Origin of the sequence: Streptomyces sp. NPDC046939, assembly GCF_040644575.1 — a bacterium.
Classification (GTDB): Bacteria; Actinomycetota; Actinomycetes; order Streptomycetales; family Streptomycetaceae; genus Streptomyces.
The window spans coordinates 280,596-330,260 of the sequence record NZ_JBEYWV010000003.1 but is presented as its reverse complement, the minus strand read 5'-3'; the positions used below and the strand labels follow the sequence as shown (position 1 = coordinate 330,260).

Here is a 49,665-nt window from a genome sequence, read left to right as displayed (position 1 = left end):
GCGGCGACGCCGCGCCTCCTTCTGATGTCCGCGCCCCTGAGATGGCCCACGCAGTGGGCATCTCAGGGGCGCGGGGAACTGCGCGACCAGCCCCCACTCAGCGGTCGGTCGCGGGCGGGCCGTCGTCCGCCGAGCTGGTGGGCGGGCGACCCCGCCGGGGGATGGGGCCCGCTGATCCGGGGAGCCGGCCCGCCTCGGCGAGAGCCCGGCGCAGCAGGAACTCGATCTGGGCGTTGGCCGAGCGCAGCTCGTCCCCGGCCCACCGGGCGAGCGCCTCGTACACCGCCGGGTCGAGCCGCAACAGAACCTGCTTACGCGCCGGAGGCGGTGGCGGTGGCGGGGTCACTGGTAGAGCGTTCCCGTGTTGAGGACCGGCTGCGCCGCGCGGTCACCGCAGAGCACGACGAGCAGGTTGCTGACCATCGCCGCCTTGCGCTCCTCGTCCAGGGCGACGAAATCCTGCTGGGTGATCCGGGCGACCGCGTCCTCGACCATGCCGACCGCCCCGTCCACGATCAGCCGCCGCGCGGCGACGACCGCCCCGGCCTGCTGCCGCTGGAGCATGGCCGACGCGATCTCGGGCGCGTACGCGAGGTGCGTGAAGCGGGACTCGATGATCTGCACGCCGGCCGCCTCCACGCGCGCGTGGAGTTCGACCGCGAGCTTCTCGGTGATCTCCTCGGCGTTGCCGCGCAGGGAGAGCCCGCCCTCGTCGTGCGCGTCGTAGGGGTACTCGATGGCGATGTGCCGGACGGCCGCCTCGGTCTGCGTGGAGACGAACTCCAGGAAGTCGTCGACCTCGAAGGTGGCCTGCGCGGTGTCCTCGACCTTCCAGACGACGACGGCGGCGAGCTCGATGGGGTTGCCGTAGGCGTCGTTGACCTTGAGGACGGCGGTCTCGTGGTTGCGTACGCGCGTCGAGATCTTGGTCCGTGAGGTGAGCGGGTTGACCCAGCGCAGGCCGTCCTCGCGGATCGTGCCCCGGTAGCGGCCGAAGAGCTGTACGACGCGGGCCTCGCCCGGCGCCACCATGTTGAGGCCGCCCATCGCGATGCACGACGCGACGGCCATGAGGATGCCGACGGTGATCAGGACTGCCCGCACCGCGCCGCCGGACGAGGTGAGCGCGCCGCCCAGCACGACCAGGCCGGCGCCGACGAGCAGGCCGAGGAGGCCGAGGAGGAGCGCGAGCCCGCCCCCGATGCTGTGCGCCGTGAACTCGCGCACACGCGCCTTCGGCATCTTCGGTACGTCCGGTGTGGCGTCGGTCTCGGTCATGGCGAGTCCCACCTCTCTGAGCTGGCGCTTCGTGGCGGAGTTGCCCCGAGCGTCGTCTAGCAAAGTGATATCACTTTATCGGGTACGGCAACCATAGGGGAGGCTGGATCGTCGGTTCCCATGGGGTGGGTGCTGATTGTCACGTCCGGAAATGACCGGATGGGCAGGGTTTTGCCTTAAGTGGCGGTGTTAGCTTCATGAGCTGATTCAGCACGGAAGTGCATGGAAGACGCGACTGATCACGAGCGGTACGGACGAGAAGCGGAGCGACTGGGTTCATGGGCCGAGCGGATGCGAGAAAGGCGCGCAAGGGCGCGACGCGGCCGTCGGGCATACGCCGCTTCTTCACCTGGAAGAAGCTTCTGGGGGCCCTCTTCGGCCTCGTGCTGCTGATCATGGGCGCGTTCGTGGTGCTCTACATGGTGATCGACGTGCCCGAGGGCAACCCGGACGCCAAGGCGCAGAGCAACGTCTACAAGTACAGCGACGGCACCACCATGGCCCGCACCGGCGAGGTCAACCGCGAGATAGTCGACCTGTCCGAGGTGCCCAAGGAGGTCCAGCAGACCTTCGTCGCCGCCGAGAACAAGACGTTCTACAAGGACAAGGGCGTCGACCTGAAGGGCACCGCCCGCGGCGTCCTGAACACGCTCACCGGCAAGGGCAAGCAGGGTGGTTCGACGATCACCCAGCAGTACGTGAAGAACTACTACCTCACGCAGGACCAGACCGTCACGCGCAAGCTGAAGGAACTGGTCATCTCGCTCAAGGTCGACCGCAAGAAGTCCAAGGACGAGATCCTCGCCGGTTACATCAACACCAGCTACTACGGCCGTAGCGCATGGGGCATCCAGGCCGCGGCGCAGGCCTACTACGGGGTCGACGCCAAGAAGCTCGACGTCGCGCAGGGCGCGTATCTCGCGGCGCTCCTCCAAGCGCCGAACCAGTACGACTGGGCGGTCGCGTCCGACACCGGCAAGCGCCTCGTCAAGCAGCGCTGGAACTACGTCCTGAACAACATGGTCGACATGGGCCGCATCACCGAGAGCGACCGCCAGGAGCTGAAGTTCCCGGTCCCGAAGGAGCCGAAGGCCGCCGCCGGGCTGCAGGGGCAGGAGGGGTACCTCTACCAGGCGGCCAAGGAGGAGGCGGTGAAGGACCTCGGCATCACCTCCGAGCAGTTCGACCGGGGCGGCTACACGGTCACCCTCAACATCGACCGCAAGAAGCAGAAGCAGCTGGAGAAGGCGGTCGAGCAGCAGCTCACGGCCAAGCTGAGTTCGGGCACCAAGGCGGACAAGAGGGTGCAGGCGGGCGCGGTCTCCGTCAACCCGAAGAACGGGAAGATCGTCGCGATGTACGGCGGCGCCGGCATCAGCAAGCACTGGCGCAACAACGCCACGCGCACGGACTACCAGCCCGCCTCCACCTTCAAGCCGATCATCCTCGCCGCCGCCCTGGAGAACAGCGCCAGGACGCAGGACGGCCAGACGATCCAAGCAAGCACGATCTACGACGGCACCAGCAGGCGGCCGGTCGTCGAGAACGGCTCCAAGGTCGGTTTCGCGCCGCCCAACGAGGACCAACGGGACTACGGGCCGGTCACAGTCCAGACCGCGATGAACAAGTCGGTCAACTCCGTCTTCGCGCAGATGGGCGCCGACGTCGGCATGGACCAGGTCATGGCCACGGCCAAGAAGCTCGGCATGGACGACAGCGACCTCAAGCCGTACTACGCGCAGACCCTCGGCACCATGGGCGCGAGCCCGCTGGAGATGGCCGGTGTCTACGCGACCCTCGACAACCACGGCAAGAAGGTCACCCCGCAGATCGTCAAGGCGGTGACCAAGCAGGGGCAGCCCATCGAACTCAAGAGCGCCATCGGCGAGCAGGTCATCAGCCGCGGCGCCGCCGACTCGGTCACCTCGGTGCTGACGGGCGTGGTCGACGACGGTACGGCGAAGCTGTCGGTCCGCGACAACCCCTCGCGCGACGGCCGGAAGGTCGCGGGCAAGACCGGCACCTCCGACAAGAACCGGTCGGCCTGGTTCACCGGCTACACCCCGGACCTGGTCACCTCGGTCGGCCTGTTCGGTGAGGGCGCCCAGGGCACGCCGGAGGCCAACCAGCAGGTCACCATGGCAGGGGCCGGTGGCCGCCCGCGCGTCGACGGCGGCAGCTTCCCCGCGGAGATCTGGGCCCAGTACACCTTCAACTCCTCCAGCACCTCCGCCAAGTTCGACCTCGACACCGACATGGGCGCGGCCATAGAGCCCACCTACACCGCCCCGGCCACCCCGACGACGCCGCCCACCAGCTCCGCGCCGCCGAGCTCCCCGCCGGCCTCGTCCTCGTCGCCGCCGCCGTCGACGCCGACGAAGCCGTCCGAGACGCCGTCGAGCGCCCCGCCGTCGCAGTCGCCGTCGAGCAGCCCGCCGGTGCCCTCCGAGTCGGCCTCGTCGAGCATCGGCCTTCCGGAGAACCCGGGTGGCGACGTCCTCGGCAACGGCAGGGACCCGCAGGGCTGAGCGGACGCGACCGCGCAGACATGAGGGGCGCAGGAAACCCGCGGGTTTCCTGCGCCCCTCACGTCGTGGACCGGTCAGCCCCCGGAGGGCTGCGCCAGCTCGAACCACACCACCTTGCCGGTGCTGAGCCGCGTCGCACCCCACCGCCGGGCGAGACGATTCACCAGGAACAGGCCGCGGCCGCCCTCGTCGGTGGCGCGGGCCTGGCGCTGGCGCGGCAGCTGCGGGACGTCGTCGCCGACCTCGCAGCGCAGCACGTCGGTGCGGAGCAGCCGCAGGGTCACGGGCCGGGACGCGTACCGCACGGCGTTCGTGACGACCTCGCTGACGAGCAGCTCGACGGAGTCCGTCATCTCCTCCAGGCCCCAGCGGGCGAGCGCGCTGCGGGCGAGGCGGCGGGCGCGGCCGGGCGCGGAGTCCTCCGGGTCGAGGAACCAGTACGCGACGTCGCTGGGCGCGATGCCGTCGAAGCGGGCGGCGAGCAGCGCGATGTCGTCGTCCCGGTCGCCGGGGCCGAGCATGTCGAGCACGTCGTCGCAGAGGGCTTCGAGCGGCGGCGGGTGGTCCGGTCCGGTCAACTGCGCGGTGGCGGCCAGCCGTTCCCGTAGCTGCTCTATGCCGGTCCATACGTCGCGCAGGCGCGATTCGACCAGGCCGTCGGTGTAGAGCAGCAGCGTGGCACCGGCCGGGGCGTCCAGTTCGACGGCCTCGAAGTCGACGCCGCCGACGCCGATCGGCGCCCCGGGCGGTACGCGCAACACCTCGGCACGGCCGCCGAGGTGCAGCATGATCGGCGGCGGATGACCGGCGTTGGCGATGGTGATGCGGTGCGAGACCGGGTCGTAGACCGCGTACATGCAGGTCGCCATGCGGTCCGTGCCGAGCCGCTGGGCCTGTTCGTCGAGGTGGTGCAGGACCTCCTGCGGCGGCAGGTCGAGCCCGGCGAGGGTCTGGGCGGTCGTCCGCAACTGGCCCATGATCGCGGCGGAGGTCATGGAGTGGCCCATGACGTCGCCGACGACGAGGGCGACACGGCTGCCCGGCAGCGGGATCGCGTCGTACCAGTCGCCGCCCACGCGCGCGGTCTCCGCGGCGGGCAGATAGCGCGAGGCGAGCCGCACCCCGGTCGGGCGGGGCAGCGTCTCGGGCAGCATGGTGCGCTGCAACTCGTCCGCGATGTACGCCTCGCGCCCGTAGAGCACGGCCTTGTCGATGCCGAGCGCGCTGTGCGTGGCCAACTGCCCGGCGACGAGCAGGTCGTCGCCGTCGAACGCGGCCCGGTTCGGATGGCGCAGGAAGACCGCCGCGCCGATCACCCGGCGGCGCCCCCGCAGCGGGGCCAGGATCGCGCGCCGCCCGAGCGGCACCGACCGGTCGCCGCCGAGGAGTTCGGGGAGCGCGGAGAGCGCCGCGGGGGAGTCCGCGAAGACGGGCCGCACCCCGCGCAGCACCTCGGCGAGCGCGCCGCCGGTGCGCACCTCGCACAACTCCAGGCTGTCCGGCGCGAGTTCGACGGACGGCACGACGACGGTGGCGGGCGGGTTGGTGCCGTCCGTCTCCGTGTCGTCGACGGCGTCGGGGATGCGGTCGGTGCGGCGCAGGCGGAGCACCATCGGACCGGTCGGGCGCTCGTCGCCGACCGGCAGCGGTTCGCGCAGGTAGACCAGTATCGCGTCGGAGAACGTCGGCACCGTCGCCCGGCACAGGCCCATCACGATCTCGTCGAGGTCGATGCCGCGCGCGATGCGGCGGGTCGCCGCGCCGACGAAACGGAGCCGGTCGCCGTCGCGGCGCATCGGCGTGGGCTGCCCGACGGGGCGCGGCTGCCCGGTGCGGCGCTCGCCACTGTCCGGCGGCCCCGTGGGGCGCACCGGCTCGGGCGACGGCGCGTGCGGCTGCGTGTGCTCCGCGTCCGCCGACGCCGAGGGGGTCGCGGCCGGGGCACGGCACGGCTGCTGCGGCACGCCGTCACCGGCGGGGGCCGCGGAGGCCTGGGGGGCACGCCGGAAGGCCCCGCGGGGATCGGCGGGGCGGGCCGCCGTGCCGTGGTGGCGGCCTTCGTGCGAGGTCGGGTACTCCGTCACGCGTGTCGAATCCGTCCGTCCGGGGCTGCGCGCCGTGTCACTGGCCGGTGCGTCGGCAGTTGGGGAACAGCTTGTGCCCGCAGGAAATCCGATACCCGGATCGGGTGTTCCGGGAACGGAACTTCCGCGTCATACAGGTCCGCGCCGGGGTGCGGACAGCGGCCGGTCGAGGTCCGGCCGGGCATGTCGGCCCCGCCCGCTCCACCCACGTCCACGCTCCCGCCGCCTCGACGACCTCACCGACACCGTGTCAGACCTGCTGCTTACGTTCAGACCTGTTGAATACGCGAAGAGTTGCTGTCGAAGACGGTTTTTGTGCTCTTCTTCGCGTCGCTGTGCGCTCTTGCGGAGGACGATCCTACGTTTCCCCCATGGGGGCGCATCAAGGGTCTCATGACGACACGTGCGCGGGCGTACGGTCCCAGTCGGCGGGCAGCGCGGGGACCGGCCACGACGGGTCGGGCCGCCAGTGCTGCCAGTCGTCGGAGAACGGCGGCCCCCAGCGCTCGATCACCTCGATGGCGCGGCGCCCCGCGTCCCGTACCCCGGCGGCCTGCTCCGCGCTCATCAGGCCCGCGGCCTGCGCCTGCGCGAACTCGTCCTCGTCGTGCCAGCGCCAGCTGCGGTCCTGATAGACCGACAGGTCGAGGAAGTGGTCCTCGGAGTCGACGCCGCCGGACCAGCGGGTCCGGGGCTCCTCCAGGTTCACGTACCAGTTCCGGAAGGTCCAGTCGGGCTCCCAGAACAGCCACACCGACCAGGGCTCGCCGGGCCGGGCCAGCTTGAGGACGCCCGCGCCGCTCCAGTGGTCGCGGCGCAGGGCGCGCGGCTTGGTGTAGCGGGTGGCGAGCGGCTCGCGGTGGACCGGGGTGCCGCTGGCCATCACGGGCTTCACGCACTCGGTGCCGGGCGCCATCCACACGGCGAGCAGGTCGTCGGTGTCCCGTACGACCGTGACCGGGCGGCAGATGTGGAAGCCGTCGCCCCCGTTGGCGCGGTAGCGCCACAGGATCTGCTCCCCGGGCGCCCATCGCCCGCCTTCTCCGCCGCCGGTCCGGCCGTTGTCTGTCATGCGCAGATATTAGGTGCCGTCGGCATACGACGCTGCGGCACAGGTCACGAATCCGTCATCCGGCCGCCTCGTACGCCTCTGGCGCCCCATGCGTCACGGGCGCGTCATGCGCAGGACGTCGAGCGCCTCGTCGAGCTGTTCCTCCGTCAGATCACCGCGCTCCACATAGCCGTTCTCCAGGACGACCTCACGGATCGTCTTGCGCTCCGCGAGCGACTTCTTGGCGACCTTGGCGGCCTCCTCGTAGCCGATGTACTTGTTGAGCGGCGTGACGACGGACGGGGAGGACTCGGCGTACTCGCGGGCCCGTTCGCGGTTGGCGGTGATGCCGTCGACGGTGCGGTCGGCGAGGAGCCGGGAGACGTTGGCGAGGAGCCGGATCGACTCCAGGACGTTCTTGGCGATGACCGGGAGCATCACGTTCAGCTCGAAGTTGCCGGCCGCGCCCGCCGTCGCCACCGTCGCGTCATTGCCGATGACCTGCGCGGCGACCATCAGCGTCGCCTCGGGGATGACGGGGTTGACCTTGCCCGGCATGATCGACGAACCGGGTTGCAGATCCGGCAGGTTGATCTCGGCGAGCCCGGTGCGCGGGCCCGACGCCGCCCACCGCAGATCGTTGGCGATCTTCGTCAGGCCGACGGCGATGGTCCGCAACTGCCCGCTGGTCTCCACGATGCCGTCACGCGCGCCCTGCGCCTCGAAGTGGTCGCGGGCCTCGGTGAGCGGCAGCCCCGTGGCGCGGGCGACCTCGGCGATCACCGCGGCCGGGAACCCGGGCGGCGTGTTGATGCCGGTGCCCACCGCCGTGCCGCCGAGCGGCAGTTCGGCCAGCCGGGGCAGAGCGGACCTCAGCCGCTCGACGCCGTAGCGGACCTGCGCCGCGTAGCCGCCGAACTCCTGGCCGAGCGTGACCGGCGTCGCGTCCATCAGGTGCGTACGCCCGGACTTCACGACGTCGGCGAACTCCTCCGCCTTGCGCTCGAAGGAGGCGGCGAGGTGCTCCAGGGCGGGGATCAGGTCATGGGTGACGGCGGCCGTGGCCGCGATGTGGATCGAGGACGGGAAGACGTCGTTGGACGACTGCGAGGCGTTGACGTGGTCGTTCGGGTGGACGTCACGGCCGAGGCGCTCGGTGGCGAGCGTGGCGAGCACCTCGTTGGTGTTCATGTTGGACGAGGTGCCGGATCCTGTCTGAAAAACGTCCACCGGGAACTGGTCGTCCCAGCGGCCCTCCGCGACCTCCGCCGCCGCGTCCGCGACCGCCTCGGCGATGTCCTTGTCGAGGACGCCGAGCTCCGCGTTGACCTTCGCCGCCGCCGCCTTGATCCGGGCGAGGGCCTCGATGTGGGCGCGCTCGATACGCTGCCCCGAGACGGGGAAGTTCTCCACGGCGCGCTGGGTCTGCGCCCGCCACTTCGCGTCGGCGGGGACCCGCACCTCGCCCATGGAGTCGTGTTCGATCCGGTAGTCGCTCATACCTCGTACAGCACGGGGAAGAGCGCGGGTGTTCCCGCAGAAACGCCGCGAGACCGCCGGACGGGCCGTTCGATTCAGCCCGTCCGGCGGGCACGCGCGCGTGGTCAGGCCATGCCGGGGCCGCGCACCGGGATGTGCGTGAACGTCGGCTCGGGCGCCGGGTCCTGGAAGAAGTCGTTGCCCTTGTCGTCGACGACGATGAACGCCGGGAAGTCCTCGACCTCGATCTTCCAGACCGCCTCCATGCCGAGCTCCTCGTACTCGACGACCTCGACCTTCTTGATGCAGTCCTGCGCCAGGCGCGCGGCCGGGCCGCCGATCGAGCCGAGGTAGAAGCCGCCGTGGGTGCCGCAGGCGTCGGTGACCTGCTGCGAGCGGTTGCCCTTGGCGAGCATCACCTTCGAGCCGCCCGCGGCCTGGAACTGCTCGACGTAGGAGTCCATGCGGCCGGCCGTCGTCGGACCGAACGAACCGGACGCGTACCCTTCCGGCGTCTTGGCCGGGCCCGCGTAGTACACCGGGTGGTCCTTCAGGTACTGCGGCATCTCCTCGCCCGCGTCCAGACGCTCCTTGATCTTGGCGTGCGCGATGTCACGGGCCACGACCAGGGGGCCGGTCAGGGAGAGGCGGGTCTTCACCGGGTACTTGGTCAGCTCGGCGAGGATGGCGTCCATCGGCTGGTTGAGGTCGACCTTGACGACGTCGCCCTCGTCGAGGTGCTCGTCGGTCGTCTCGGGCAGGAAGCGCGCCGGGTCCGTCTCCAACTGCTCAAGGAAGACGCCCTCGGCGGTGATCTTCGCGACGGCCTGGCGGTCGGCCGAGCAGGAGACGGCGATGGCGACGGGGCAGGAGGCACCGTGCCGGGGCAGACGCACCACGCGCACGTCGTGGCAGAAGTACTTGCCGCCGAACTGCGCGCCGATGCCGATCTTCTGCGTCAGCTCGAAGACCTTCTCCTCAAGGTCCTTGTCGCGGAAGCCGTGACCGAGCTCGGAGCCCTCGGAGGGCACGTTGTCCAGGTAGTGCGCGGAGGCGTACTTCGCGGTCTTCAGCGCGTACTCGGCGGAGGTGCCGCCGACGACGATCGCCAGGTGGTACGGCGGGCAGGCGGCCGTGCCCAGCGAGCGGATCTTCTCCTCCAGGAACTTCATCATGGAGGACTCGTTCAGGACGGCCTTCGTCTCCTGGTACAGGAACGACTTGTTGGCCGAGCCGCCGCCCTTCGCCATGAAGAGGAACTTGTAGGCGCCGCCGTCGGTCGCGTACAGCTCGATCTGCGCGGGCAGGTTCGAGCCGGTGTTCTTCTCGTCCCACATGGTCAGCGGGGCCATCTGCGAGTAGCGCAGGTTCAGGTTCTGGTAGGCGTCGTAGATGCCCTTGGAGAGCGCCTTCTCGTCCTCGCCCTCGGTGAGGACGTTCTGGCCGCGCTTGCCCATGACGATCGCCGTGCCGGTGTCCTGGCACATCGGAAGCACGCCCGCCGCCGCGATGTTCGCGTTCTTCAGCAGGTCGAGCGCGACGAACTTGTCGTTGCTCGACGCCTCCGGGTCGTCCACGATGCGGCGGAGCTGCGCGAGGTGGGCCGGGCGCAGGTAGTGCTGGATGTCGTGGATGGCCTCCTCGGCGAGCTTGCGCAGCGCCTCCGGCTCCACCTTCAGGAACGTACGGCCGTCCGGCCCCTCGGCGGTGGAGACACCCTCCGAGGTCACAAGGCGGTACGGGGTGGTGTCCTCGCCCTGGGGGAGCAGATCGGTGTACGCGAACTCAGGCATCTCGCCCATTCCTCACTCGACAGACAGCGGCTGGCATTCGTTGGCAGCGCCAACCAGCGTAGAACCTGGTGACGAGCGCGCCGCTGTGAGGTAAGGCTCAGTTCGCGGGGATCCCGGGCCCACGCCCCCTAGTCGCGATCTATCGCGTTTGGGTACGCTGCTGCCGTGGACCTCTCCAAGCGCCCCCAGCCGAGCGCCCCCGCGGCGGACCCGACCGATCTGCGTGCCTCGGACGCCGACCGCGACCGCATCGCCGACATCCTGCGCGAAGCGCTGGCCGAGGGCCGGCTCGACGCGGACGAGCACGCCGAGCGGGTCGAGGGCGTCTACCGCGCCAAGACCGTGGGCGAACTGGAGCCGCTGGTCCGTGACCTGCCCGGCGCACACGCCCCGCGCCCCGCCGCCCCGGCGCCGGGCCGCCCCGCGCCCGGCACAATCCCGGCGGGCCCGGGCGAGAACCTGGTGGCGGTGTTCAGCGGCGCCACCCGCAAGGGCCGCTGGCGCGTGGGCCGCCGTATGCAGGCGTACGCGATCTTCGGGAGCGTCGAGATCGACCTCAGCGAGGCGATCTTCGAGCACCAGGAGGTCTCCATCCGCGCCGTCTCGATCTTCGGCAGCGTCGACATCCGCGTCCCGGAGAACATCTCGCTGCGCGGCAGCGGCGGCGGCGTCCTCGGCAGCTTCGAGGTGGACACGCTGGAGGCCGCCGACCCGCAGGCGCCCGTCGTCCACGTCGACGGCGTCGCGGTCCTCGGCAGCATCGAGGCCCGCCCCAGACGCGGCAGGATCATCGCGGATCTGCACAAGTACGTCGGCCGGTACGTCGACAAGCGTTTGCGCAAGCACCTGGACTGACCGGCCGTCCGGCCCCCGGCCGCACCCACGGCGAACTCCCTTGCGCGTACGGGCACTTCCGCTCTTCGGAACTCAGTGCATAGGCGTCGACACAGCGGGTAGAGCTTGCTGCATCGTCTCTCGCTCGCGAAAGCCGTCGTAAGCCGTCGTCAGGAGTAGACCGTGCTGCATCCGCCGCATCAGTCCCTGCAGGTCGCCGCTGTCCCGCCGCAGCGGGTGCCCGTGGGGGACCGGGACCAGGACGCACCATGGCACACGGAGGCCGTGTGCAGGCGCGACGAGGCGGGACTGTTCTTCGCCCCATCCAAGGAACCCACCGCCGCGCGCCTGTCGCGCGAGGAAGCGGCCAAGCGGGTCTGCGCCCGCTGCCCGGTGATGGTCGAGTGCCGCGAGCACGCCCTGCTCCAGCCGGAGCCGTACGGGGTGTGGGGCGGCCTGACCGCGGCCGAGCGCCGCGTGGTCCTCGCCCGCAGACGCCGCCGCGAGGTCGAGCTCAAGAAGGCGGCGAGGACGGTGGCGGCGGCGGGCTAGCTCCGTACGCACACGTACGTCGATCGGGGGCGCACCCTCTTCCTGGGTGCGCCCCCGGTCACGTATGCACGCCTGTGGGAGCGAGCGACCGGCCTACTTGGCGCGGTCGAAGTCGACGGCGCTGTACGCGCGCAGCTTGCTCAGCCGGTGCTGGGAGTCGATCTGCCGGATCGTGCCGGACTTGGAGCGCATCACGAGGGACGAGGTCGTCGCCGTCTCGGAGCCGTAGCGCACGCCGCGAAGGAGTTCGCCGTCGGTGATGCCGGTGGCGACGAAGAACACGTTCTCGCCCGAGACCAGGTCGTCCGTGGACAGGACGCGGTCCAGGTCGTGGCCCGCGTCGAGCGCGCGCTGCCGCTCCGCGTCGTCCTTCGGCCACAGCTTGCCCTGGATGACGCCGCCCAGGCACTTGATCGCGCAGGCCGAGATGATGCCCTCGGGGGTGCCGCCGATGCCCAGGAGCAGGTCGACGCCGGTGCCCTCGCGCACCGCGAGCACCGACCCCGCGACGTCGCCGTCGGAGATCAGCTTGATCCGGGCGCCGGTCTCCCGGACCTCCTTGATGATGCCCTCGTGGCGCGGCCGGTCGAGGATGACCACGGTGACGTCCTCGGGCGAGGCCTTCTTCGCCTTGGCGACCCGGCGGATGTTGACCGACACGGGCGCGTTGATGTCCACGAAGTCGGCGGCCTCGGGCCCGGTGACCAGCTTGTCCATGTAGAAGACGGCGGACGGGTCGAACATCGTGCCGCGGTCGGCGGCGGCCAGGACCGCGATGGCGTTCGGCATGCCCTTGGCGCAGAGCGTGGTGCCGTCGATCGGGTCGACGGCGATGTCGCACTCGGCGCCCGTGCCGTCCCCGACCCGCTCGCCGTTGAACAGCATCGGCGCCTCGTCCTTCTCGCCCTCGCCGATGACGACGACGCCGTCCATCGACACGGTGGAGACGAGGGTCCGCATGGCGCGCACGGCCGCGCCGTCCGCGCCGTTCTTCTCGCCGCGGCCGACCCAGCGGCCCGCGGCCATCGCCGCGGCCTCGGTGACGCGGACGAGTTCGAGCGCGAGGTTGCGGTCCGGGGCCTCGGAGGGGACCTCGAGCTCGGACGGGAGCTGGTGATGCTCGGTCATCGAGACGCACCTTTCTGTTCCGGCGTTTTCACCGGGATACGACGACGGCCGGATGAGGGTTATTGAGGTCGACTCTATCGCCAGTACGACAATCTGAGCAGAGCGCCCCACGTTTGAGCGGACTTCCCGGTGTCAGGTGGCGCATACCCGGACCTCCCGCCTGTGATCATCCGGCGACCTGCGACGATGGGGCACGTGGCAGGAAGAAATGGCAAGAAGACGGTCGGCAGCCTGGTCCTCTCGCTCGGCGTCTGCGTCGTCGCGGCCGGTGTCGCCTACGCGTTCATCCCGCATGACGACTCCGGACAGCCGCCGATCAAGCGCGTCGACTACCGCATCGAGCTGCTCACGGCCCGGCGCGCGGCCTCGTACCCGGTGGCCGCCCCCAAGGGCCTGTCCAAGGCGTGGAAGCCGACTTCCGTTCGGTACGCGGGCGAGCCGAACGAGGCGTGGCACCTCGGCTTCCTCGACCCCGACGGCCAGTACGTCGCCGTCGAGCAGTCCACCGACAAGCCGGCCCGGTTCATCGAGGACGCCAGCCAGGGCGCCGAGCGGACCAGCCGCAAGCAGACCATCGACGGCAAGGAGTGGCAGCGCTACGAGGGCGAGAAGTACGACGCCCTGGTGCTGACGGAGAAGGGGTCGACGACCCTGGTCACCGGCACGGCCGACTTCGGGCAGCTCACGAAGATGGCGGCGGCGCTGGAGATGAAGAAGGGCGACGACACCGCTCAGTAGGGCGAGTGCGAGTGCGAGTGCGAGCGCGAGTGTAAGTGCGTGCGCTTGTCGCGTGTGCACGGGAAAGGGCCCCGGCTGGTGCCGGGGCCCTTTCGTGTGTCCGGGTGAGCGGGGCTCAGACGGTCGTGATGACCTGGTCGAGCTCCAGGCGCGGGGAGCGCGGGAACCAGGCGTCCTCGCCCGGCTTGCCGATGTTGACGATCATCAGCGGGGTGTGGTCGTCGTCCAGGAACTCCTTCTGGACGCCGGCGAAGTCGAAGCCGGTCATCGGGCCCGCGGCCAGACCGGCGGCGCGCACGCCGATGATGAAGTAGCCGGCCTGCAGCGTGGCGTTGACCAGCGCGGCCTGCTCGCGGACCGGGCGCTCGGAGAAGAAGGCGTCCTTGGCGGCCGGGAAGTGCGGGAAGAGCGCCGGGAGCTCCTCGTGGAACTCGTTGTCCGCGGAGAGGATCGCGACCAGCGGGGCGGCGGCGGTCTTCGGCTGGTTGCCCTCGGCCATGTGCTTCACGAGGCGCTCACGGGCCTCGGGGGAGCGGACCAGGGTGATGCGCAGCGGCGACTGGTTGAAGGCGGTCGGGCCGAACTTGACCAGGTCGTAGATCGCCTGGACCTGCTCGTCGGTCACCGGCTCGTCGGTGAACGTGTTCGCGGTGCGGGCCTCGCGGAAGAGCAGGTCCTGGGCGGCGGGGTCAAGAACGAGAGACATCGATCAACCTTCTCGGTACAGACGTTCGGCGTGCCGGCTGTGGCGATCCGATCCGTTCCGGATCAGCCGGTACCCCTGACAGTACGCGGATGAGGTTCAACTTTCAACCAAACCTCTGGTGACCCTGTTCACTCCCGGTGACTCTGCGCGCTCGCGGGGGGCGCCCGTCACTCCTCATCGGGGTCCTCGCCCTCGCCCTCGCCCTCCTCCGCGAGCGCCGCGTCCAGGCGGGCCCGCGCGCCGTCCAGCCAGCGGCGGCACACCTTCGCCAGCTCCTCGCCGCGCTCCCACAGGGCCAGCGACTCCTCCAGCGAGGTGCCGCCCGTCTCCAGCCGCCGTACGACGTCGATCAGCTCGTCCCGGGCCTGTTCGTAGCCGAGCGTCTCGTCGGCCGTGCCCGGCTCCGTCTTCGTGGTCATCCCGTGATCCGTCCTCATCCTCGATCGGTGTCCTGTGCGACGCGTACGGTGAACTCGCCCTCGGCGACCCTGGCCCGCAGCTCCTCGTCCGGCGCGGCCTCCTCCGGGGCGCGGACCACATGGCCGTCCGCCTTCTGCAGGACCGCGTACCCGCGCTTCAGCGTGGCCGCGGGGGAGAGGGCGACCACGCGCGCGTGCGTGTGCGTCAGGTCGGACTCGGCGCGGTCCAGGAGGTGGCCGAGCGTGCGACGGGCCCGGCCCGCGAGCGCCGCGACCTGCTCCTCGCGCTCGTCGATCATGCGGTGCGGGTCCTGTATCGACGGCCGGGAGAGGGCCGCGGCCAGGCCCCGCTCCTCGCGGTCGAGGAACGCCTCCATGCAGCGCCGGGCCCGGTCGCGCAGCCAGCGCACCCGCTCGTACTCCTCGCCGACGTCCGGCACGACCTTCTTCGCCGCGTCCGTCGGGGTGGAGGCCCGCAGGTCGGCGACCAGGTCAAGGAGCGGGCTGTCCGGCTCGTGGCCGATCGCGGAGACGACGGGCGTACGGCAGGCTGCCACCGCCCGCACCAACTGCTCGTCGGAGAAGGGCAGCAGGTCCTCCACGCTGCCGCCGCCCCGCGCGACGATGATCACGTCCACGGCGTCGATCGCGTCCAGCTCCTTGACCGCCTGGACGACCTGCGGCACCGCGTGCACGCCCTGCACCGGCACATTGCGCACCTCGAAGCGGACGGCGGGCCAGCGGTGGCGGGCGTTCTCCAGGACGTCACGCTCGGCGGCCGAGGCGCGGCCGCAGACCAGCCCGATGAGCTGGGGCAGGAACGGCAGCGGCTTCTTGCGGTCGGCCGCGAACAGCCCCTCCTGGCCGAGCGTCTTCTTCAGCATCTCCAGGCGCGCGAGCAGCTCGCCGACGCCGACCGGGCGGATCTCCGCAGCACGCAGGGAGAGCTGGCCGCGCGGCGCGTACCACTCGGGCTTCGCGTGCACGACGACCCGGGACCCCTCGCGGACCACGTCCGCCACCGCGTCGAACACCTGCCGGTAGCAGGTGACCGAGACCGAGATGTCGTACGACGGGTCGCGCAGCGTCAGGAACACGACCCCGGCACCGGGCCTGCGGGACAACTGGGTGATCTGCCCCTCGACCCACACGGCACCCAGCCGGTCGATCCACCCGCCGATGAGCCGGGAGACCTCCCCGACGGGGAGCGGGGCGTCCGGAGACGTATTGGCAGCCATGCGGCGAGGGTAACGGTGCGCACTGACACCGCGGGACCGGTGCCGCACCCGGCCCGGACCGCGCTCAGCCGGACGGCGCGTCCCCCGGCCGCCCCCGCTGCGCCACCAGCACCAGCAGCCCCACCACCAGCCAGATCGCCCCGACCACCTGCGCCGTGCCGGACGCCTCCACGATGACCGCCACCGTGATCGCCGCGCCGAGCACGGGGACCAGGAGGTGGCGCCACCAGCTCGGGGGCCCTTCGCCCCGGCGGCGGACGGCGAAATAGCCGACCACGCTCGCGTGCAGCAGCGTGAACGCCGTCAGGGCGCCGATGTCGACCACCGAGACCAGGTGGTCCATGCCGTCGTCGCGGCGGGCCGCCCAGACCGCCGCCACCAGCGTGATCACCGCGGCGACGAGCAGCGCCGCGCGCGGGACGCCCGCGTTCGTGCGGGACAGGGGCTTCGGGAGGCGCCGGTCGCGGGCCATCGCGAAGACGAGGCGGCCCGCTGCCGCCTGCCCGGCCAGCGCCGCGAACGCCGCCCCGATCGCCTTGCTGACCGCCACCAGGTCATGCAGCCAGCCCCCGACGGACGCGTCCACGGCGTCGTAGAACGCCGAACCCTGCTTGCCCGGGTCGGCCGCGAGCTGCGCCGAGGACGTCGGCTCAAGCAGCGCCACCAGGTACGTCTGCGCCACGAACAGCACACCCGTCAGCGCCAGACAGAACAGCACCGCCCGCGCCACCTTCGCCGAGCCGCCCGTCACCTCCTCCGCGAACGCCGCGATCGCGTCGAAGCCCAGATAGGACAGGACCGCGATGGACACCGCGCCGACCACCGCCGTCAGGGCGAACGCGCCCTGCGACCCGTCCCCGGACAGCGGCGACAGCCAGCCCCGCTGCGCCCCGTCCCGTACGAGCACCACGATCGCGGAGACCACGAAGACGAGCAGGACGACGATCTCCAGCGCCAGGACCGCGAAACCCACCCGGGCCGCCGCCCGTACGCCCCAGAGATTGAGCAGCGTCGTGACGACCACGGCCAGGGCCGTCCATACCCAGCGGGAGACCGAGGGGACCAGCGCGTTCATCGCGATGCCGGAGAAGAGATAGGCCACGGCGGGGATCAGCAGATAGTCCAGCATCGCCATCCAGCCCGCGATGAACCCCGGCCCCTTGCCGAGCCCCACGCGCGCGTAGGCGTACACGGAGCCCGCCCGCGGAGCGACCCGCACCATCTGGGCGTAGCTGAAAGCGGTGAACGCCATCGCGACCGTCGCCACGACGTAGACGAGCGCGACCGCGCCGTGCGATTTGGCGTCCAGGGTGCCGAAGACGCCGACGGGCGCCATGGGGGCGATGAAGAGAAGCCCGTAGACGACGAGGTCACGGAAGCCGAGGTCACGGCGGAGCGCGCCCTCCTGGACCTCGGGGACGACTGGTGCGGACATCCTGCCTCCGTAGATCGCGGGCTCCCAGTCTCCCCACGCGGGGGATCTTCGGCCTCCTGTACGCGGCCTTACGATGGAGCCATGACTGCTACCACTGGCTCCCGCCGCGTCCTGCTCGCCGCCCCCCGTGGCTACTGCGCGGGTGTGGACCGTGCCGTGATCGCCGTCGAGAAAGCCCTGGAGCAGTACGGCGCCCCGATCTACGTCCGCCACGAGATCGTGCACAACAAGTACGTCGTGCAAACCCTGGAGCGGAAGGGCGCGATCTTCGTCGAGCAGACCGCCGAGGTCCCCGAGGGCGCCATCGTGATGTTCTCGGCGCACGGCGTCGCCCCGACCGTGCACGAGGAGGCCGAGCGCGGCAAGCTCGCCACCATCGACGCGACCTGCCCGCTGGTCACCAAGGTGCACAAGGAAGCGATCCGCTACGCCAACGACGACTTCGACATCCTCCTGATCGGCCACGAGGGCCACGAGGAGGTCATCGGCACCTCCGGCGAGGCACCCGACCACATCACCCTGGTCGACGGCCCCGAGGACGTCGCCAAAGTCGAGGTCCGCGACCCGTCCAAGGTCGTCTGGCTCTCCCAGACCACGCTCTCCGTCGACGAGACGATGGAGACGGTCGACGCCCTCAAGGAGAAGTTCCCCGCCCTCGTCTCGCCGCCCAGCGACGACATCTGCTACGCCACGCAGAACCGTCAGCTCGCCGTGAAGCAGATGGGCGCCGACTCCGACCTCGTCATCGTCGTCGGCTCGCGCAACTCCTCCAACTCCAAGCGGCTCGTCGAGGTCGCCAAGCTGGCGGGCGCCCGCGAGGCGTACCTGGTCGACTTCGCCTCCGAGATCGAGGAGGCGTGGCTGGAGGGCGTCACCACCGTCGGGGTCACCTCGGGCGCCTCCGTCCCCGACGTCCTGGTCGAAGAGGTCCTGGAGTGGCTCTCGCAGCGCGGCTACGCCGACGTGGAGATCGTGAAGGCCGCCGAGGAATCGATCACGTTCTCGCTCCCCAAGGAGCTGCGCCGCGACCTGCGCGCCGAGGCGGCCGCCCTGATGCAGGGTTCCCGCGTCGAGGAGTGACAGGCCTCCCGGCGTCGTACGGTGGTGCTCATGGAGATCTTCGGTGTGGACATCGGCGGTTCCGGGATCAAGGGTGCCCCGGTCGATCTTGAGCGCGGCGACCTCGCCCAGGAGCGGTTCAAAGTACTGACGCCGCACCCGGCCACCCCCGACGCGGTGGCCGACGGCGTCAAGCAGGTCGTCGAGAACTTCGGCGGACGGTGCGACCGGGTCGGCATCACCTTCCCCGGCGTCGTCACGGGCGGCTCGACGATCCGTACCGCCGCCAACGTCGACAAGAGCTGGATCGACGTCGACGCGCGCGCCCTGCTCAGCGCCGAACTCGGCGGGCTGCCCGTCACCGTGCTCAACGACGCGGACGCGGCGGGCGTCGCCGAGATGCAGTTCGGCGCGGGCCAGGGCCGCAAGGGCACCGTCATGCTGCTCACCTTCGGCACCGGCATCGGCAGCGCCCTGTTCAGCGACGGCGTCCTCGTTCCCAACACCGAGCTCGGCCACCTCGAACTCGACGGCCACGACGCCGAGCGGCGCGCCTCCACCAAGGTCAAGGAGGACCACGACCTGAGCTGGGAGCAGTGGGCGCACCGCGTCCAGAAGTACCTGGCCCACGTCGAGATGCTGTTCTCGCCGGACCTGTTCGTCATCGGCGGCGGTGTCAGCCGCAAGGCGCACAAGTTCCTGCCGCTCATCGAGGGCATCAAGGCCGAGATGGTGCCCGCGCAGCTGCAGAACAACGCGGGGATCGTGGGCGCGGCGATGGCGGCCTCGCGCGCGTAGGGCCTCGTGTCCTGTCGTTACGCCGTACGCCGACGGGGCGCCGGAGCCGCCGAGCGGGACGCGGGCTGCTGGCCGGCGGCCCGCCGCTGTGCCGCCCGGCGCGCCAGGACGCGGGCCCTGCGGACGCCGACGATCGCCCCGGCGAGCAGGGTGCCCGCGTAGAGCCATACCGCGTTCAGGGCGAGCGTGGTGAACAGGCCCATCAGCCGGGCGCCCGTCCCGCCCGCCCCCTCGGCGATCGGCAGCGCCCCGACGGCGAACGAGATCGGCACCGCGACCGGCGCCGTCACCAGGTCCGCCTTCCGGACCCAGCCCGCGGTCAACGCGCTCACCAGCAAGAACAGCACGCCGTACCCGGCGGCGGCCCCGCCGAACAGGAGCCGGTCCAGGAAGCCGGACAGAAGCATCGCGGCGAGACAGAACAGGCCGCTGCCGAGGCCGGTCAGGCGGGGGTTCGGGAACCGGCGCAGCGCCCGCAGAACCGGCGGCACGCGGCGGGCGGGCCGCTTGCCTCCGTAGACGGCCACGGACTCCTCGGCCGGGTCCGTGGCCGCCTTGGCGCGCACGGCGCGGCCGCCCTGCGCCTGCGGCGGAAGCGGGGCCGTGCGGCGGGGGCGGGGTTGCCGGGGTTGCGCGGGACGCGTCCTGGGTTGCTCCACAGGCCCAACATAGGTGGGCTTATGTGTGGAATAGGCCAAAGGACACGCGTTTTGGCCGACCTTGACCGCCACCGGTCCTCTGGGTCGCCCGTTCGGTACAGATGCGTGCGGAGCCGGACCGGTTGCGGCCAGGCCGTAGACTGGTGGACTGCCTACGCCCATCCATCAGCCCTGGCCATCAGCGCCCACCACGTACGGGAAGTCGCAACGTGTCGCTCACGATCGGAATCGTCGGTCTGCCGAATGTCGGCAAGTCGACCCTGTTCAACGCCCTGACCAAGAACGACGTGCTCGCGGCCAACTACCCGTTCGCCACGATCGAGCCCAATGTGGGCGTGGTCGGGGTGCCCGACCCGCGGCTCGACAAATTGGCCGAGATCTTCGGTTCGCAGAAGGTCCTCCCGGCGACCGTCGACTTCGTCGACATCGCGGGCATCGTGCGCGGCGCCTCCGAGGGCGAGGGGCTCGGCAACAAGTTCCTCGCGAACATCCGCGAGTCCGACGCCATCTGCCAGGTCATTCGCGCCTTCCAGGACGAGAACGTCGTGCACGTCGACGGCAAGGTCTCGCCCAAGGACGACATCGAGACGATCAACACCGAGCTGATCCTCGCCGACCTCCAGACCATCGAGAAGGTCCTGCCGCGCCTCCAGAAGGAGTCGCGGATCAAGAAGGACGTGGCGCCGAAGGTGGCGGCCGTCGAGGCGGCCAAGGCGATCCTCGAGAAGGGCGACACCCTGTTCTCCCAGGGCATCGTCCAGGGCTCCGGGAATGAGGAGCTGCTGCACGACCTGCACCTCCTCACGACCAAGCCCTTCCTCTACGTGTTCAACGTGGACGAGGACGAGCTGACCGACGAGGACTTCAAGGCCGCCCAGCGCGCCCTCGTCGCCCCCGCCGAGGCGATCTTCCTCAACGCGAAGCTGGAGGCGGACCTCGCCGAGCTCGACGACGCCGACGCGATGGAGCTCCTGGAGTCCGTCGGCGCCGAGGAGCCGGGGCTTGCCACGCTCGCCCGGGTCGGGTTCGACACGCTCGGCCTCCAGACCTACCTCACGGCCGGTCCCAAGGAATCCCGCGCCTGGACCATCAAGAAGGGCGCCACCGCCCCCGAGGCGGCCGGCGTCATCCACACCGACTTCCAGAAGGGCTTCATCAAGGCGGAGGTCATCTCCTTCGAGGACCTGGTGGAGACGGGGTCCGTGGCGGAGGCCCGGGCGGCGGGCAAGGCGCGCATGGAGGGCAAGGACTATGTGATGCAGGACGGGGACGTCGTCGAGTTCAGGTTCAACGTCTGAGCGCGCCAGGAAGGGAGGGTGGCCGTCTGGGGTTTCTTGGCGGCTACCCGTCGGGTCTGGCAGGTGCGTGGGTGGGTACGGTGCCGCCCGGGGTATGTCCGTGCTCGCCATCTTGATGGCGTCGCCAGTCTCTTCGGTGCCGTCACCGCGTGAACTGTGCTGCGCGCGCACATACCCCGACCGGCCCCTCCCGTCTCGTACGCGGCTGATCGCCGGACGGGGCCGTGGCCTCTAAGGTGCCTCCATGGATGCCGCCCTGCCTGATCGTTACTGCCCCGTTGACGGGACCCGTGTGCCTGGTGGGTCCCTTGCGTGGTGTTGTCCCGTGTGTAGGGGGCCGCTCGATCTTGATTTCGCTCCTACGCCCGCGTCGCTCGGATCGTTGAGCGGGCGGGTGAACTCCCTGTGGCGGTATGCCGAGTGCCTGCCGTTGGCCGGGTCCGCGGAGTGCTCGTTGGGCGAGGGGCGGACGCCCCTCGTGCCGCTCGCGGGGAGTGTGTCCGCCAAGGTGGACTTCCTCATGCCGACCCTTTCCTTCAAGGATCGAGGGGCCGTCATGCTTGCCGCGCTTGCGAGTCGGTTGCGGGTCGAGCGGGTGGTCGCCGACAGCAGTGGGAATGCCGGGACCGCTGTGGCCGCCTATTGTGCGCGGGCCCGGGTCGCCTGCACCGTTTATGTGCCCGAGGGGACGTCCGCGAAGAAGCTGGAGCAGATGCGGGCGCATGGGGCTCGCGTTGAGGTGGTTGGTGGGGGGCGGGAGGCCGCTGCCGCTGCCGCTCGGGGCGTGGCCGATGAGGCGGGCGTTTTCTATGCCAGTCATGTGCACAATCCCTTTTTTCTGCACGGGACCAAGACCTATGTGCATGAGATCTGGGAGGACCTCGGGGGGCGGCTGCCCGACGTGCTCGTGGTGCCGGTGGGGAACGGGACTCTGTTGCTCGGGGCCGCGCTCGCCGTTGCCGAGTTGCATGGCGCCGGGCTGATCGACCGGCGGCCCGCCCTGCATGCCGTGCAGGCCGCCGCCGTCGCGCCGCTGGCCGAGGCTTGGCGGGCCGGTGCGGAGGATGTGGGGGCTCCTGTGGCTGCCCTGCCTACTTTGGCTGAGGGCATTGCCATTCCGCGGCCTCCTCGCGCCCGGCAGATTTTGCGTGTCGTACGGGAGTCCGGCGGGGCCTTCCATACGGTGACCGATGATCAGATTCGCCATGCGCAAAGGGATCTGGCCTCGCGTGGGTTGTACGTGGAGTCCACCGGTGCCGCGTGCTGGGCGGCCACGCGGGAGGGGGGTTCCGTGGCGGCCGTGTTGAACGGGCGGTCCGCCGTCGTACCGTTGTGCGGGGCCGGACTCAAGACCGGGATCGATGTGTGAATGATGCACTACCTGGAGAAAGTCGCTGAGTAAAGCCCTCCGACGCCGCATGTCATCACTTCGGGTGATTCCCTGGCCTTTGCTTGCATGGCTCAACCCACGGTTGCCACGCTGTTGCTGTCTGTCAATCTGATGGGGATCCGAGGGGAAACAACCAGTGGCATTCGGTGAGCAGCCGGCGTACCTGCGTGTCGCGGGAGATCTGCGCAGGAAGATCGTCAACGGCTCACTGCCGCCGCTCACGCGGCTTCCCTCGCAAGCGCGGATCCGTGAGGAGTACGGGGTCTCGGACACCGTCGCTCTGGAGGCGCGCAAGGTTCTGATGGCCGAAGGGCTCGTCGAGGGGCGGTCCGGGTCCGGGACCTACGTGCGGGAGCGGCCCGTGCCGCGGCGGGTGGCCCGGAGCGGCTACCAGACGGGCGGGGGGTCGACCCCGTTCCGGCAGGAGCAGGCCGACCCGGCGGCGAAGGGGTCCTGGGACTCGCGCAGTGAGCAGACCGAGGCGGACGCGGGGATCGCCGAGCGGCTTGGTGTGCACGTGGGGGACCGCGTGATGTGCACGAAGTACGTGTACCGGGACGCCGGTGAGACCGTGATGCTCTCGACCTCGTGGGAGCCGTTGGCCATCACCGGGCGCACGCCGGTCATGCTGCCCGAGGAGGGGCCGCTCGGCGGGTGCGGTGTCGTCGAGCGCATGGCCGCCATCGACGTCGTTGTCGACAATATGACGGAGGAGGTCGCCGCACGGCCCGGGCTCGCCGAGGAGTTGAGCGCGCTGGGCGGTGTGCCGGGACATGTCGTCCTCGTGATTCACCGGACGTTCTTCGCCTCCGGGAGAGCCGTCGAGACCGCCGATGTCGTCGTTCCCGCCGACCGGTACCGCATCGCCTATCACTTGCCGGTGAAGTAAGCCCCCTGGGGCGTGAGCATCTGTTGCCGTGGCGAATGAATCTGGCCTTTCTCGACCGGGTGAATGGCGGTCCTGCCCTCAGTGGTGACGTGCGGGGCGGGTGGCCCGTGCTGTCACGGTGTGTGCCGCGTACGCTGCCGTCCTTCTGACGTGGGGAGCGCGGGGGAGTAGGGGCGCGTCTTTGTGGACGCGCCCTTTGTCGTGTTCCGGCGTGCGCCGTCCTTCCCTGGCTTGTTGCCTATCTCTTCGTGCCAATCCGTATCCGCTCCGTAAAGGTCAGGCGTAGGCTCGGGCATATGCGGATTGCGGTTTCCAAGGGATGCTTAGGGGGCGGGGCGCCATGCGAGCCGGAGTCGGGGAGTGGAGGGGCGCGATGACGGACAACACGACCACACTTCCGTGGCTTGTCATTCGCGAGGACGACAACGGCAACCGCTACCGCGTCGGGAGGTACGCGACCAGGGCCGAGGCGCAGCGCACCGCGGACAGCCTCGACAGCCGCGGACACAAGCAGCTCTACTGGATCGAGCGGCTCACCCCGAACCCGGAGCCGGGGCAGAACGGCACGGCGCACTGACGGGGCCGTAGGCTCCGGCGCATGCCCACTGCATTCACTCCGTCCGAACCCGTGGTGGTGGTCGCCGCCGCCCTGTACGACGACGCGGGGCGCCTGCTCGCCGCGCGACGGAGTGCGCCCCCCGAGCTGGCCGGCCGCTGGGAACTGCCCGGCGGGAAGGTCGAGCCGGGCGAGAGCCCCGAGCACGCCCTCGTACGGGAGCTGCGGGAGGAACTGGGCGTCGAGGCACGGCCCGAGGAGCGCGTGCCGGGCGAGTGGGACCTCAAGCCGGGCTATGTCCTGCGGGTATGGCGTACGCGGCTGGTCTCCGGGGAACCCGCCGCCCTCCAGGACCATGACGAGCTGCGCTGGCTCACGGCCGGGGAGGTCTGGGACGTCGACTGGCTGGATCAGGACGTTCCCGCCGTCAAGCAGGTGATCGCGCAGGGGTGAGGGGTGAGCGGCGCGCTCCTCACGCGCCCGCGGCGACCCCGCGTACGCCGTCCGTACCACCACACACCCCCTGGCGCGGTAGCACCACGTTCCGTCCGGGTATATGCCGATTAACCCTCTGAAACCGGGCAGGGCTCAGCGCGTTCCAGGGAAGTGATCGGCGTGATCCACACCGACGGCGACTACGCCGAGTGGGCCTTCCCCGCCGATCCGACGGCGGTCCGCAGAGCCCGTGCGGCGGTGCGCACACAGCTCGCCGACTGGGCGCTCCCCGAGCTGGGGGACGTGACCGCCCTGCTGGTCAGCGAGCTCGTCACCAACTCCCTGCGGCACGCCTCCGGGCCGATCGGGGTGCGCCTGCGCCGGCAGGACGGGCCGTACGGCGGGCTGCTCGTGGAGGTCTCCGATCCCTTGCCGGACCCGCCGCGCGCTCGTACCGCCGCCCATGACGACGAGAGCGGGCGGGGGCTGCAACTGGTCGCCGGGGCCTCCCGGTGCTGGGGGACGAGACTGGGGGATCCGCGTACGGGGGGCAAAACCGTGTGGTTCGAGCTGGCGCTGCCTGGTTAGACGAGGGGGAGCAGAAACGGATCGGCGGATCGGCGGGGAGGTCGGCGAGGGATTCAGAGGTGGGTGCGGGGCGCCGGGTGTGGGCGCACCTCCACCGTGGGTACGGAAACAATCGGCCCCGACGGGCCAAAAAGCGTCGGGAGCGTGGTGTGATCGTGAACACCGTGTTGCGCGGCCCCGTAGTGCTGGATACTGCGGGCAGCCGCCCCGGTGACCGGTGCCGGGCGTGGTGAGCTGGAGGGGACGGTTCGCGTGAGCGAGATACCAGCGAAGGCCGGGATGTCCGGGGACTCCTCGGGCACGGAGTCTGCGCGGGATGCGGACCGTGGCGCCCAGGCGGGCGCGTCCGACACCTGGCAGTCCAGCCCGCCCGGGTCGATCTACGACTACATCAAGGTCGCCTCCTTCTCCATCGGGCCCGACGGGCTGATCGACCAGTGGAGCCTGCGCGCCGCGCACCTGTTCGGGGTCGCGCCCGAGGACGCCGTGGGCAAGGACCCGATCGAGGCGTTCGTCCCCGCCGATCTGCGCGAGCGCGGGCACCGCAAGATGGCCGAGATCCTGGACGGGCGCGAGTGGACGGGCAGCGTGCCGTTCCGGATGCCGCCCCGGGAAGGTGCCGGGGCGGACGCCGACCGGCCCACCGCGCGCGCCGAGGTCTATGTGATGCCGACGACCACCGAGACCGGTGAACGGGCCGCCGTCTGCATCGTCGTCGACGTACGGACGCTGCGGCGCATCGAGACGGATCTCGCCGCTTCGCAGGCCATTTTCGGCCAATCCCCCTTCGGCTTCCTGCTGTTCGACACCGATCTCAAGGTGCGGCGGACCAACCGTACGTTCACCTCGGTCTTCGGCGGCAAGGCCGACGACCACCGGGGCCGCACCGTCCACGACTACCTGCCGCGCCACGAGGCCGACCGGGTGCAGGGCGCGCTGCGCCGCGTCCTGGAGACCGGGGACGCCGTCACCGACATGCAGCTCGTCGGGACCGTGCCCGGCTCCTCCGAGCGGCGGCACTGGTCCATCAACCTGTACCGCGTGCACAGCGGTTCGGGCCGGCCCATCGGGATCGCCGGGCTCTCCACCGACGTCACCCGGCGCCACGCCGCCGCCCGTGAGGCCGCGCACGCGCGCCGGAACCTCGCGCTGCTCAACGAGGCCGGCGCCCGTATCGGCAACTCGCTCGATCTGGAGACGACCGCGCGCGAGCTTCTCGATGTCGTCGTGCCGGGGTTCTGCGATCTGGCCTCCGTCGACCTCTACCAAGGGCTGCTGGTCGGTGACGAGGCCGCTCTCGGCAGTCACAGCCTCGCCGACGGAAGCGCCGAGCTGCGGCGCGTCGCCGCCGCCAGCGCCGTCGCCGACGTGCCGTTCCTCGACATGGGCGGTGAGGCGCCGGTCAACGTGGGGGCCGTGCACCGCTTCCCGTTCAACTCCGCGTGCGCCGACGCGCTGCGCACCGCGCGGCCCCAGTTGCTGCCCGCCGAGCCGGGCGATCTCGTGCAGTCCACGCTCGCGGTGCCGATGGTCGCGCACGACACCGTCGTCGGGCTCGTGCAGTTCTCCCGTACGAAGGGCAGCGAACCGTTCAACGAGCGGGACCGGGCCCTCGCCGTCGAACTGGCCGCACGTGCCGCGGTCTGCATCGACAACGCGCGCCTGTACCGCCGCGAGCACGAGCGCGCCCTGATTCTGCAGCGTTCGCTGCTGCCTCCCGACAACCCGGAGGCTTCGGGGCTCGACATCGCCTGCCGCTATCTGCCCGGCAACGCGGCGACCGAGGTCGGCGGTGACTGGTTCGACGTCATCGAGCTGCCCGGGCACCGCACCGCACTTGTCATCGGCGACGTCATGGGGCGCGGGCTGCGCGCCGCCGTCGCCATGGGGGAACTGCGCACCGCCGTACGGACGCTGGCGCTGCTCGATCTGGAGCCCGCCGAAGTGCTGGACGCGCTCGACGAGATCGCGCGCGGGCTCGGCACGCCCGGCGGCGTCCAGCAGGCCACCCGTGCCGCCCGCAGCAAGCCGTCCGACGCCGACCTGTCCGAGGTCTACCTCGCCACCTGCGTCTACGCGGTCTACGACGCCGTCACCCGGCGCTGCACCTTCGCCAACGCCGGGCATCTGCCGCCCGTCCTCGTCGCGCCCGGTGACGGCGCGCTCATGCTCGACGTGCCGCCGGGGATGCCGCTCGGCGTGGGCGGCGAACCGTTCGAGGAGGTGGAGGTCGAGCTGCCCGAGGGGTCGCTGCTCGCCCTCTACACCGACGGGCTCGTGGAGTCCCGCGACCATCCGCTCGACGAGGGGCTCTCCGCGTTCCGCACCGTCCTGAACGATCCGGCGCCCGCCCTGGAGGACGTCTGCGACCACGTCCTCACCACCCTCGACACGCACCACGGCGAGGACGACATCGCGCTGCTCATGGCCCGCATCGAGGGGCTGCCCAGCGAGAACGTCGGGGACTGGACGCTGCCGCGCGAGCCGAAGTCCGTGGGCCTGGCGCGCGAGCTGGCCCGTGAGCAACTGACCGCCTGGGAGCTCGAACCCCTGGTCGACACCACCGAGCTGCTCGTCAGTGAGCTGGTCACCAACGCCCTGCGGTACGGCGAGGGCGACATCAGGCTCCGCCTGCTGCTCGACCGCACCCTGGTGTGCGAGGTGTGGGACGCCGGGCTCGTGCAGCCGCGCCGCCGCCGCGCCCGCGACACCGACGAGGGCGGGCGCGGGCTCCAACTCGTCGGGCTGCTCAGCGCGGCGTGGGGGTCGCGCCGTACGCCGCGCGGCAAGACGGTGTGGTTCGAGATGGCGCTGCCGGACGGGGGCACAGGGTTGGTCGATCCGACCGAGGCGCTGCTCAGCCTGTTCTAGCCGGTTCCGGGCCGCCTGCGGCCCCCGTCGCCGCTGCCGTGCGGGTCGTCGTACGCGTGTACGTCCCGTTCGGCGAGCGAGCGGGCCTGCCGGGCCAGTGCGTCGGCCCGCCGCGCCTCGGCCAGCGCGCCCGCCGGGTCGCTCTCCGCGGCGTCCCGCGCGTGCGCGAGGTGGCGCCGGGCCTCCGCGAGCCGCGTGCGGGCCTCGCCGCCGATCGCGCCGTCGTGCGCCGCGATGAGGTCGGCGGTGGCGTTCGTGGCGGTGCGGGCCGTGTGCAGTGCCCGGCCGAGGGGGGTGCGGTCAGCCTGCCCGTCGAGCCCTCGGACATGCGTGCGGTGCCGTCCTCCCGGGGTGGTCCGCTCGCGTATGCGCCGCTCGCGGCACATACGGCTGTACGCGGCCAGGGTGAGCGCCACCACGACGGCGACGACGGGCAGGACCAGGCCGAAAGCATGGCCCGCGCTCGAAGCGGCGGCGTCCGGCGTGAGCGTCCGCAGCGGTGCCGGCCCCTCAGCCGCCCCCTCAGCCCGCACCGAGGCGGCGGGGGACAGCAGCCACCACAGGGCGAACAACCCGGCGGCCGCACGGGGGCGCGTCCACCCGGTGGTACGCGCCGGGCGGGCGCGGCGCTCGTGGAGGGGCACATGGCGGAGCGTAAGTCCGGGCGGGAGCCGTCGCGACCGCTGCGCTCCGCTACGCCCCGCTACGCGCGCCCCCGCCCCGACACCTTCGGACCGGTCACGACCTGCGGCGGATCTTGTTGCCCAGCCACACCACCGGGTCGTACTTGCGATCGACCGCCCGCTCCTTCAGCGGGATCAGGGCGTTGTCCGTGATCTTGATGTGCTCGGGGCAGACCTCCGTGCAGCACTTGGTGATGTTGCAGTAGCCGAGGCCGTGCTCGTCCTGGGCGGTCTTCTTGCGGTCGAGACCCGTCTCGGCCGCCTCGTCCAAGGGGTGCATGTCCAGTTCCGCCACGCGCATCAGGAAGCGCGGGCCCGCGAACGCCGCCTTGTTCTCCTCGTGGTCGCGCACCACATGGCAGGTGTCCTGGCACAGGAAGCACTCGATGCACTTGCGGAACTCCTGCGGGCGGTCCACGTCCTCCTGCATCATCCGGTACTCACCGGGACCGAGCCCGGACGGCGCCACGAACGCCGGGACCTCGCGCGCCTTCGTGTAGTTGAAGCCGACGTCCGTCACCAGGTCACGGACGACCGGGAACGCCCGCAGCGGTGTCACGGTGATGACGTCGTCCCGGCCGAAGACCGACATGCGCGTCATGCACATCAGCCGGGGACGGCCGTTGATCTCCGCCGAGCACGAGCCGCACTTGCCCGCCTTGCAGTTCCAGCGGACCGCCAGGTCAGGGGCCTGTGTCGCCTGTAGGCGGTGGATGATGTCGAGGACCACCTCGCCCTCGTTGACCTCGACGTCGAAGTCCTTCAGGCCGCCGCCCGCCGTGTCCCCGCGCCACACTTTGAAGCGGGCCTCATACGCGTTCACTCGTACAGCTCCTCTTCGGTCAGGTACTTGACCAGCTCCTCCTTCTCGAAGAGGGCCAGCAGGTCGGGGCGGATCGGTTCGGTCGTCTCCCGTACGAGGTCGATCTGGCCGCGCACCGGGTCCGTGGCGGCCAGGCCACCGCTCGGGTCGCGGAGGCGGCACAGCAGGTTGGCGCGGCGCCATTCGCGGTCCATCGCCGGGTGGTCCTCGCGGGTGTGCCCGCCGCGCGACTCCTTGCGTTCGAGCGCGGCGCGGGCCACGCATTCGCTGACCAGGAGCATGTTGCGGAGGTCGAGCGCGAGGTGCCAGCCCGGGTTGAACTGGCGGTGGCCCTCGACCCCGGCCCGCCGCGCCCGCACCCGCAGCGCCGCGAGCTTGCGCAGCGCCTCCTCCATCTCGGCCTCCCGGCGGATGATGCCGACGAGGTCGTTCATCGTCTGCTGGAGCTCCTGGTGCAGGGTGTACGGGTTCTCGGGGACGGTGCCCTCCTCCTGGCCCTCCGCCGAGAAGGGGCGCAGCGCCTCCGCCGCCGCGGTGTCGAGTTGGAGGTCGGGGACGGTCGGGCGGTCCCCGGCGAGGCCCTGCGCGTACTGCGCCGCGTGCAGTCCGGCGCGGCGGCCGAAGACCAGCAGGTCGGACAGGCTGTTCCCGCCGAGCCGGTTCGAGCCGTGCATGCCGCCCGCCACCTCACCGGCCGCGTACAGTCCGGGCACGCCGCGCGCCGCCGCCGTGTCCGAGTCGACGGCGACGCCGCCCATCACGTAGTGGCAGGTCGGTCCGACCTCCATCGCCTCCGCCGTGATGTCGACGTCCGCCAGCTCCTTGAACTGGTGGTACATCGACGGCAGCCGGCGCCGGATGACCTCGGCCGGCATCCGCGTGGACACGTCGAGGAAGACGCCGCCGTGCGGGGAGCCGCGGCCCGCCTTCACCTCGGCGTTGATGGCGCGGGCCACCTCGTCGCGGGGCAGGAGTTCGGGTGGCCGCCGGTTGTGGTCGGGGTCCTCGTACCAGCGGTCGCCCTCGGCCTCCGACTCGGCGTACTTCTCCTTGAAGACGTCCGGGATGTAGTCGAACATGAACCGCTTGCCGTCGGAGTTCCTGAGCACCCCGCCGTCGCCGCGCACCGACTCGGTGACGAGGATGCCCTTCACCGACGGCGGCCAGACCATGCCGGTCGGGTGGAACTGCACGAACTCCATGTTCAGCAGGGGCGCGCCCGCGAGCAGCGCGAGCGCGTGGCCGTCGCCCGTGTACTCCCACGAGTTCGACGTCACCTTGAACGACTTGCCGATGCCGCCCGTCGCCAGGACCACGCTCGGCGCCTCAAGGACGAAGAAGCGCCCGCTCTCGCGCTCGTAGCAGAAGGCACCGGAGACGCGCTCCCCGTCCTCGTCCTTCAGGACACGCGTGACCGTGCACTCCTGGAAGACCTTGAGCCGGGCCTCGTAGTCGCCGCACTCCGCCTTGTCCTGCTGCTGGAGCTGGACGATCTTCTGCTGGAGGGTGCGGATCAGCTCAAGGCCCGTACGGTCGCCGACGTGGGCGAGGCGCGGGTACTCGTGGCCGCCGAAGTTGCGCTGCGAGATCCGGCCGTCGCCGGTCCGGTCGAACAGGGCGCCCCACGTCTCCAGCTCCCAGACGCGGTCGGGGGCCTCCTGCGCGTGCAGCTCCGCCATCCGCCACTGGTTGAGGAACTTGCCGCCGCGCATCGTGTCGCGGAAGTGGACCTGCCAGTTGTCACCGGAGTTCACATTGCCCATGGCGGCCGCGATGCCGCCCTCCGCCATCACCGTATGGGCCTTGCCGAACAGGGACTTGCAGATCACCGCCGTACGGGCGCCCCGCTCGCGGGCCTCGATCGCGGCCCGGAGCCCGGCGCCGCCCGCGCCCACCACGACAACGTCCCAGTGCTGCCGCTCCACCACACTCATCGTCGCTCTCCCACCGTCGAAGGCATCAGAAGAACCGCGGATCGTCGAAGACGCCGGACGCGACCAGGTACACGTAGAAGTCGGCGAGCGCGACGCTCACCAGGGACGCCCACGCGAGCAGCATGTGACGGGCGTTCAGCTTGCCGACCCAGCCCCAGAGGCGGTAACGCACGGGGTGCTTCGAGAAGTGTTTGAGGCGGCCTCCGACGATGTGCCGGCAGGAGTGGCAGGAGATCGTGTACGCCCAGATCAGCGCGATGTTGATCAGTAAGACGACGGTGCCGAGGCCCATGTGGCCCCACGCGTAATGCTCGTCGCGGAAGGCGAGCACGGTGTCGTACGTGAGGATGCCGGCGACGAGGACGGCCGCGTAGAAGAAGTACCGGTGGATGTTCTGCAGGATCAGCGGGAACCTCGTCTCACCGCTGTACTTCTTGTGCGGCTCGGCCACCGCGCAGGCCGGGGGCGACGCCCAGAAGCCGCGGTAGTAGGCCTTGCGGTAGTAGTAGCAGGTCAGCCGGAAGCCGAGCGGGAAGATCAGGATCAGCAGCGCGGGGGAGAGGCCCCACCAGCTGCCGAAGATCTCCCAGTTCGGGCCGTGGCGCATGGGCGCGCAGTTCTCCGCGACGCACGGCGAGTAGAACGGGGAGACGTACGGGGCCGCGTAGTAGTCGGCGTTGGCGAACGCCCGCCACGTCGAGTAGACGACGAAGGCGAACAGGCCCGCGGCGGTCGTCGCCGGGGCCAGCCACCAGCGGTCCGTACGCAGGTGCGGTGCGGCGATCGCGGCACGCGTCCGGCTCCGCACACCGGTGCCGTGGGCGCTGCCGCTCTTGGTATGGGGTTCGTCGGTGCTGGTGGGTTCCGTGCCGGTGGCCAAGGAAGCCTCCGCTCGAAGGGACGGGGGTGTGGTGTGACGGGCGGTCCGTCAGGGGGCGTGCCGGTGGTGGGCGCCGAGACCCTCGTCGTCCGAGTCCGTCCACAGGGACGTGTCGTACGGGGTGTCGGGGATCGGCACGAGGCCCTGCCGGGGGAGCGGGGGCTGCTGCTCCGGGGGCGCCGCTTGGGCCGCTGACGCTGCCGCCGTCGCCGATGCGCGGAGCAGGGCCACGCTCTCGCGCAGGTGGTCGGTGTCGGCGCGGACCCGGCGCAGGTCCGGGCCGGCCAGCCCGGACTGCAGCCGGTTCACGGCGCGGGCCAGCTCGTCCACGCAGCGCTGAATGGCCGTCAACTCTTGTTCCAGGGACATGACTTGCCTCGCTTCCGCTGGTGCGGCGGAGATGCTCATGCGCCTGCGAGTGTGGCGCGTCACACATCCGTTTGTGAAGGCCGCGGTTCGTATTGACGGGGTCACGCGCGGGGGCGCGCGCCCCCACGGGGGTTTGTTCTCCGGGCGGGGGTGCGCTGCGGCTGGCTGCGGCGGGGGGTTCGCGGGTGCGCGCCGGGGGCCCATTTGCTGGCGGCTGTGGGTGCTTCGTGGCTCCGCGTGACCGTGGTGGGGGGTGTGCTTTCGCGGGCGGCTGCGGGTGCGTCGTGGCTGGTCGCGCAGTTCCCCGCGCCCCTAAGAGGCCCGCGGCTCCGCCGCGCCTCTCTCCCTCGCCTTCCCTACCTCCCTCGCCTTCCCTACCTCCCTCGGCCTCTCCGGCCTCCCTCGGCCTCTCCGGCCTCTCCGGCCGCTCCGGCCTCCCCTACCTCCCTCGGCCTGCCCCTACCTCCCTCGGCCTGCCTCGGCCTCCCCGGCCTGCCTCGGCCTCCCCGGCCTGCCTCGGCCTCCCCGGCCTGCCTCGGCCTCCCCGGCCTCCTGGCTCCCCCGGCCTCCTGGCCTCCCGGCCTCCTGCGGCCCCCGGCCTCCCTCCGCGCCCTGGAATGGCGCACGTAGTGCGTATTTCAGGGGCGCGGGGAACTGCGCGACCAGCCACGACGCACCCGCGGCCGCCCGTCCCGCAGGGGCCGGATCCCCCGGTAGGCCCCCGGGGTTGGGCCGCACGGGTGAGGTTCGGTGGGGGCGGGCGCCGTGTCGCCGGGCGGGTGCCGCTGGATCCACTTCAGTGGGCCGATAGATGTGATCAGCGACATATACCGCCGAACGAGACAGAACCGGCCCGCACCGGAGGTACCCGTCGAGATGCATGACAACAAGAGGCGCCCACGCGCAACCGCGTTCCTCGTGTGCGGCGCCCTCGCCGTGACCACTCTCGCGGGGTGCGGCTCCGACGACCACCCGTGGACCCCGACCGCGGGCCCGGACATCGCCCCGGCCGCCCGGGACCGGGTGAAGGACGGCGGCAGCGTGCGCTGGGCGATCGACGCCATGCCGCGGACCCTGAACTCCTTCCAGGCGGACGCCGACGCGGTCACCAGCCGTGTCACCGGCGCCGTCCTGCCGTCGATGTTCCGCCTCGACGCACAGGGCAGGCCGCGCCGCGACGCCGACTACCTGGAGAAGGCGGAGGTCGTCGAGACGGAGCCGAAGCAGGTCGTCCTGTACAAGCTGAACCAGGAGGCCGTCTGGTCCACGGGCCGCGAGATCGGCGCCCCCGACTTCGCCGCCCAGTGGCGCGCCCTGTCCGGGAAGGACAGCGCGTACTGGACCGCGCACAACGCCGGGTACGACCGCATCGAGAAGATCGAGCGCGGCGCGAATGACCTGGAGGTCCGGGTGACGTTCGCCAAGCCGTACGCGGACTGGCGCGCCCTGTTCTCGCCGCTGTACCCCAAGGACGTCATGGGCACCCCGGACGCCTTCAACGAGGGCGCGCGCCGCAAGCTGAGGGTGACGGCGGGCCCGTTCGCCGTCGACTCGGTGAACCGGGCCGCGAAGAAGGTCACCCTCGACCGCAATCCGCGCTGGTGGGGCGAGCGCCCCAAGCTGGACAAGCTCGTGCTCACGGCGGTCCCGCGCGCGAAGCGGGCGGCGGCTCTCGCCGCGGGCAGGCTGGACCTGGCGGACGTGGACGCGGGCGGCGCCGAACGCATCGCCCACGCCGCCCGCGACCACGGCTCCGCGGGCCCGCTCAGCCATGGCCCCGGCTCCTCCCTGACCCCCGCCGAGGCGCTGCGCTCCTGGGCGATCGCGCACGGCGACGACGAGGAGGCGGCCTACGACGAGATGGCCGCCCGCGCGAAGACCCGTAAGGCGGTGAGGAAGTACGCGCGGGAGCAGAAGCGCCTGCACGCGTTCAAGGTGCGCAAGTCCTTCGCCCCCGCCTACACGCAGCTCGCCCTGAACGGCGCGCAGGGCCCGCTCGCCGACGAGCGCGTGCGCCGCGCCGTGGCCCGCGCCCTCGACCGCGACCAGCTCGCCGCGGTGGCCCTGCGCCCGCTCGGCCTGCCGGTCTCCACGGTCGACAACCACCTCGCCCTGGCCGGGCAGGCCGCGTACACCGACAACAGCAGCGCGCTCGGCGACCAGGACATGGCGGAGGCGCAGGCCCTGCTCGCCGAGGCGGGCTGGGTGCCGGGCGGGCCGGTGAAGGAGAAGAAGGAGCGGCCGAGGACGGCGGGCGGCGAGGGCGACACCTCGGACTCGAAGCGGGCCGAGGGCGCCGAGCACGGGCGGGAAGGCCACGCCGTCTCCGGCGCCTACGCCCCGAGGGGCACGGCCGCGCCCGCCGGTGCTGCCGCCGCCGGTGCGCTCGCCAAGGACGGCAAGCCGCTGACCTTGCGTTTTGTGCTTCCCTCCGGCGCCGGTTCGGAGCAGTTGCGCGCGGTCGCGGACCGGATCACGCAGATGCTGGGCAGGATCGGTGTCCGTACGGATGTGATGAAGGTCGACGACGAGAGCTACTTCAAGGACCACATCGCGTCCGGCGAGTACGACCTGGCGCTGTACTCGTGGCCCGCCTCCGCCTATCCGGCCACCGATGCCCGCCCGATCTACGCCAAGCCGATCCCGGCCGCCGACGGCTCGCTCACCGTCGAGCAGAACTACACGCGGGTCGGCACCGACCACATCGACCAGCTCTTCGACCAGGCCATCGGGGAACTCGACGCGGACGAGGAGAACGCCCTGGTCAAGAAGGCCGACGCGCGAATCTGGGCCGCCGCGGGGTCGATCCCCCTCTATCAGCGGCCGCAGTTGGTCGCCGCCCGCGCGGACCTCGCCAACGCGGGCGCCTTCGGCTTCCAGACCCCGCACTACGAGGACATCGGCTATCTCGGGAAGGGCGCCCGGGGCTAGGCGTACGGCCGGGCACAAAAGAATCTCAACCTCAGATCGAGCTCAACTCCCTTGCCCGCGGGACGACCCGGCGGGCAAGGTTCGTTGTACCCATTGACCTGCAGTTTTCCCCGAGCGGTCCGCCGCTCGCCGTGCTCTCCTGCCCTCCCCACCCGGGCCGGAAGCGCCCCCACTCGTCAAGCCACGTACCATGGGGTGAGGCCGTGGCGTGTCCAGCCCGGCAGGGCGCGCGTATCACTGATGTACGCGCAGCCGTCACCTATTCCGGGAGTACGCCGCAATATGGCCACGCGCCACGACATCCGAAACGTCGCTATCGTCGCCCACGTCGACCACGGCAAGACGACCATCGTCGACGCCATGCTCAAGCAGGCGGGCTCGTTCGCCGCGCACGCCGCCGAGTCCCTCGACGATCGCATGATGGACTCGAATGACCTGGAGCGTGAGAAGGGCATCACGATCCTCGCCAAGAACACGGCGGTGAAGTATCACCCCAAGGACGGCGGCGAGGTCATCACGATCAACATCATCGACACCCCCGGCCACGCCGACTTCGGTGGCGAGGTCGAGCGCGGTCTGTCGATGGTCGACGCGGTCGTCCTGCTCGTCGACGCCTCCGAGGGCCCGCTCCCGCAGACCCGCTTCGTGCTGCGCAAGGCGCTCCAGCAGCGGCTCCCCGTGATCCTGTGCATCAACAAGACGGACCGCCCCGACTCGCGCATCGACGAGGTCGTCAACGAGACGTACGACCTCTTCCTCGACCTGGACGCCGACGAGGACCAGATCGAGTTCCCGATCGTCTACGCGTGCGGCCGTGACGGCGTCGCGTCGCTGACCAAGCCGGAGGACGGCACGGTCCCGGCGGACTCCACCAACCTGGAGCCGTTCTTCTCCACGATCCTGGAGCACGTCCCGGCCCCGACGTACGACGAGTCGGCCCCGCTCCAGGCGCACGTCACCAACCTGGACGCCGACAACTTCCTCGGCCGCATCGCCCTGCTCCGCGTCGAGCAGGGCGAGCTGCGCAAGGGCCAGACGGTCGCGTGGATCAAGCGCGACGGCTCGATCCAGAACGTGCGCATCACCGAGCTGATGATGACCGAGGCGCTCACCCGCAAGCCGGCCGAGATGGCGGGCCCGGGCGACATCTGCGCCGTGGCCGGCATCCCCGACATCATGATCGGTGAGACGCTCGCCGACCCGGAGAACCCGGTCGCGCTGCCGCTGATCACGGTCGACCAGCCGGCGATCTCCATGACCATCGGCACCAACACCTCGCCGCTCGTCGGCCGTGGTGGCACCGGCAAGGGCGCGGCGGCCAAGTCGGCCGTCAAGGACCGCAAGGTCACCGCCCGCCAGGTCAAGGACCGCCTGGACCGCGAGCTGATCGGTAACGTCAGCCTCCGTGTCCTGGACACCGAGCGTCCCGACGCCTGGGAGGTGCAGGGCCGTGGTGAGCTGGCGCTCGCCATCCTGGTCGAGCAGATGCGCCGCGAGGGCTACGAGCTGACCGTCGGCAAGCCGCAGGTCGTCACCAAGGAGATCGACGGCAAGGTCCACGAGCCCGTCGAGCGCCTCACGGTCGACGTGCCCGAGGAGCACATGGGCGCCGTCACGCAGCTCATGGGCGTCCGCAAGGGCCGTATGGACAACATGTCGAACCACGGCTCCGGCTGGGTCCGCATGGAGTTCGTGGTGCCCTCGCGCGGCCTCATCGGCTTCCGTACGGAGTTCCTGACGAGCACCCGCGGCACCGGCATCGCCCACTCGATCCACGAGGGCCACGAGCCCTGGTTCGGCACGCTGACGACCCGCAACAACGGTTCGCTGGTCGCGGACCGCGCGGGCGCCGTCACGGGCTTCGCGATGACCAACCTCCAGGAGCGCGGCGTCCTCTTCGTCGAGCCCGGCACCGAGGTGTACGAGGGCATGATCGTCGGCGAGAACTCGCGCGCCGACGACATGGACGTCAACATCACCAAGGAGAAGAAGCTCACCAACATGCGCTCCTCCTCCGCCGACTCCTTCGAGGCGATCGTCCCGCCCCGCAAGCTGTCCCTGGAGCAGTCCCTGGAGTTCTGCCGCGACGACGAGTGCGTCGAGGTGACCCCGGAGGCCGTCCGCATCCGCAAGGTCGTCCTGGACCAGAAGGAGCGCGGCCGCTCCGCCTCGCGCGCCAAGCACGGCTGAGGCGCCCGCCCCTGAGCCCTCGGGCCCGGTACCCCCGCGAGGGGTGCCGGGCCCTTCGCGTTGGCGCTAATCTGCCCGTGTCTACGCGGATTGACAGCGCGAGGTCAGGTCTCGCCCAACAACGGGTCAAGAACCGCTCGGACGCAAGTGATTAAGTCCACCCGGGTGTCCGATATCCGGGCACCGATGGTCGATAGATATGTAACACGTCCGTTTCGTGGCCCTCTATCTCGGATCAGTTTGTCCGGATTTTGGGCAATGTACGCATCAGGTGTGATCGAACCGAGACCAAAAGGGTGTGGTCGAGGAAGGCCGCGTGGCTAATAGTTGACGGCGTAGAGCTCGGGTCAATGGGTCACGCGCTGTGGGGAGCGCCGACTCGCGAGCACACTGGGGCACTCAAACCTTCGCCGTCAGGGGTGTCGGCTGGGTTACTTGTGCCCCCACTTGTAGTGAACAAAGTGGACTCATGAGGAGGAACCCATGCGAGGTGCCACAAGCGCCATATGGGTCGCGTCGTCCCCGATGACAGGTGTTGGTCCCGCGGGCACGTCTCGCCCCGTCCCCGTGGTGGACGAGGTAACGATCCAGCGTCGCGAGCGCTCTTGACGACTCGGTCCTGACGGCAGGCCGAGGCCGGCCGCGGACCAGGGTTCCCCAAGGGGTGTGTCCACCCCAGTCGTTGTTCCCATCGCGCGCTTCGAATGACGTACGCCGTGCGACGGCCGTCGGATCACCGATTACCCGGCCGACGACCTCCAACACCTGTGAAATGGACGAATTCATGACGAGTCCAATCGAGATTGAGGGCGCCGAGACCTCTTCCGCCTTGGACAAAGAGAGCGCGCCGCAGGGTGACGCGAAGGAGCCCAAGAAGCTGGAGGGGCGCAGCCCCGGTCAGCTCATGTGGCGCCGCTTCAAGCGGGACAAGACGGGCATCGTGTCGGCCTGCATTGTCATCGTCTTCTTCCTGATAGCCGCGCTCGCGCCGGTCATCACGAAGCTGTACGGCAAGGACCCGTACACCTTCTACGGTCAGGACGACCCGACCCTCCTCAACGAGTTCAACCTGCCGGCCGGGCCCAACGGCGGCATGTCGCCCGAGCACTGGTTCGGCATCGACCCGAACTACGGGCGTGACGTCTTCGCGTACCTGCTGTACGGCATGCGTACGTCGCTGTTCACCGCCCTGCTCGCCACCATCGGCATGGTGCTCATCGGCATCGTGATCGGCCTGACCGCCGGGTACTTCGGCGGCAAGATCGACTACTGGCTCGGGCGCTTCACCGACTTCATGCTCGCGCTGCCCAGCCAGCTGTTCATGGTCGCGGTCATGCCCGTCGTCGTCACGGTGTTCGTCGCGCCGGACGAGGAGACGCCGACCTACGTCCGCTTCCTCGCCATCACCGGCGTGATGTGGCTGCTGACCTGGATGAGCCTGGCGCGTCTGATCCGCGCCGTCACCCTCTCCCTGCGCGAGCGGGAGTTCGTCGAGGCGGCGAAGGTCGCGGGCGCCTCGCCCTGGCGGATCATCCGCAAGGAGCTGCTGCCCAACCTGGTCACGCCGATCATCGTGCAGGGCACGTACCTGCTGCCCAGCACCATCCTCTCGGTCGCCTTCCTCTCCTTCGTCGGCGTGGGGTACCAAGACCCCACCCCCGACTGGGGATTGATGTTCGCCACGGCCGCGAACATCTACGAGCAGGACCCGACCTACATGTTCTTCCCGGGTGTCGCCATGGTCGTCTTCGTCGTGGCGTTCAACCTCCTGGGTGACTCGGTCCGGGACGCCTTCGATCCCAAGACCGGACGCTGAGCCAGCACCATCCAGGGGGAAGCTGCCACCCGGGCGCCGGACGACCAACCCGGATGCGCCAGGCAGCACCGCAGGATCACTACTCACAGGCAGGTGGACGCAACTCCATGAGCATCCTTCGATCGCGCACGGCGCAGGCAACGGTCGCCGCGGCGGCTGTCGGCGCCCTCGCGCTGACCGGCTGCAGCAGTGGCAGCAAGAGCAGCGACAAGCCCGTGGGCAAGTCCCAGAACGACGCGGCGGCCCAGGCCAAGCCGGTCGCGATGGGCACCGCCCAGGACTCCGTCGGCCCCGCCGAGCCCGTCCCGGGCGCCAAGAAGGGCGGCACGGTCCAGGTCTACCAGGAGAGCGACTTCTCGCACCTGGACCCGGGTCAGATCTACGTCTCCGACGCCGGTCTCCTCTCCAAGCTCCTCTACCGTGGCCTGACCACGTACACCGAGGACGAGAAGGGCAACCAGACGGTCGTCGGCGACCTCGCCACCGACCCGGGCAAGTCCTCGGACGGCGGCAAGACCTGGACCTTCACGCTGAAGGACGGCGTCAAGGACCAGAACGGCCACGTCATCACCTCGGCCGACATCCGCCACTCCATCGAGCGCATGTACGACCCGTTCATCACGGACGGCCCGACGTACATCCAGCAGTGGCTCTCCGGCGCGGGCACCAAGTACCGCGACGCCTACCAGGGTCCGTACAAGGGCAAGCACCTGCCCGACTCGGTCCTCGCGACGCCGGACGACAAGACCATCACGTTCCACTTCCTCGAGGCGCACACCGACGTGCCGCAGGCGCTCGCCATGGCCGCCTACTCCGTCGTGCCCGAGAAGACGGACACCAAGCAGAAGTACGACCAGAAGCCGGTCGCCACCGGCCCGTACAAGGTCGCCTCCTACAAGCCGGGCAAGTCCCTCAGCCTGGTGCGCAACACCGCCTGGGACGAGAAGACGGACCCGCTGCGCCACGCGTACGTGGACGGCTTCAACATCGAGTTCAACCACACCAAGGACGACCAGACCAAGACGATCCTGGCCGACCGCGGCGAGGCCAAGAACGCGATCATGTTCACCGGCCAGATCGACGCCACGCAGCTTCAGAAGATCACGCGCGACAAGGCCGTGATGAAGCGCACGATCCAGGGCTACGCCCCCTACGTGTGGCAGCTCAACTTCAACATGGACCGCGTCAAGGACAAGCGCATCCGTGACGCCATCGCCCTCGCGATGCCGGCCACCTCGGCCGCCCGCTCCGACGGTGGTGCCTACGGCGGCGACCCCGCCACCTCGCTGATGTCGCCCACCACCCCGGGCTACGACAAGACCTACGACCCGTTCAACCGGACCAAGAAGCCGAACGGTGACATCGAGGCGGCGAAGAAGCTGATCAAGGAGGCGGGCGCCGAGGGCAAGAAGCTCGTCTACGCGTACGCCAACACCCCGGTCCGCACCACGCAGGCCAACCTGATCATCAACCAGCTGGACAAGATCGGCCTCGACATCCAGAAGAAGGAAGTCGACAACGCCACGTGGTACGAGCAGATGGGCAAGGTCAAGAACGGCTTTGACCTCTACATGACCGGCTGGGGCCAGGACTGGGCCGACGGCAACACCGTCTTCCCGCCGTCCTTCGACGGTGCCCAGATCCAGGACGGCTCGTCGAACTACTCGCACACCAACGACAAGCACGTCAACGAGGAACTGGCCCGCATCCAGAAGATCGCGGACGCCGACCAGCGCGCCTCGGAGTACGCGAAGCTCTCGAAGTACATCTCCGAGAAGATCAACCCGGCTGCCCCGATCTACTACACCAAGGTGTTCCAGATCGCCGGCTCCAACGTCGGTGGCCTGCGGTACTCGACCGTGACCAGCTACACGGACCCGACCTCGGTCTACCTCAAGAAGTAAGCAGCACAAGGCAGTCACCGGGGGTGGAGGCGCGGCGGAGCCTTCACCCCCGGGCCGCCGGACCCCCCTCCTGGCCTCCCACCGCCGCCGTCCTGAGAGCAGCTTTTAGCGATGCTTCGATTTCTCATACGCCGGACGTTCGGCGCAGCACTCATCCTTCTGCTGATCAGCGCCTTCACGTTCTTCATGTACTTCGCCATCCCACAGGACCCGGCGACACTCGCGTGCGGCAAGAACTGCACCCCGGACGCGCTGGCGATCATCCACAAGAACCTGGGCCTGAACGACCCGGTGCCGGTGCAGTACTGGAACTACCTCTCCGGCATCTTCGCCGGACGTGACTTCGCGGTGGGACACTGCGACGCGCCGTGCTTCGGCGTCTCGTTCCGCAACAACCAGATGGTGTGGGACACCATGATGGACCGCCTCCCGCTGACGCTCTCGCTGACCTTCGGCGGACTCATCGTCTTCCTCTTCGTCGGCCTCGGCGCCGGCATGATGGCGGCCCGCTTCCGCGGCACCTGGCTGGACAAGACCTTCAGCGGCGGCTCGCTGGTGCTCAGCTCGTTCCAGATCTACTTCCTCGGCCCGATCGTGCTCGGCATCACCGTCTACAGCACCGGCTGGCTGGACAAGCCCAAGTACGTCCCCATCACGGAGGACCCGGGCGGCTGGTTCATGGGCCTGCTGATCCCGTGGCTCGTCATGGCGACGATCTTCACCGCCAACTACACGCGTATGTCCCGCTCCTCGATGATCGAGCAACTGCAGGAAGAACACGTGCGGGCGGCCAAGGCCAAGGGCATGAGCAGCCGGTACGTCTTCTTCCGGTACGCCTGGCGCGGATCGATCATCCCGATCATCACTATCCTGGGCATGGACATCGGCGCCCTGCTCAGCGGTGGCATGGTCACGGAGCTCACCTTCGGCCTGGCCGGCTTCGGCCGCCTCGCCCGTGACTCGGTCGTGCTGAAGGACCTGCCGGTCCTCATGGGCGTCATGATCCTCAGTGCCGCCTTCATCATCATCTGCAATGTCGTCGTGGACGCCCTGTACGCCGTGATCGACCCGCGCGTGCGCCTGTCCTAGGAGAACCCCCGTGACCACACTCACCAAGACCGAGGACGCCCCGGCCCCGACCGGATCCGAGGCGTTCCTGTCGGTACGCGACCTGCGGGTGCAGTTCTCCACCGAGGACGGCGCCGTCAAGGCGGTGGACGGACTCTCCTTCGACCTCGAGCGCGGCAAGACGCTCGGCATCGTCGGTGAGTCGGGATCCGGCAAGTCGGTCACCAACCTGACCGTGCTCGGCCTGCACAACCCGATGACCACCACCATCGACGGCGAGATCCTCCTCGACGGCCAGGAACTGCTCACCGCCACCGAGCCCGAGCTGGAAAAGCTCCGCGGCAACAAGATGGCGATGATCTTCCAGGACTCGCTGACCGCCCTGTCGCCCTACTACACCGTGGGCCGGCAGATCGCGGAGCCGTACCGCAAGCACACCGGCGCCTCCAAGAAGGAGGCCAGGGACCGGGCCATCGAGATGCTCGGCAAGGTCGGCATCCCGCACCCCAAGCAGCGCGTCGACGACTACCCGCACCAGTTCTCCGGCGGTATGCGCCAGCGCGCCATGATCGCCATGTCGCTGGCCTGCAACCCCGAACTGCTCATCGCGGACGAGCCGACCACCGCGCTCGACGTGACCGTGCAGGCGCAGATCCTCGACCTGCTCAAGGACCTGCAGCAGGAGTTCGGCTCCGCGATCATCATGATCACGCACGACCTGGGCGTCGTCGCGAACATGGCCGACGACATCCTCGTGATGTACGCGGGCCGGGCCGTCGAGCGCGGCACCACCCGTGAGGTGCTCAAGACGCCCGAGCACCCCTACACCTGGGGCCTGCTGAGCTCGATGCCGCGGCTGACCTCCGACGTCGACGAGCCGCTGCTGCCGATCCCCGGCTCGCCGCCCTCGCTGCTCAACCCGCCCACGGGCTGCCCGTTCCACCCGCGCTGCGCCTTCACCGACAAGGTGTCCGGCAACCGCTGCTCGGGCGAGCGACCGCTGCTCCCGGCCGGACGGGGCGCCGCCTGCCACCTGACGGCGGAGCAGAAGCAGCAGGTGTTCATCGAGACGATTCAGCCCCGGCTGGGCTGAGCAGAGACCGGCGACTGGGGCAGAACCATGAGCGACAACAACAACAGCACCACGGCGGTCGCCGAAGCGATCCCCGGGCAGCGCGACGGTGACACCGCCCCGCTGCTGAAGGTCGAGGGCCTGCAGAAGCACTTCCCGATCAAGGGCGGCTTCCCGATCCGGCGCACCGTCGGCGCGGTCAAGGCCGTCGACGGCGTCGACTTCGAGGTCTTCCCGGGCGAGAGCCTCGGCCTCGTCGGCGAGTCCGGCTGCGGCAAGTCGACGACCGGCCGGCTCCTGACCCGTCTGTACGAGCCCACCGCGGGCACCATCACGTACAACGGCCAGGACATCAGCCACGCCAACCGCAAGCAGCTCGCGCCCATCAGGTCCGAGATCCAGATGATCTTCCAGGACCCGTACGCGTCGCTGAACCCGCGCCAGACCGTCGGCACGATCATCTCCGGCCCGATGGAGATCAACGGGATCAACCCGCCCGGCGGCCGCGAGAAGCGCGTCCGGGAGCTCCTGGAGATCGTCGGTCTCAACCCGGAGCACTACAACCGCTTCCCGCACGAGTTCTCCGGCGGTCAGCGCCAGCGCATCGGTGTCGCCCGCGCGGTGGCCCTGGAGCCGAAGCTCATCATCGCCGACGAGCCCGTCTCCGCGCTCGACGTCTCCATCCAGGCGCAGGTCGTCAACCTGCTGCAGAAGGTGCAGCGCGAGATGGGCATCGCGTTCGTCTTCATCGCGCACGACCTCGCGATCGTGCGGCACTTCTCGCAGCGCGTCGCCGTCATGTACCTCGGCAAGATCGTCGAGATCGCCGACCGGGACTCGCTGTACAACCGGCCCCGGCACCCGTACACGCACGCGCTCATGTCGGCCGTGCCCGACGCGGACATCGACGCCGAGAAGAAGGAGCGCATCCGCCTCGAGGGCGACGTGCCCTCGCCGATCGCGCCGCCGTCCGGCTGCCGGTTCCGTACGCGGTGCTGGAAGGCGCAGGACAAGTGCGCCACGGAGGAGCCGCCGCTCGTCCAGATCGCCGGCAGCAAGCCCGGCCACCTGACGGCCTGCCACTTCCCCGAGGAGCCGACCATCGAGGCGCGGGCGGAGGACATCGTCCTCGACCCGGCGCTGGCGGCGCTGGAAAAGGACAACTGACCCCGTCGGTTCAGCGGAATCGAGGCCCGGCCCGGTGGAAACACCGGGCCGGGCTTTTTGTGTGCCCCCCATCCGTAAGGCCGCCCAAAACATGCGGTATGTGCAAGTGACGTCGATATTTAGGCGTACGTGACTTGTGACCGGTATGAGGGAGGCACTCCATGCGAGGAGCCACGCACGCCAAGTGGGCGGCAGGCGCGGTGGTCGTAGCGCTGGCGGCGACGGCCTGTGGTGGGGGCGGCGACAGCGGTGGCGGCGGTGGCGGTGACGGCTCCGGGGTCGTCCGGTCCTCGTGGGGCGATCCGCAGAACCCGCTGGAGCCCGCCAACACCAACGAGGTGCAGGGCGGCAAGGTCCTCGACATGATCTTCCGGGGGCTCAAGCGGTACGACCCGAAGACCGGTGCCGCGAAGGACATGCTCGCGGAGAAGATCGAGACCGACGACCAGACCAACTTCAAGATCACGGTCAAGGACGGCTGGACGTTCTCCAACGGCGAGAAGGTCACCGCCAAGTCCTTCGTCGACGCCTGGAACTACGGGGCGAGCCTCAAGAACAACCAGAAGAACGCGTACTTCTTCGGGCAGATCGAGGGGTACGACAAGGTCCACCCCGACTCGGGCAAGCAGAGCGCCGACACCCTCTCCGGGCTCAAGGTCACCGGCGACCGCACGTTCACGGTCAAGCTCACCCAGAAGTTCTCGACCTGGCCCGACACCCTCGGCTACGCCGCCTTCGCCCCGCTGCCGAAGATGTTCTTCGACGATCACGACTCGTACGTCAGCAAGCCCGTCGGGAACGGGCCCTACACCGTGCAGTCGTACCAGAAGGGGTCCCAGATGTCCCTTCGCAAGTGGGACAAGTACCCCGGTGACGACAAGGCGCAGAACGGCGGCGTCGACCTGAAGGTCTACACCGACAACAACACCGCCTACACGGACCTGACGGCCGGCAACCTCGACCTCGTCGACGACGTGCCCGCCTCCCAGCTCAGCAACGCCGACAGCGATCTGAACGGGCGGTACATCAACACCCCGGCCGGCATCATCCAGACGCTCGCCTTCCCGTTCTACGACTCCGCGTGGAACAAGGCGGACAGCGACAAGGTCCGCAAGGGCCTGTCCATGGCGATCAACCGCAAGCAGATCACCGAGTCCATCTTCCAGAAGACCCGTACCCCTGCCACCGACTGGACCTCGCCGGTGCTCGGCAAGGACGGCGGGTACAAGGACGGGCTCTGCGGCGAGTACTGCGAGTACAAGCCCGACGAGGCGAAGAAGCTGGTCAAGGAGGGCGGCGGGATCCCGGGCGGCCAGGTGAGGATCGGCTACAACGCCGACACCGGCAGCCACAAGGAGTGGGTCGACGCGGTCTGCAACTCCATCAACAACGCCCTCGGCAACGACAAGGCGTGCGTCGGCAGCCCCACCGGCACCTTCGCCGACTTCCGCAACAAGATCACCGACAAGAAGATGACGGGCCCCTTCCGCGCCGGCTGGCAGATGGACTACCCGCTCATCCAGAACTTCCTCCAGCCGCTGTACTACACCAACGCCTCCTCCAACGACGGCCACTGGTCGAACAAGAAGTTCGACTCCCTCGTCGACAAGGCGAACGGCGAGTCCGACCAGGCGCAGGCGGTCAAGGTGTTCCAGCAGGCCCAGGAGGTCGTACGGGACAACATGGCGGCCATTCCGCTCTGGTACCAGAACGGCAGCGCGGGCTACTCCGACAAGGTCTCCAACGTCGCGCTGAACCCGTTCAGCGTCCCCGTCTACAACGAGATCAAGGTCAACTGACCCACACCGGACGCCAGGGACGGAGCCCTCGATGGGACGGTATGTGATCCGGCGGCTGCTCCAGATGATCCCGGTCTTCATCGGGGCGACGCTGCTGATCTTCCTCATGGTCAACGTGATGGGCGACCCCATCGCGGGGCTCTGCGGCGACAAGGCCTGCGACCCCGCGACCAAGGCCCAGCTCTCCAAGGAGTTCGGCCTCGACAAGCCGGTGTGGCAGCAATACCTGACCTACATGGGGAACGTCTTCACCGGCGACTTCGGTACGGCGTTCAACGGCCAGAAGGTCACCGAGCTGATGTCGACGGCGTTCCCCGTCACCATCCGGCTGACGATCGTGGCGATCCTCTTCGAGATCGTCGTCGGCATCACCCTCGGCGTCCTGACCGGTCTGCGGCGCGGGCGTCCCGTCGACACCACCGTGCTGCTGCTGACCCTCGTCGTCATCTCCGTGCCGACGTTCGTCACCGGTCTGCTGCTCCAACTCCTGCTCGGCGTCAAGTGGGGATGGATCAATCCCGCCGTCTCCACCGACGCCCCGTTCGGCGAACTCATCGTGCCGGGGCTCGTGCTCGCCTCCGTCTCCCTGGCCTACGTCACCCGGCTCACGCGGACGTCCATCGCCGAGAACAAGCGCGCCGACTACGTCCGCACCGCCATCGCCAAGGGGCTGCCCCGGCGCCGCGTCATCACCCGGCACCTGCTGCGCAACTCGCTCATCCCCGTCGTCACCTTCATCGGCGCCGACGTCGGCGCGCTGATGGGCGGCGCCATCGTCACCGAGCGCATCTTCAACATCCACGGCGTCGGCTTCCAGCTCTACCAGGGCATCCTGCGCCAGAACACCCAGACCGTGGTCGGCTTCGTGACCATCCTCGTCCTTGTCTTCCTCGCGGTGAACCTGATCGTCGACCTCCTGTACGCCGTACTCGACCCGAGGATCCGCTATGCCTGAACCGCACGCGCCAGAGCCCCCCTCCGGACGGCCCGGAGCGACCGGCGGCGGACGCGCGCCCGAGGACGGCGCCATCGCCGCGACCGGCATGGGCGGCGCCATGGACCTCGCCACCAGCGAGGGCGCGCTGATCGAGGGCCCGGCCCTCGGACCCGGCGACCCCGCGGGCAAGCCCCGCAGCCTGTGGTCCGACGCCTGGCGGGACCTGCGGCGCAACCCCGTCTTCATCATCTCGGCGCTCGTCATCCTGTTCCTGGTCGTCATCGCGATCTGGCCGCAGCTCATCGCCTCCGGCAACCCGCTCTCCTGCGACCTGGCCAAGCGCCAGCAGGGCTCCCAGCCGGGGCACCCCTTCGGCTTCGACGGCCAGGGCTGCGACGTCTACACCCGCACCGTGCACGGCGCCCGCAACTCCATCACCGTCGGCGTCTGCGCCACGGTCGGTGTCGCCCTGCTCGGCTCGGTCCTCGGCGGGCTCGCCGGGTTCTTCGGCGGGGCCTGGGACGCGGTCCTCTCCCGCATCACCGACATCTTCTTCGCGATCCCCGTCGTCCTCGGCGGCCTGGTCCTGCTCTCGGTCGTCACCAGCAACACCGTCTGGCCCGTCATCGGCTTCATGGTGCTGCTCGGCTGGCCGCAGATCTCCCGTATCGCGCGCGGCTCGGTCATCACCGCCAAGCAGAACGACTACGTGCAGGCGGCCCGCGCGCTCGGCGCCTCCAACTCACGGATGCTGCTCCGCCACATCGCGCCGAACGCCGTCGCGCCCGTCATCGTCGTCGCGACCATCGCCCTCGGTACGTACATCGCCCTGGAGGCGACCCTCTCGTACCTCGGTGTCGGGTTGAAGCCACCGGCCGTGAGCTGGGGCATCGACATCTCGGCGGCCTCCGGGTACATCCGCAACGCCCCGCACATGCTGCTCTGGCCCGCCGGCGCGCTCGCGATCACGGTCCTCGCGTTCATCATGCTCGGCGACGCGGTGCGCGACGCCCTCGACCCGAAGCTGAGGTAGCGCCCATGCCGTTGCTCGAAGTACGCGACCTGCACGTCGAGTTCCGCACGCGGGACGGCGTGGCCCACGCGGTGAACGGCGTCAACTACACCGTCGACGCCGGTGAGACCCTCGCCGTGCTCGGCGAGTCCGGGTCCGGCAAGTCCGTCACCGCCCAGGCGATCATGGGCATCCTCGACGTGCCGCCCGGGCGGATCACCGGCGGCGAGGTCCTCTTCAAGGGCCGCGACCTGCTGAAGCTCAAGGAGGATGAGCGCAGGAAGGTCCGGGGCGCCGAGATGGCGATGATCTTCCAGGACGCGCTCAGCTCCCTCAACCCGGTGCTCTCCGTCGGCGACCAGATCGGCGAGCTGTTCTCCGTCCACCGGGGCATGTCCAGGAAGGACGCCAAGGCCAGGGCCGTCGAGCTGATGGACCGGGTACGCATCCCGGCGGCGAAGGAGCGGGTCGGGCAGTACCCGCACCAGTTCTCGGGCGGCATGCGCCAGCGCATCATGATCGCGATGGCGCTCGCCCTCGAACCCGACCTGATCATCGCCGACGAGCCCACCACCGCCCTCGACGTGACCGTGCAGGCCCAGGTCATGGACCTGCTCGCCGAGTTGCAGCGCGAGCTCAACATGGGGCTCATCCTCATCACCCACGACCTCGGTGTCGTCGCCGACGTCGCCGACAAGATCGCCGTGATGTACGCGGGCCGCATCGTCGAGCACGCCCCCGTCCACGAGATCTACAAGGCGCCCGCGCACCCGTACACCAAGGGGCTCCTCGAATCGATCCCGCGCCTGGACCAGAAGGGCCAGGAGCTCTTCGCCATCAAGGGCCTGCCGCCGAACCTCGTGCACATCCCGCCGGGCTGCGCCTTCCACCCGCGCTGCCCGATGGTCCAGGACGTGTGCCGCACCGACGTCCCGCCGCTCTACCGCGTCTCCGAGAACCGTCGCAGCGCCTGCCACTTCTGGAAGGAGACGATCGATGCGTCACGCTGAGGGCGGCTCGCACGTCAGCAAGGGTGATCTCCGGCGCGAGGGCCAGCTGGCCGAACACCTGATGCACAAGGCGCGGGCCGAGTCGGAGTACGCGGCGCACGGCTCCTCGTCGGGGCGCGAACCCATCCTGGAGGTGCGCGGCCTCACCAAGCACTACCCGCTCACCCGGGGCATCCTCTTCAAGAAGCAGGTCGGCGCCGTCAAGGCGGTCGACGGCGTCGACTTCGACCTCGGCCAGGGCGAGACCCTCGGCATCGTCGGCGA

42 protein-coding genes (1 of these 42 cut by a window edge) are annotated in these 49,665 nt (G+C 70.0%); 25 read left to right on the top strand and 17 right to left on the bottom strand.

Annotation, left to right across the window (positions count from 1 at the left end; genetic code table 11):
- Positions 1 to 97: 97 nt before the first annotated feature.
- Together ABZ877_RS05510 and ABZ877_RS05505 are read right to left on the bottom strand one after the other, a co-directional pair.
- Positions 98 to 346 carry a hypothetical protein gene (locus ABZ877_RS05510; protein ID WP_361064723.1) on the bottom strand — a complete coding sequence of 83 codons (249 nt, stop codon included), beginning with the start codon at positions 344 to 346 and terminating at the stop codon, positions 98 to 100.
- Positions 343 to 1,278, bottom strand: a complete 936-nt coding sequence (locus tag ABZ877_RS05505; RefSeq protein ID WP_361064720.1) for an SPFH domain-containing protein — start codon at positions 1,276 to 1,278, stop codon at positions 343 to 345. Before ABZ877_RS05505 ends, ABZ877_RS05510 begins: the two co-directional genes overlap by 4 nt.
- Positions 1,279 to 1,556: 278 nt before the next feature.
- On the opposite strand from ABZ877_RS05505, the gene ABZ877_RS05500 reads away from it, so the two are divergent.
- Positions 1,557 to 3,806: a transglycosylase domain-containing protein gene (locus ABZ877_RS05500; RefSeq protein WP_361064717.1), complete on the top strand. Its 2,250-nt coding sequence runs from the start codon at positions 1,557 to 1,559 to the stop codon at positions 3,804 to 3,806.
- 74 nt (positions 3,807 to 3,880) lie between these two features.
- Here the strand turns inward: ABZ877_RS05500 and ABZ877_RS05495 are convergent, their stop codons facing one another.
- From ABZ877_RS05495 to ABZ877_RS05480, 4 genes are all read right to left on the bottom strand, one after another.
- Complete coding sequence (locus ABZ877_RS05495; RefSeq protein ID WP_361064714.1) at positions 3,881 to 5,890, bottom strand: SpoIIE family protein phosphatase; 2,010 nt, start codon at positions 5,888 to 5,890, stop codon at positions 3,881 to 3,883.
- A 391-nt stretch (positions 5,891 to 6,281) separates the two neighbouring features.
- Complete coding sequence (locus ABZ877_RS05490) at positions 6,282 to 6,962, bottom strand: DUF402 domain-containing protein (protein WP_361064711.1); 681 nt, start codon at positions 6,960 to 6,962, stop codon at positions 6,282 to 6,284.
- A gap of 93 nt (positions 6,963 to 7,055) precedes the next feature.
- Positions 7,056 to 8,441 carry a class II fumarate hydratase gene (locus tag ABZ877_RS05485; protein ID WP_361064708.1) on the bottom strand — a complete coding sequence of 462 codons (1,386 nt, stop codon included), beginning with the start codon at positions 8,439 to 8,441 and terminating at the stop codon, positions 7,056 to 7,058.
- Positions 8,442 to 8,545: 104 nt separating this feature from the next.
- A complete protein-coding gene (locus ABZ877_RS05480) occupies positions 8,546 to 10,213 on the bottom strand; it encodes a fumarate hydratase (RefSeq protein WP_361064705.1) in 1,668 nt (555 codons plus the stop codon).
- Positions 10,214 to 10,378: 165 nt separating this feature from the next.
- On the opposite strand from ABZ877_RS05480, the gene ABZ877_RS05475 reads away from it, so the two are divergent.
- Both ABZ877_RS05475 and ABZ877_RS05470 read left to right on the top strand, forming a co-directional pair.
- Complete coding sequence (locus ABZ877_RS05475) at positions 10,379 to 11,068, top strand: DUF1707 domain-containing protein (RefSeq protein WP_361064701.1); 690 nt, start codon at positions 10,379 to 10,381, stop codon at positions 11,066 to 11,068.
- Positions 11,069 to 11,230: 162 nt separating this feature from the next.
- Complete coding sequence (locus ABZ877_RS05470) at positions 11,231 to 11,599, top strand: WhiB family transcriptional regulator (RefSeq protein ID WP_361064698.1); 369 nt, start codon at positions 11,231 to 11,233, stop codon at positions 11,597 to 11,599.
- Between the two features lie 93 nt (positions 11,600 to 11,692).
- Here ABZ877_RS05470 and glpX read toward each other — a convergent pair whose 3' ends face one another.
- Positions 11,693 to 12,727, bottom strand: a complete 1,035-nt coding sequence (gene glpX / locus ABZ877_RS05465; RefSeq protein WP_361064696.1) for a class II fructose-bisphosphatase — start codon at positions 12,725 to 12,727, stop codon at positions 11,693 to 11,695.
- 195 nt (positions 12,728 to 12,922) lie between these two features.
- Here glpX and ABZ877_RS05460 point away from each other — a divergent pair, with 195 nt between their 5' ends.
- On the top strand, positions 12,923 to 13,465 hold the full coding sequence (locus ABZ877_RS05460; protein WP_361064693.1) for a DUF4245 domain-containing protein: 543 nt from the start codon (positions 12,923 to 12,925) through the stop codon (positions 13,463 to 13,465).
- 115 nt (positions 13,466 to 13,580) lie between these two features.
- Here the strand turns inward: ABZ877_RS05460 and ABZ877_RS05455 are convergent, their stop codons facing one another.
- From ABZ877_RS05455 to ABZ877_RS05440, 4 genes are all read right to left on the bottom strand, one after another.
- Entirely contained in the window at positions 13,581 to 14,171 is a 591-nt protein-coding gene (locus ABZ877_RS05455) for a malonic semialdehyde reductase (protein ID WP_361064690.1), read from the bottom strand.
- A gap of 167 nt (positions 14,172 to 14,338) precedes the next feature.
- Entirely contained in the window at positions 14,339 to 14,590 is a 252-nt protein-coding gene (locus ABZ877_RS05450) for an exodeoxyribonuclease VII small subunit (RefSeq protein WP_361064687.1), read from the bottom strand.
- Positions 14,591 to 14,604: 14 nt separating this feature from the next.
- Entirely contained in the window at positions 14,605 to 15,828 is a 1,224-nt protein-coding gene (gene xseA / locus ABZ877_RS05445; protein WP_361064684.1) for an exodeoxyribonuclease VII large subunit, read from the bottom strand.
- Between the two features lie 64 nt (positions 15,829 to 15,892).
- On the bottom strand, positions 15,893 to 17,263 hold the full coding sequence (locus ABZ877_RS05440; RefSeq protein WP_361064681.1) for an APC family permease: 1,371 nt from the start codon (positions 17,261 to 17,263) through the stop codon (positions 15,893 to 15,895).
- Between the two features lie 81 nt (positions 17,264 to 17,344).
- Here ABZ877_RS05440 and ABZ877_RS05435 point away from each other — a divergent pair, with 81 nt between their 5' ends.
- Both ABZ877_RS05435 and ppgK read left to right on the top strand, forming a co-directional pair.
- The gene (locus ABZ877_RS05435) at positions 17,345 to 18,343 is read left to right on the top strand and encodes a 4-hydroxy-3-methylbut-2-enyl diphosphate reductase (protein WP_361064678.1); all 999 of its coding nucleotides are present in this window, start codon (positions 17,345 to 17,347) and stop codon (positions 18,341 to 18,343) included.
- A 30-nt stretch (positions 18,344 to 18,373) separates the two neighbouring features.
- The gene (gene ppgK / locus ABZ877_RS05430; RefSeq protein WP_361064675.1) at positions 18,374 to 19,120 is read left to right on the top strand and encodes a polyphosphate--glucose phosphotransferase; all 747 of its coding nucleotides are present in this window, start codon (positions 18,374 to 18,376) and stop codon (positions 19,118 to 19,120) included.
- Positions 19,121 to 19,137: 17 nt separating this feature from the next.
- Here ppgK and ABZ877_RS05425 read toward each other — a convergent pair whose 3' ends face one another.
- Positions 19,138 to 19,779, bottom strand: a complete 642-nt coding sequence (locus ABZ877_RS05425) for a DUF6542 domain-containing protein (protein ID WP_361064672.1) — start codon at positions 19,777 to 19,779, stop codon at positions 19,138 to 19,140.
- A gap of 209 nt (positions 19,780 to 19,988) precedes the next feature.
- Here ABZ877_RS05425 and ychF point away from each other — a divergent pair, with 209 nt between their 5' ends.
- The 7 genes from ychF to ABZ877_RS05390 all read left to right on the top strand — a co-directional run bounded on the left by ychF (position 19,989) and on the right by ABZ877_RS05390 (position 27,806).
- Complete coding sequence (gene ychF / locus ABZ877_RS05420) at positions 19,989 to 21,077, top strand: redox-regulated ATPase YchF (protein ID WP_361064669.1); 1,089 nt, start codon at positions 19,989 to 19,991, stop codon at positions 21,075 to 21,077.
- A gap of 244 nt (positions 21,078 to 21,321) precedes the next feature.
- Complete coding sequence (locus ABZ877_RS05415) at positions 21,322 to 22,446, top strand: pyridoxal-phosphate dependent enzyme (RefSeq protein ID WP_361064666.1); 1,125 nt, start codon at positions 21,322 to 21,324, stop codon at positions 22,444 to 22,446.
- A 157-nt stretch (positions 22,447 to 22,603) separates the two neighbouring features.
- Entirely contained in the window at positions 22,604 to 23,356 is a 753-nt protein-coding gene (locus tag ABZ877_RS05410; RefSeq protein WP_361064664.1) for a GntR family transcriptional regulator, read from the top strand.
- Positions 23,357 to 23,729: 373 nt separating this feature from the next.
- Entirely contained in the window at positions 23,730 to 23,933 is a 204-nt protein-coding gene (locus ABZ877_RS05405) for an SPOR domain-containing protein (RefSeq protein ID WP_361064661.1), read from the top strand.
- Positions 23,934 to 23,954: 21 nt separating this feature from the next.
- Positions 23,955 to 24,365 carry a (deoxy)nucleoside triphosphate pyrophosphohydrolase gene (locus tag ABZ877_RS05400; RefSeq protein ID WP_361064658.1) on the top strand — a complete coding sequence of 137 codons (411 nt, stop codon included), beginning with the start codon at positions 23,955 to 23,957 and terminating at the stop codon, positions 24,363 to 24,365.
- Positions 24,366 to 24,518: 153 nt separating this feature from the next.
- Complete coding sequence (locus ABZ877_RS05395) at positions 24,519 to 24,935, top strand: ATP-binding protein (protein WP_361064655.1); 417 nt, start codon at positions 24,519 to 24,521, stop codon at positions 24,933 to 24,935.
- A 252-nt stretch (positions 24,936 to 25,187) separates the two neighbouring features.
- Positions 25,188 to 27,806, top strand: coding sequence for a SpoIIE family protein phosphatase (locus tag ABZ877_RS05390; RefSeq protein WP_361064652.1), 2,619 nt, complete (start codon positions 25,188 to 25,190; stop codon positions 27,804 to 27,806).
- On the opposite strand, the gene ABZ877_RS05385 is transcribed toward ABZ877_RS05390, so the two are convergent.
- The 5 genes from ABZ877_RS05385 to ABZ877_RS05365 form a co-directional block, all read right to left on the bottom strand.
- Entirely contained in the window at positions 27,803 to 28,450 is a 648-nt protein-coding gene (locus ABZ877_RS05385; RefSeq protein ID WP_361064649.1) for a hypothetical protein, read from the bottom strand. The two genes, ABZ877_RS05390 and ABZ877_RS05385, sit on opposite strands and share 4 nt — an antisense overlap.
- 94 nt (positions 28,451 to 28,544) lie before the next feature.
- Entirely contained in the window at positions 28,545 to 29,312 is a 768-nt protein-coding gene (locus tag ABZ877_RS05380; protein WP_361064647.1) for a succinate dehydrogenase/fumarate reductase iron-sulfur subunit, read from the bottom strand.
- Positions 29,309 to 31,246 (bottom strand): fumarate reductase/succinate dehydrogenase flavoprotein subunit, encoded by a 1,938-nt coding sequence (locus ABZ877_RS05375; protein ID WP_361064644.1) that lies wholly within the window; start codon positions 31,244 to 31,246, stop codon positions 29,309 to 29,311. The genes ABZ877_RS05380 and ABZ877_RS05375 overlap by 4 nt, the downstream gene beginning before the upstream one ends.
- 25 nt (positions 31,247 to 31,271) lie before the next feature.
- Complete coding sequence (locus ABZ877_RS05370; RefSeq protein WP_361064641.1) at positions 31,272 to 32,126, bottom strand: hypothetical protein; 855 nt, start codon at positions 32,124 to 32,126, stop codon at positions 31,272 to 31,274.
- A gap of 48 nt (positions 32,127 to 32,174) precedes the next feature.
- Entirely contained in the window at positions 32,175 to 32,495 is a 321-nt protein-coding gene (locus ABZ877_RS05365; RefSeq protein WP_361064638.1) for a hypothetical protein, read from the bottom strand.
- Positions 32,496 to 33,371: 876 nt separating this feature from the next.
- On the opposite strand from ABZ877_RS05365, the gene ABZ877_RS05360 reads away from it, so the two are divergent.
- The 12 genes from ABZ877_RS05360 to ABZ877_RS05305 form a co-directional block, all read left to right on the top strand.
- Positions 33,372 to 35,426 carry an ABC transporter family substrate-binding protein gene (locus ABZ877_RS05360; protein WP_361064635.1) on the top strand — a complete coding sequence of 685 codons (2,055 nt, stop codon included), beginning with the start codon at positions 33,372 to 33,374 and terminating at the stop codon, positions 35,424 to 35,426.
- A 282-nt stretch (positions 35,427 to 35,708) separates the two neighbouring features.
- Entirely contained in the window at positions 35,709 to 37,616 is a 1,908-nt protein-coding gene (typA, locus tag ABZ877_RS05355; RefSeq protein WP_361064632.1) for a translational GTPase TypA, read from the top strand.
- Positions 37,617 to 38,400: 784 nt separating this feature from the next.
- Positions 38,401 to 39,432, top strand: a complete 1,032-nt coding sequence (locus ABZ877_RS05350) for an ABC transporter permease (protein ID WP_361064629.1) — start codon at positions 38,401 to 38,403, stop codon at positions 39,430 to 39,432.
- Positions 39,433 to 39,539: 107 nt separating this feature from the next.
- A complete protein-coding gene (locus ABZ877_RS05345) occupies positions 39,540 to 41,336 on the top strand; it encodes an ABC transporter substrate-binding protein (RefSeq protein WP_361064626.1) in 1,797 nt (598 codons plus the stop codon).
- Between the two features lie 111 nt (positions 41,337 to 41,447).
- On the top strand, positions 41,448 to 42,425 hold the full coding sequence (locus tag ABZ877_RS05340) for an ABC transporter permease (RefSeq protein WP_361064623.1): 978 nt from the start codon (positions 41,448 to 41,450) through the stop codon (positions 42,423 to 42,425).
- 10 nt (positions 42,426 to 42,435) lie between these two features.
- A complete protein-coding gene (locus ABZ877_RS05335; protein WP_361064620.1) occupies positions 42,436 to 43,497 on the top strand; it encodes an ABC transporter ATP-binding protein in 1,062 nt (353 codons plus the stop codon).
- Between the two features lie 27 nt (positions 43,498 to 43,524).
- Entirely contained in the window at positions 43,525 to 44,643 is a 1,119-nt protein-coding gene (locus ABZ877_RS05330) for a dipeptide ABC transporter ATP-binding protein (protein WP_361064617.1), read from the top strand.
- Positions 44,644 to 44,804: 161 nt separating this feature from the next.
- The gene (locus ABZ877_RS05325; protein ID WP_361064614.1) at positions 44,805 to 46,442 is read left to right on the top strand and encodes an ABC transporter substrate-binding protein; all 1,638 of its coding nucleotides are present in this window, start codon (positions 44,805 to 44,807) and stop codon (positions 46,440 to 46,442) included.
- 31 nt (positions 46,443 to 46,473) lie between these two features.
- The gene (locus tag ABZ877_RS05320; RefSeq protein WP_361064611.1) at positions 46,474 to 47,397 is read left to right on the top strand and encodes an ABC transporter permease; all 924 of its coding nucleotides are present in this window, start codon (positions 46,474 to 46,476) and stop codon (positions 47,395 to 47,397) included.
- Between the two features lie 88 nt (positions 47,398 to 47,485).
- Complete coding sequence (locus tag ABZ877_RS05315; RefSeq protein ID WP_361064789.1) at positions 47,486 to 48,412, top strand: ABC transporter permease; 927 nt, start codon at positions 47,486 to 47,488, stop codon at positions 48,410 to 48,412.
- Between the two features lie 5 nt (positions 48,413 to 48,417).
- Complete coding sequence (locus ABZ877_RS05310; RefSeq protein WP_361064608.1) at positions 48,418 to 49,401, top strand: ABC transporter ATP-binding protein; 984 nt, start codon at positions 48,418 to 48,420, stop codon at positions 49,399 to 49,401.
- Positions 49,402 to 49,462: 61 nt separating this feature from the next.
- A protein-coding gene (locus ABZ877_RS05305) for a dipeptide ABC transporter ATP-binding protein (protein WP_361064786.1) crosses the window boundary here: on the top strand, positions 49,463 to 49,665 show its 5' portion. Its footprint extends 883 nt past the window's final position; 203 of the gene's 1,086 nt are visible here — the first part of the coding sequence; it begins with the start codon at positions 49,463 to 49,465; the stop codon falls past the right edge of the window.

Coding starts and splice junctions, on each gene's coding strand:
- ABZ877_RS05505 (WP_361064720.1), bottom strand. CDS start 1,278: ATGACCGAGACCGACGCCACACCGGACGTACCGAAGATGCCGAAGGCG.
- ABZ877_RS05500 (WP_361064717.1), top strand. CDS start 1,557: ATGGGCCGAGCGGATGCGAGAAAGGCGCGCAAGGGCGCGACGCGGCCG.
- ABZ877_RS05490 (WP_361064711.1), bottom strand. CDS start 6,962: ATGACAGACAACGGCCGGACCGGCGGCGGAGAAGGCGGGCGATGGGCG.
- ABZ877_RS05485 (WP_361064708.1), bottom strand. CDS start 8,441: ATGAGCGACTACCGGATCGAACACGACTCCATGGGCGAGGTGCGGGTC.
- ABZ877_RS05480 (WP_361064705.1), bottom strand. CDS start 10,213: ATGCCTGAGTTCGCGTACACCGATCTGCTCCCCCAGGGCGAGGACACC.
- glpX (WP_361064696.1), bottom strand. CDS start 12,727: ATGACCGAGCATCACCAGCTCCCGTCCGAGCTCGAGGTCCCCTCCGAG.
- ABZ877_RS05455 (WP_361064690.1), bottom strand. CDS start 14,171: ATGTCTCTCGTTCTTGACCCCGCCGCCCAGGACCTGCTCTTCCGCGAG.
- ABZ877_RS05450 (WP_361064687.1), bottom strand. CDS start 14,590: ATGACCACGAAGACGGAGCCGGGCACGGCCGACGAGACGCTCGGCTAC.
- xseA (WP_361064684.1), bottom strand. CDS start 15,828: ATGGCTGCCAATACGTCTCCGGACGCCCCGCTCCCCGTCGGGGAGGTC.
- ABZ877_RS05440 (WP_361064681.1), bottom strand. CDS start 17,263: ATGTCCGCACCAGTCGTCCCCGAGGTCCAGGAGGGCGCGCTCCGCCGT.
- ABZ877_RS05435 (WP_361064678.1), top strand. CDS start 17,345: ATGACTGCTACCACTGGCTCCCGCCGCGTCCTGCTCGCCGCCCCCCGT.
- ppgK (WP_361064675.1), top strand. CDS start 18,374: ATGGAGATCTTCGGTGTGGACATCGGCGGTTCCGGGATCAAGGGTGCC.
- ABZ877_RS05415 (WP_361064666.1), top strand. CDS start 21,322: ATGGATGCCGCCCTGCCTGATCGTTACTGCCCCGTTGACGGGACCCGT.
- ABZ877_RS05405 (WP_361064661.1), top strand. CDS start 23,730: ATGACGGACAACACGACCACACTTCCGTGGCTTGTCATTCGCGAGGAC.
- ABZ877_RS05400 (WP_361064658.1), top strand. CDS start 23,955: ATGCCCACTGCATTCACTCCGTCCGAACCCGTGGTGGTGGTCGCCGCC.
- ABZ877_RS05375 (WP_361064644.1), bottom strand. CDS start 31,246: ATGAGTGTGGTGGAGCGGCAGCACTGGGACGTTGTCGTGGTGGGCGCG.
- ABZ877_RS05365 (WP_361064638.1), bottom strand. CDS start 32,495: ATGTCCCTGGAACAAGAGTTGACGGCCATTCAGCGCTGCGTGGACGAG.
- ABZ877_RS05360 (WP_361064635.1), top strand. CDS start 33,372: ATGCATGACAACAAGAGGCGCCCACGCGCAACCGCGTTCCTCGTGTGC.
- typA (WP_361064632.1), top strand. CDS start 35,709: ATGGCCACGCGCCACGACATCCGAAACGTCGCTATCGTCGCCCACGTC.
- ABZ877_RS05350 (WP_361064629.1), top strand. CDS start 38,401: ATGACGAGTCCAATCGAGATTGAGGGCGCCGAGACCTCTTCCGCCTTG.
- ABZ877_RS05345 (WP_361064626.1), top strand. CDS start 39,540: ATGAGCATCCTTCGATCGCGCACGGCGCAGGCAACGGTCGCCGCGGCG.
- ABZ877_RS05340 (WP_361064623.1), top strand. CDS start 41,448: ATGCTTCGATTTCTCATACGCCGGACGTTCGGCGCAGCACTCATCCTT.
- ABZ877_RS05330 (WP_361064617.1), top strand. CDS start 43,525: ATGAGCGACAACAACAACAGCACCACGGCGGTCGCCGAAGCGATCCCC.
- ABZ877_RS05325 (WP_361064614.1), top strand. CDS start 44,805: ATGCGAGGAGCCACGCACGCCAAGTGGGCGGCAGGCGCGGTGGTCGTA.
- ABZ877_RS05320 (WP_361064611.1), top strand. CDS start 46,474: ATGGGACGGTATGTGATCCGGCGGCTGCTCCAGATGATCCCGGTCTTC.
- ABZ877_RS05315 (WP_361064789.1), top strand. CDS start 47,486: ATGGGCGGCGCCATGGACCTCGCCACCAGCGAGGGCGCGCTGATCGAG.
- ABZ877_RS05310 (WP_361064608.1), top strand. CDS start 48,418: ATGCCGTTGCTCGAAGTACGCGACCTGCACGTCGAGTTCCGCACGCGG.